General features: G+C 67.7%; 46 protein-coding genes and 1 tRNA gene (1 of these 47 running past the window's edge). 41 read left to right on the forward strand and 6 right to left on the reverse strand.

Going from position 1 to position 57,446, the window contains the following annotated elements:
* Positions 1 to 226: 226 nt before the first annotated feature.
* The 23 genes from rpsO to AC3WQR_RS18135 all read left to right on the forward strand — a co-directional run bounded on the left by rpsO (position 227) and on the right by AC3WQR_RS18135 (position 21,591).
* Positions 227 to 493, forward strand: a complete 267-nt coding sequence (gene rpsO, locus AC3WQR_RS18025) for a 30S ribosomal protein S15 (RefSeq protein WP_056579564.1) — start codon at positions 227 to 229, stop codon at positions 491 to 493.
* Positions 494 to 697: 204 nt separating this feature from the next.
* On the forward strand, positions 698 to 3,043 hold the full coding sequence (gene pnp, locus AC3WQR_RS18030; RefSeq protein ID WP_492743076.1) for a polyribonucleotide nucleotidyltransferase: 2,346 nt from the start codon (positions 698 to 700) through the stop codon (positions 3,041 to 3,043).
* A 90-nt stretch (positions 3,044 to 3,133) separates the two neighbouring features.
* Positions 3,134 to 4,132, forward strand: coding sequence for an NAD(P)H-quinone oxidoreductase (locus tag AC3WQR_RS18035; RefSeq protein ID WP_159276094.1), 999 nt, complete (start codon positions 3,134 to 3,136; stop codon positions 4,130 to 4,132).
* A 13-nt stretch (positions 4,133 to 4,145) separates the two neighbouring features.
* The gene (gene tpiA / locus AC3WQR_RS18040; protein ID WP_447745788.1) at positions 4,146 to 4,910 is read left to right on the forward strand and encodes a triose-phosphate isomerase; all 765 of its coding nucleotides are present in this window, start codon (positions 4,146 to 4,148) and stop codon (positions 4,908 to 4,910) included.
* Between the two features lie 38 nt (positions 4,911 to 4,948).
* Entirely contained in the window at positions 4,949 to 5,359 is a 411-nt protein-coding gene (secG, locus tag AC3WQR_RS18045; RefSeq protein ID WP_159271069.1) for a preprotein translocase subunit SecG, read from the forward strand.
* A 119-nt stretch (positions 5,360 to 5,478) separates the two neighbouring features.
* A tRNA-Leu gene (locus AC3WQR_RS18050) sits at positions 5,479 to 5,563 on the forward strand.
* A gap of 67 nt (positions 5,564 to 5,630) precedes the next feature.
* On the forward strand, positions 5,631 to 5,990 hold the full coding sequence (locus AC3WQR_RS18055) for an NADH-quinone oxidoreductase subunit A (RefSeq protein ID WP_055805154.1): 360 nt from the start codon (positions 5,631 to 5,633) through the stop codon (positions 5,988 to 5,990).
* Between the two features lie 15 nt (positions 5,991 to 6,005).
* Positions 6,006 to 6,485, forward strand: a complete 480-nt coding sequence (locus AC3WQR_RS18060) for a NuoB/complex I 20 kDa subunit family protein (protein ID WP_007837763.1) — start codon at positions 6,006 to 6,008, stop codon at positions 6,483 to 6,485.
* A 13-nt stretch (positions 6,486 to 6,498) separates the two neighbouring features.
* Entirely contained in the window at positions 6,499 to 7,110 is a 612-nt protein-coding gene (locus AC3WQR_RS18065) for an NADH-quinone oxidoreductase subunit C (protein ID WP_447745781.1), read from the forward strand.
* 5 nt (positions 7,111 to 7,115) lie between these two features.
* The gene (locus AC3WQR_RS18070) at positions 7,116 to 8,369 is read left to right on the forward strand and encodes an NADH-quinone oxidoreductase subunit D (protein WP_070063113.1); all 1,254 of its coding nucleotides are present in this window, start codon (positions 7,116 to 7,118) and stop codon (positions 8,367 to 8,369) included.
* A gap of 10 nt (positions 8,370 to 8,379) precedes the next feature.
* Complete coding sequence (locus AC3WQR_RS18075) at positions 8,380 to 8,922, forward strand: NADH-quinone oxidoreductase subunit NuoE family protein (protein ID WP_062475406.1); 543 nt, start codon at positions 8,380 to 8,382, stop codon at positions 8,920 to 8,922.
* On the forward strand, positions 8,922 to 10,262 hold the full coding sequence (gene nuoF / locus AC3WQR_RS18080) for an NADH-quinone oxidoreductase subunit NuoF (protein WP_070063112.1): 1,341 nt from the start codon (positions 8,922 to 8,924) through the stop codon (positions 10,260 to 10,262). The genes AC3WQR_RS18075 and nuoF overlap by 1 nt, the downstream gene beginning before the upstream one ends.
* 20 nt (positions 10,263 to 10,282) lie before the next feature.
* Complete coding sequence (nuoG, locus tag AC3WQR_RS18085; RefSeq protein ID WP_447745778.1) at positions 10,283 to 12,448, forward strand: NADH-quinone oxidoreductase subunit NuoG; 2,166 nt, start codon at positions 10,283 to 10,285, stop codon at positions 12,446 to 12,448.
* Positions 12,445 to 13,521, forward strand: a complete 1,077-nt coding sequence (gene nuoH, locus AC3WQR_RS18090) for an NADH-quinone oxidoreductase subunit NuoH (RefSeq protein ID WP_095949076.1) — start codon at positions 12,445 to 12,447, stop codon at positions 13,519 to 13,521. Before nuoG ends, nuoH begins: the two co-directional genes overlap by 4 nt.
* 18 nt (positions 13,522 to 13,539) lie before the next feature.
* The gene (nuoI, locus tag AC3WQR_RS18095; RefSeq protein WP_062475395.1) at positions 13,540 to 14,085 is read left to right on the forward strand and encodes an NADH-quinone oxidoreductase subunit NuoI; all 546 of its coding nucleotides are present in this window, start codon (positions 13,540 to 13,542) and stop codon (positions 14,083 to 14,085) included.
* 37 nt (positions 14,086 to 14,122) lie between these two features.
* Entirely contained in the window at positions 14,123 to 14,782 is a 660-nt protein-coding gene (locus AC3WQR_RS18100) for an NADH-quinone oxidoreductase subunit J (protein WP_062475392.1), read from the forward strand.
* A complete protein-coding gene (gene nuoK / locus AC3WQR_RS18105) occupies positions 14,779 to 15,087 on the forward strand; it encodes an NADH-quinone oxidoreductase subunit NuoK (RefSeq protein WP_007837741.1) in 309 nt (102 codons plus the stop codon). The genes AC3WQR_RS18100 and nuoK overlap by 4 nt, the downstream gene beginning before the upstream one ends.
* Before the next feature lie 7 nt (positions 15,088 to 15,094).
* Positions 15,095 to 17,140, forward strand: a complete 2,046-nt coding sequence (gene nuoL, locus AC3WQR_RS18110; RefSeq protein ID WP_062475389.1) for an NADH-quinone oxidoreductase subunit L — start codon at positions 15,095 to 15,097, stop codon at positions 17,138 to 17,140.
* A 25-nt stretch (positions 17,141 to 17,165) separates the two neighbouring features.
* On the forward strand, positions 17,166 to 18,644 hold the full coding sequence (locus AC3WQR_RS18115) for an NADH-quinone oxidoreductase subunit M (protein WP_062475386.1): 1,479 nt from the start codon (positions 17,166 to 17,168) through the stop codon (positions 18,642 to 18,644).
* 24 nt (positions 18,645 to 18,668) lie between these two features.
* Positions 18,669 to 20,156 (forward strand): NADH-quinone oxidoreductase subunit NuoN, encoded by a 1,488-nt coding sequence (gene nuoN / locus AC3WQR_RS18120; RefSeq protein ID WP_062475383.1) that lies wholly within the window; start codon positions 18,669 to 18,671, stop codon positions 20,154 to 20,156.
* A 16-nt stretch (positions 20,157 to 20,172) separates the two neighbouring features.
* Entirely contained in the window at positions 20,173 to 20,478 is a 306-nt protein-coding gene (locus tag AC3WQR_RS18125) for a DUF2818 family protein (protein WP_062475381.1), read from the forward strand.
* Positions 20,479 to 20,483: 5 nt separating this feature from the next.
* Positions 20,484 to 21,098, forward strand: a complete 615-nt coding sequence (locus tag AC3WQR_RS18130) for an NUDIX domain-containing protein (RefSeq protein WP_447745769.1) — start codon at positions 20,484 to 20,486, stop codon at positions 21,096 to 21,098.
* A gap of 7 nt (positions 21,099 to 21,105) precedes the next feature.
* Positions 21,106 to 21,591 carry a DUF1178 family protein gene (locus AC3WQR_RS18135; RefSeq protein WP_062475367.1) on the forward strand — a complete coding sequence of 162 codons (486 nt, stop codon included), beginning with the start codon at positions 21,106 to 21,108 and terminating at the stop codon, positions 21,589 to 21,591.
* 40 nt (positions 21,592 to 21,631) lie between these two features.
* On the opposite strand, the gene AC3WQR_RS18140 is transcribed toward AC3WQR_RS18135, so the two are convergent.
* Positions 21,632 to 23,419 carry an ABC transporter transmembrane domain-containing protein gene (locus tag AC3WQR_RS18140; RefSeq protein WP_447745766.1) on the reverse strand — a complete coding sequence of 596 codons (1,788 nt, stop codon included), beginning with the start codon at positions 23,417 to 23,419 and terminating at the stop codon, positions 21,632 to 21,634.
* Between the two features lie 78 nt (positions 23,420 to 23,497).
* Here AC3WQR_RS18140 and AC3WQR_RS18145 point away from each other — a divergent pair, with 78 nt between their 5' ends.
* Genes AC3WQR_RS18145 through AC3WQR_RS18165 form a run of 5 tightly spaced genes read left to right on the forward strand, consistent with a single transcriptional unit; the run spans position 23,498 to position 29,392 of the window.
* A complete protein-coding gene (locus AC3WQR_RS18145; RefSeq protein WP_062475361.1) occupies positions 23,498 to 24,034 on the forward strand; it encodes a MarR family winged helix-turn-helix transcriptional regulator in 537 nt (178 codons plus the stop codon).
* Complete coding sequence (locus AC3WQR_RS18150; protein WP_447745763.1) at positions 24,027 to 25,505, forward strand: efflux transporter outer membrane subunit; 1,479 nt, start codon at positions 24,027 to 24,029, stop codon at positions 25,503 to 25,505. Before AC3WQR_RS18145 ends, AC3WQR_RS18150 begins: the two co-directional genes overlap by 8 nt.
* A 35-nt stretch (positions 25,506 to 25,540) precedes the next feature.
* Positions 25,541 to 26,866: an HlyD family secretion protein gene (locus AC3WQR_RS18155; RefSeq protein ID WP_447745760.1), complete on the forward strand. Its 1,326-nt coding sequence runs from the start codon at positions 25,541 to 25,543 to the stop codon at positions 26,864 to 26,866.
* A gap of 35 nt (positions 26,867 to 26,901) precedes the next feature.
* The gene (locus AC3WQR_RS18160; protein ID WP_062474087.1) at positions 26,902 to 28,464 is read left to right on the forward strand and encodes a DHA2 family efflux MFS transporter permease subunit; all 1,563 of its coding nucleotides are present in this window, start codon (positions 26,902 to 26,904) and stop codon (positions 28,462 to 28,464) included.
* A gap of 19 nt (positions 28,465 to 28,483) precedes the next feature.
* Entirely contained in the window at positions 28,484 to 29,392 is a 909-nt protein-coding gene (locus AC3WQR_RS18165; protein WP_447745756.1) for a LysR family transcriptional regulator, read from the forward strand.
* A 16-nt stretch (positions 29,393 to 29,408) separates the two neighbouring features.
* Here AC3WQR_RS18165 and AC3WQR_RS18170 read toward each other — a convergent pair whose 3' ends face one another.
* The 3 genes from AC3WQR_RS18170 to AC3WQR_RS18180 all read right to left on the reverse strand — a co-directional run bounded on the left by AC3WQR_RS18170 (position 29,409) and on the right by AC3WQR_RS18180 (position 31,837).
* Entirely contained in the window at positions 29,409 to 29,852 is a 444-nt protein-coding gene (locus AC3WQR_RS18170; protein ID WP_492743077.1) for a cupin domain-containing protein, read from the reverse strand.
* Positions 29,853 to 29,903: 51 nt separating this feature from the next.
* Positions 29,904 to 30,521, reverse strand: coding sequence for a cysteine hydrolase family protein (locus tag AC3WQR_RS18175; protein ID WP_447745751.1), 618 nt, complete (start codon positions 30,519 to 30,521; stop codon positions 29,904 to 29,906).
* A 107-nt stretch (positions 30,522 to 30,628) separates the two neighbouring features.
* The gene (locus AC3WQR_RS18180) at positions 30,629 to 31,837 is read right to left on the reverse strand and encodes an AGE family epimerase/isomerase (RefSeq protein WP_447745748.1); all 1,209 of its coding nucleotides are present in this window, start codon (positions 31,835 to 31,837) and stop codon (positions 30,629 to 30,631) included.
* A 340-nt stretch (positions 31,838 to 32,177) separates the two neighbouring features.
* On the opposite strand from AC3WQR_RS18180, the gene AC3WQR_RS18185 reads away from it, so the two are divergent.
* The 8 genes from AC3WQR_RS18185 (at position 32,178) to AC3WQR_RS18220 (ending at position 39,494) form a co-directional block, all read left to right on the forward strand.
* On the forward strand, positions 32,178 to 32,948 hold the full coding sequence (locus AC3WQR_RS18185; protein ID WP_062474077.1) for an ABC transporter ATP-binding protein: 771 nt from the start codon (positions 32,178 to 32,180) through the stop codon (positions 32,946 to 32,948).
* Positions 32,948 to 33,655: an ABC transporter ATP-binding protein gene (locus AC3WQR_RS18190; RefSeq protein ID WP_062474075.1), complete on the forward strand. Its 708-nt coding sequence runs from the start codon at positions 32,948 to 32,950 to the stop codon at positions 33,653 to 33,655. The genes AC3WQR_RS18185 and AC3WQR_RS18190 overlap by 1 nt, the downstream gene beginning before the upstream one ends.
* 37 nt (positions 33,656 to 33,692) lie before the next feature.
* On the forward strand, positions 33,693 to 34,892 hold the full coding sequence (locus tag AC3WQR_RS18195) for an ABC transporter substrate-binding protein (protein WP_095949065.1): 1,200 nt from the start codon (positions 33,693 to 33,695) through the stop codon (positions 34,890 to 34,892).
* A 31-nt stretch (positions 34,893 to 34,923) separates the two neighbouring features.
* Positions 34,924 to 36,120: an ABC transporter substrate-binding protein gene (locus tag AC3WQR_RS18200; RefSeq protein WP_062474071.1), complete on the forward strand. Its 1,197-nt coding sequence runs from the start codon at positions 34,924 to 34,926 to the stop codon at positions 36,118 to 36,120.
* Positions 36,121 to 36,165: 45 nt separating this feature from the next.
* Positions 36,166 to 37,041: a branched-chain amino acid ABC transporter permease gene (locus tag AC3WQR_RS18205; RefSeq protein ID WP_062474069.1), complete on the forward strand. Its 876-nt coding sequence runs from the start codon at positions 36,166 to 36,168 to the stop codon at positions 37,039 to 37,041.
* Positions 37,042 to 37,051: 10 nt separating this feature from the next.
* Positions 37,052 to 38,038 carry a branched-chain amino acid ABC transporter permease gene (locus AC3WQR_RS18210; protein ID WP_174254353.1) on the forward strand — a complete coding sequence of 329 codons (987 nt, stop codon included), beginning with the start codon at positions 37,052 to 37,054 and terminating at the stop codon, positions 38,036 to 38,038.
* A gap of 106 nt (positions 38,039 to 38,144) precedes the next feature.
* Positions 38,145 to 38,594 (forward strand): cupin domain-containing protein, encoded by a 450-nt coding sequence (locus AC3WQR_RS18215; RefSeq protein WP_070063096.1) that lies wholly within the window; start codon positions 38,145 to 38,147, stop codon positions 38,592 to 38,594.
* Positions 38,595 to 38,735: 141 nt separating this feature from the next.
* Positions 38,736 to 39,494: a hypothetical protein gene (locus AC3WQR_RS18220; RefSeq protein WP_447745742.1), complete on the forward strand. Its 759-nt coding sequence runs from the start codon at positions 38,736 to 38,738 to the stop codon at positions 39,492 to 39,494.
* Positions 39,495 to 39,515: 21 nt separating this feature from the next.
* Here the strand turns inward: AC3WQR_RS18220 and AC3WQR_RS18225 are convergent, their stop codons facing one another.
* Both AC3WQR_RS18225 and AC3WQR_RS18230 read right to left on the reverse strand, forming a co-directional pair.
* Positions 39,516 to 40,607, reverse strand: a complete 1,092-nt coding sequence (locus tag AC3WQR_RS18225) for a lipocalin-like domain-containing protein (protein ID WP_447745740.1) — start codon at positions 40,605 to 40,607, stop codon at positions 39,516 to 39,518.
* A 5-nt stretch (positions 40,608 to 40,612) separates the two neighbouring features.
* Complete coding sequence (locus tag AC3WQR_RS18230; protein WP_070063094.1) at positions 40,613 to 41,692, reverse strand: PLP-dependent cysteine synthase family protein; 1,080 nt, start codon at positions 41,690 to 41,692, stop codon at positions 40,613 to 40,615.
* 98 nt (positions 41,693 to 41,790) lie between these two features.
* Between AC3WQR_RS18230 and AC3WQR_RS18235 the strand changes: the two genes are divergently transcribed.
* From AC3WQR_RS18235 to AC3WQR_RS18255, 5 genes are all read left to right on the forward strand, one after another.
* Positions 41,791 to 44,298: a penicillin acylase family protein gene (locus AC3WQR_RS18235; RefSeq protein ID WP_447745737.1), complete on the forward strand. Its 2,508-nt coding sequence runs from the start codon at positions 41,791 to 41,793 to the stop codon at positions 44,296 to 44,298.
* A gap of 223 nt (positions 44,299 to 44,521) precedes the next feature.
* Positions 44,522 to 45,229, forward strand: coding sequence for an STN domain-containing protein (locus AC3WQR_RS18240; protein WP_447745734.1), 708 nt, complete (start codon positions 44,522 to 44,524; stop codon positions 45,227 to 45,229).
* Between the two features lie 3 nt (positions 45,230 to 45,232).
* Positions 45,233 to 45,760 (forward strand): RNA polymerase sigma factor, encoded by a 528-nt coding sequence (locus AC3WQR_RS18245; RefSeq protein WP_447745732.1) that lies wholly within the window; start codon positions 45,233 to 45,235, stop codon positions 45,758 to 45,760.
* Between the two features lie 72 nt (positions 45,761 to 45,832).
* Complete coding sequence (locus tag AC3WQR_RS18250) at positions 45,833 to 46,825, forward strand: FecR family protein (protein ID WP_447745729.1); 993 nt, start codon at positions 45,833 to 45,835, stop codon at positions 46,823 to 46,825.
* A 404-nt stretch (positions 46,826 to 47,229) separates the two neighbouring features.
* Positions 47,230 to 57,446, forward strand: partial view of a filamentous hemagglutinin family protein gene (locus AC3WQR_RS18255; RefSeq protein ID WP_447745726.1) — the 5' portion only. Its footprint extends 1,471 nt past the window's final position; only the first 10,217 of its 11,688 coding nucleotides appear in the window; its start codon is at positions 47,230 to 47,232; its stop codon lies beyond the right edge, outside the window.

Genomic DNA, 57,446 nt, shown 5'->3' on the forward strand with positions numbered 1-57,446 from the left:
GCCACCACGCGGCCAGGACCAGCGCCGACACCGGCATCAGCGCCGTGAACAGCGCCGCCTGCGTGCTGGGGGCCGTGGGGCTGGTTTCGCTTGACGGAAGGCGGCGGGAAGGAGCGGTCAAGCCGGCCGATGTATACTCCCAAAGCTTTGCATGCCGCAAGGCGCACGGTGAGGGCAGTTCCAGTGCTCACCGCAAGTCAAACATCCCGGAACAAGGAAATTCAACATGATCGCAGCCTCCATCAAGGCCGAAGTTGTCAAGGACAACGCCCGTGCAGCCAACGACACCGGCAGCCCCGAAGTGCAAGTCGCACTGCTGACCGCCCGTATCAACGAGCTGACCCCCCACTTCAAGACGCACGCCAAGGACCACCACGGTCGTCGCGGCCTGCTGCGCATGGTCAGCCGCCGTCGCAAGCTGCTCGACTACCTCAAGTCCAAGGACGCCGAGCGTTACACCGCGCTGATCGCCAAGCTGGGTCTGCGCAAGTAATTCGAATCGCATGAAAAAACGCCTGGGTTAGTCCGCTAGCTCAGGCGTTTTTTACTTCGCGATCCACTTTCGGAGTGCCCAACAGAGCGAAGCTGTGTCATTCCAATGAAGTTCGTCCCGAGCTTCGCTGGAATGGCATCGTGTTCTGAGCAGCCTCCGCCCCTTGCGAATCCTGTGTGATTCGCTATCAAAATAGGAGCAACAATGAGCCTCTTCAACAAAATCACCAAGTCCTTCCAATGGGGCGACAAGACCGTCGTCATGGAAACCGGTGAAATCGCCCGCCAGGCGACCGGCGCCGTGCTGGTCGACATCGACGGCACCGTGATCCTGGCGACCGTGGTCGCTTCCAAGGCCGCCAAGCCGGGTCAAGATTTCTTCCCGCTGACCGTCGACTACATCGAGAAGACCTACGCCGCGGGCAAGATCCCCGGCAGCTTCTTCAAGCGCGAAGCCAAGCCCAGCGAACACGAAACGCTGACCAGCCGCCTGATCGACCGTCCGATCCGTCCGCTGTTCCCCGAAGGTTTCCTGAACGAAGTGCACGTGGTGATCCACACCGTGTCGCTGAACCCTGAAGTCGACGCCGACATCGCCGCCATGATCGGCGTGAGCGCCGCGCTGTCGATCTCCGGCATCCCGTTCAGCGGCCCGATCGGTGCCGCCCGCGTGGGCTACATCAACGGCCAGTACGTGCTGAATCCGGGTCCCACGGCCCGCAAGGATTCGCAGATGGACCTCGTCGTCGCCGGCACGCAAGCCGCCGTGCTGATGGTCGAATCCGAAGCCCAGCAGCTCAGCGAAGAAATCATGCTGGGCGGCGTGGTGTTCGGTCACGAGCAGGCCAACATCGCGATCAACGCGATCCACGACCTCGTGCGCGACGCCGGCAAGCCGGAATGGCTCAAGGAAGGCACCTGGGTGCCTGAAGCCAAGGATGAAGACTTCATCGCCAAGATCAACGGCCTGGCCGAAGAAAAGCTGCGCGCCGTCTACCAGATCCGCAGCAAGCAGGCCCGCACGCAAGCCCTGCGCGAAGCCAATGCCAGCGTCTTCACGGCCCTGAAGGCCGAAGGCGCCGAGTTCGACGCCGGCAAGGTCAGCGACCTGCTGTTCGCGATCGAATCGCGCATCGTGCGCGGCCAGATCCTGCAAGGCGAGCCGCGCATCGACGGCCGCGACACGCGCACCGTGCGCCCCATCGAAATCCGCAACTCCGTGCTGCCCCGCACCCACGGCTCGGCGCTGTTCACGCGCGGCGAGACGCAGGGCCTGGTCGTCACCACGCTCGGCACCGAGCGCGACGCACAGCGCATCGATGCGCTGGCCGGCGAGTACGAAGACCGCTTCCTGTTCCACTACAACATGCCTCCCTTTGCCACCGGCGAAGTGGGCCGCATGGGCTCCACCAAGCGCCGCGAAGTGGGTCACGGCCGCCTGGCCAAGCGCGCGCTCGTCGCCGTGCTGCCGACCAAGGAAGAATTCCCGTACACCATCCGCGTGGTGTCGGAAATCACCGAGTCGAACGGTTCCTCGTCGATGGCTTCGGTCTGCGGCGGCTGCCTCTCGATGATGGACGCCGGCGTGCCCATGAAGGCGCACGTGGCCGGTATCGCCATGGGCCTGATTAAGGAAGACAACCGCTTCGCGGTGCTGACCGACATCCTGGGCGACGAAGATCACCTGGGCGACATGGACTTCAAGGTGGCCGGCACGACCAACGGCATCACCGCGCTGCAGATGGACATCAAGATCCAGGGCATCACCAAGGAAATCATGCAGGTCGCACTGGCACAGGCCAAGGAAGCACGCATGCACATCCTGGGCAAGATGCAAGAAGCGATGGGCGAAGCCAAGGCCGACGTGTCGCAGTTCGCACCGCGCCTGACCACGCTGAAGATCAACCCCGAGAAGATCCGCGACGTGATCGGCAAGGGCGGCGCGATCATCCGTGGCCTGCAGGAAGAAACCGGCACGACGATCAACATCGACGAAGACGGCACCATCACCATCGCCTCGACCGATCCGGAAAAGGCCGAATTCGCCAAGAAGCGCATCGAGCAGATCACCGCTGAAGTCGAAATCGGCAAGGTCTACGAAGGCCCGATCACCAAGATCCTGGACTTCGGTGCGCTGGTCAACCTGCTGCCCGGCAAGGACGGCCTGCTGCACATCAGCCAGATCGCGCACGAGCGCGTCGAGAAGGTGACCGACTACCTGAGCGAAGGCCAGATCGTGAAGGTCAAGGTCCTCGAGACCGACGAAAAGGGCCGCGTCAAGCTGTCCATGAAGGCCCTGACCGAGCGTCCGGCCGGCATGGAATACAGCGAGCGCCCGCCGCGCGAAGACCGTGGTGATCGCGGCGACCGTGGCGGCGACCGCCGCGAGCGTTCGGACCGTGGCGACCGCGGTGACCGCGGTGACCGCGGCGGCGATCGTGGCGAGCGCGCACCGCGCTTCAACGACCAGCAGCAACAGCCCCGCGGCGAGCAGCAACAGCAGCCCGCCGGCGAGTCGCAGCAGCAAGCGCCGCGCGAACCGCAGGAGTAAGCAGTGAGGCGCGACGGCCTGTGCCGTCGCCTCTCGCGTGGACAGTGGTGATGCCCGCCCCGTGCGGGCATCCGAGCCTCGGAGACCCCCATGAAAGCCATTGAGATCACTTCGTACGGCGCCCCTGAGGTGCTGCGCGTCGCTGCACGTCCCGACCCGGTGGCGGGCGAGGGCGAGCTGCTGATCCGCGTGGCGGCCAGCGGCGTGAATCGCCCGGACGTGCTGCAGCGGATGGGGCACTACCCCGTGCCGCCCGGCGCCTCCGACCTGCCGGGCCTCGAAGTGGCCGGCGAGATCGTGTCGGGTGACGCCAAGGCGCTGGCCGATGCGGGCTTCCAGGTCGGCGACCGCGTGTGCGCGCTGGTGGCTGGTGGCGGCTATGCCGAGCTGTGCGTGGCGCCCGTGGCGCAATGCCTGCCGGTGCCCAAGGGCTGGAGCGATGTCGAGGCGGCTTCGCTGCCCGAGACCTTCTTCACCGTCTGGAGCAATGTGTTCGAGCGCGGCCGCCTGCAGAAGGGCGAGACCCTGCTGATCCAGGGTGGCTCCAGCGGCATCGGCGTCACGGCGATCCAGATCGCCAAGGCGCTCGGCGCGACCGTGATCGTCACGGCTGGCAGCGACGACAAGTGCGAAGCCTGCCTGAAACTCGGCGCCGACCACGCGATCAACTACCGCACGAGCGATTTCGTCGAAGTGGCGAAGCAGCTCACGGGCGGCAAGGGCGTGGACGTGGTGCTCGACATGGTGGCTGGCGACTACGTGGCGCGCGAGGTCGAGTGCCTGGCCGAAGACGGCCGGCTGGTGATCATTGCGGTGCAGGGCGGTGTGAAGAGCGAGATCAACGCGGGCCTCGTGCTGCGTCGTCGGCTCACGATCACCGGCTCGACGCTGCGTCCGCGGCCGGTGGCGTTCAAGGGCGCCATCGCCAAGGCTTTGCGTGAAAAGGTCTGGCCGTTGCTCGAAAGCGGCGCGGTCAAGCCCGTGATCCACAGCACCTATGCGGCAGCAGGTGAGCCCAGCGGCGCGGCCCAGGCTCACACCCTGATGGAATCGAACCAGCACATCGGCAAGATCGTGCTGACTTGGTGAGACGAACAACGCGATGACAACCTTCAAGAAACTGATTGCCGGCAACTGGAAGATGAATGGCGGCCTGGCCGCCAACGAGGCGCTGGTGAAGGCCCTGCAGCAAGGGCTGGCCGCCAGCCCCGCGGCCTGCGGTGTTGCACTGTGCACGCCTGCGCCGTACTTCGCCCAGCTGCAATCGCTGCTGGCGGGCACGCCGTCGCTGGCCCTCGGTGCGCAGGACATCTCGGCGCACCCGCAAGGTGCGTTCACCGGCGAGCAGTCGGCGGCCATGCTGAAGGATTTCGGCGTGCGCTATGCCATCGTGGGCCATTCGGAGCGTCGCCAGTACCACGGCGAAACCGACGATGCCGTGGCGGCCAAGACGGCGGCGGCGTTGGCGAACGGCATCACGCCGATCGTCTGTGTCGGCGAGACGCTGGCAGAGCGCGAAGCAGGGCAGACCGAAGAGATCGTCAAGCGCCAGCTGGCTGCGGTGATCCATGTGAACGGCCACTGCATCAGCGAGATCGTCGTGGCCTACGAGCCGGTCTGGGCCATCGGCACGGGCAAGACGGCTTCGCCGGAGCAGGCGCAGGCGGTGCATGCCGTGCTGCGTGCGCAACTGCACCATGCCGCGAGCGAACACGCCGCGGGCATCAAGATTCTGTACGGCGGCAGCATGAACGCGGCGAATGCCGCCGAACTGCTGGCGCAGGCCGACATCGACGGCGGCCTCATCGGCGGCGCCTCGCTCAAGGCGCCCGACTTTCTGCAGATCATTTCTGCCGCTGCACGCTGATCGCGGCAACGGCAGCCATCACTTAGGAGTAAGAACGAATGAACGTGGTCCTCAATCTTCTGGTCGGCGTGCAAATGCTGGCGGCGCTGGCAATGATCGGCCTGATCCTGATCCAGCACGGCAAGGGTGCCGACATGGGTGCGGCCTTCGGCAGCGGCAGTGCAGGCAGCCTGTTCGGCGCCAGCGGCAGTGCCAACTTCCTTTCGCGCACCACGGCCGTGCTGGCTGCGGTGTTCTTTGCCTGCACGCTGCTGCTGGCCTACTTCAGCCACGCACGTCCTGCGGGCGGTGGCAGCCTGCTCGAGCGCGCAGCCGTGGGTGCGCCTGCTGCACCGGCCGCGCCTGCGACTGGCGCTGCGGGCGAAATCCCCGCTGCAGCAGCACCTGCCAAGGCCGCTTCGGCGCCTGCTGCACCCGTTTCGGGCTCCGGCCAGATTCCGGCCAAGTAATCAGGTTGTTTTCATGCAGCCGTTCGTGAGAAACGGCTTCATTTCAGGGTAAACTCTAAATCTGTTCAGAAAGCCAAATGCCTCAACGGCACCTCATGCCATCTGGACAGTTAAAAACCGCGGTCGTGGTGAAATTGGTAGACACGCTATCTTGAGGGGGTAGTGGCGAAAGCTGTGCGAGTTCGAGTCTCGCCGACCGCACCAAATCTCACCGGCAGAAGAACTCTATCCAGAGGCTCTTTTGTCGGTGGCAAGCGGTGAAAATTTCTCGATGAACCTCGATTCCTACCTTCCCGTCCTTTTGTTCATTTTGGTCGGGGTCGGCGTAGGCGTCGCCCCGCAAGTCATCGGATACATCCTCGGGCCCAATCGGCCCGACGCTGCGAAGAACGCGCCCTACGAGTGCGGCTTCGAAGCCTTCGAGGATGCGCGCATGAAGTTCGACGTGCGCTATTACCTCGTCGCGATTCTCTTCATCCTCTTCGATCTCGAGATTGCCTTTCTCTTTCCGTGGGCCATTGCGCTCAAGGAAATCGGCGCTGTTGGCTTCTGGGCCATGATGATCTTTCTCGCCATCCTCGTCGTGGGCTTCGTCTACGAGTGGAAAAAAGGCGCGCTCGACTGGGAATGACAAGGAAGCTACACGATGGCCATTGAAGGCGTTCTCAAAGAAGGCTTCGTCACCACGACCTACGACTCGGTCGTGAACTGGGCGAAGACCGGATCTCTCTGGCCGATGACGTTCGGCCTCGCATGCTGTGCGGTCGAAATGATGCATGCGGGCGCTGCCCGCTACGACATCGACCGTTTCGGCATGCTGTTCCGCCCCAGCCCGCGCCAGTCCGATCTGATGATCGTGGCCGGCACGCTGTGCAACAAGATGGCGCCGGCGCTGCGCAAGGTCTACGACCAGATGCCCGAGCCGCGCTGGGTGCTCTCGATGGGCTCCTGCGCGAACGGCGGTGGTTACTACCACTACAGCTATTCCGTGGTGCGGGGCTGCGACCGCATCGTGCCGGTCGACGTCTATGTGCCGGGTTGCCCGCCCACCGCTGAAGCGCTGCTGTACGGCGTGATCCAGCTGCAGCAGAAGATTCGCCGCACCAACACCATTGCCCGCGCCTGAGAGATTGCCGACGATGACTGACTTTGCAATTTCGCCGGAGGTGCTGCGCGCCACCATTGCCGAGACGCTCGGCGCCAAGGCCAAGAGCGTGACGCTCGCGCTCGAAGAAGTGACCGTTGTGGTCAGTGCTGCCGACTACATCGATGCAGCAACGCTGCTGCGCGATGCGCCCGGCTGCCGTTTCGAGCAGTTGATCGACCTGTGCGGCATGGACTATTCCGACTACCGCGAAGGCGAGTGGCAGGGCGAGCGCTACGGCGTCGTCTCGCACCTGCTCTCCGTGAGCCTCAACCAGCGCGTGCGCCTGAAGGTGTTCGCGACCAGCGAAGACCTGCCCGTGATCGATTCGCTCCAGCCCGTCTGGAGCGCTGCCACGTGGTTCGAGCGCGAAGCCTTTGACCTGTACGGCATCGTGTTCGACGGCCACGACGACCTGCGCCGCATCCTGACCGACTACGGCTTCATCGGTCATCCGTTCCGCAAGGACTTCCCGGTGTCGGGTCACGTCGAAATGCGCTACGACGAAGAGCAGAAGCGCGTGGTCTACCAGCCGGTCTCGATCGAGCCGCGCGAAATCACGCCGCGCGTGATCCGCGAAGACAACTACGGCGGCGGTTTGCACTGACAGATATGGCCGAAATCAAGAACTACACACTCAACTTCGGTCCCCAGCACCCCGCAGCACACGGCGTGCTGCGCCTCGTGCTCGAGCTGGACGGCGAAGTGATCCAGCGCGCCGACCCCCACATCGGCCTGCTGCACCGTGCGACCGAGAAGCTTGCCGAATCGCGCACCTTCATCCAGTCGCTGCCCTACATGGACCGCCTCGACTACGTGTCGATGATGTCCAACGAGCACGCCTACTGCCTCGCCATCGAGCGGATGATGGGCCTCGATGTGCCGATCCGCGCGCAGTACATCCGCGTGATGTTCGCCGAGATCACCCGCCTGCTGAACCACCTGCTGTGGCTCGGCGCGCACGGTCTGGACTGCGGTGCGATGAACATGCTCATCTACTGCTTCCGCGAGCGTGAAGACCTGTTCGACATGTACGAAGCCGTGTCCGGCGCGCGCATGCACGCGGCGTACTTCCGTCCGGGCGGTGTCTACCGTGACCTGCCGGATTCGATGCCGCAGTACAAGGTCAGCAAGATCAAGAATGCGAAGGCCATCGAGAAGCTCAATGAGAACCGCCAGGGCTCGTTGCTCGACTTCATCGACGACTTCTGCAAGCGCTTCCCGAAGATGGTCGACGAGTACGAGACGTTGCTCACCGACAACCGCATCTGGAAGCAGCGCACCGTGGGCATCGGCGTGGTCACGCCGGAGCGCGCGTTGAACCTGGGCTTCACCGGCCCGATGCTGCGCGGCTCGGGCGTCGAATGGGACCTGCGCAAGAAGCAGCCCTACGACGTCTACGACCAGATGCAGTTCGACGTGCCCGTGGGCAAGACCGGCGACTGCTACGACCGCTACCTGGTTCGCGTGGAAGAAATGCGCCAGGCCAACAAGATCATCCAGCAGTGCTCGGCATGGCTGCGCGCCAACCCCGGCCCGGTGATCACCAGCAACCACAAGGTCGCCGCGCCTGCGCGCGAATCGATGAAGGCGAACATGGAGGAGCTGATCCACCATTTCAAGCTCTTCACCGAAGGCTTCCATGTGCCCGAAGGCGAGGCGTATGCCGCCGTCGAGCATCCCAAGGGCGAGTTCGGCATCTACCTCGTGAGCGACGGCGCCAACAAGCCGTACCGCCTGAAGATCCGCGCCCCGGGCTTCCCGCACCTCGCTGCCCTCGACGAAATGTCGCGCGGCCACATGATCGCCGACGCTGTCGCGGTGATCGGCACGATGGACATCGTGTTCGGCGAAATCGACAGGTGAGAAAGAGCGAATGACGACTTCCTCAACCCATCACCATGACGCGGCGCCCTCGGCGCCGTTGAAGGCTGCCATCCTCGAGCGCTTTGCGCGCGAGGTCGCGAAGTACCCCGAAGCCGGCAAGCAGTCGGCCGTGATGGCCTGCCTGGCCATCGTCCAGCAGGACGAAGGCTTCGTGAGCGTGCAGCGCGAGCGCGAGATCGCCGCCTACCTCGGCATGGCGCCCATCGCCGTGCACGAGGTGACGACCTTCTACAACATGTACAACCAGCATCCGGTGGGCAAGTTCAAGCTCAACGTGTGCACCAACCTGCCGTGCCAGCTGCGCGACGGCGTCACCGCGCTCGTGCACCTCGAGAAGAAGCTCGGCATCAAGATGGGCGAGACCACGGCCGACGGCCTGTTCACGCTGCAGCAGAGCGAATGCCTGGGCGCCTGCGCCGATTCGCCCGTGATGCTGGTCAACGACCGCACCATGTGCAGCTTCATGAGCAACGACAAGCTCGACCAGCTCATCGACGGTTTGCGCAGTGCCAAGCCAGGGGAGGCTTCGTGATGACGCCCGAACAGGTTCTCTCGCAATTCCAGGCCACCGGTGTCCAGACCTGCTTCCATGACCGCCACATCGGCGCTCAGATCTATGCAGGCCTGGACGGCACCAACTGGCACCTGGCCGACTACGAAGCGCGCGGCGGCTACCAGGCGCTGCGCAAGATCCTCACCGAGGGCCTCACGCCCGACCAGGTGATTGCCGAAGTGAAGGCCTCGGGCCTGCGCGGCCGTGGCGGCGCGGGTTTCCCGACCGGTCTGAAGTGGAGCTTCATGCCCCGCCAGTTCCCGGGCCAGAAGTACCTCGTCTGCAATTCGGACGAAGGCGAGCCCGGCACGTGCAAGGACCGCGACATCCTGCAGTTCAACCCTCACATCGTGATCGAAGGCATGGCCATCGCCGCGTATGCGATGGGCATCAGCGTGGGCTACAACTACATCCACGGCGAGATCTTCCAGAGCTACGACCGCTTCGAGGCCGCCCTCGAAGAAGCGCGCGCCGCCGGCTACCTCGGCGACAAGATCATGGGCAGCACGTACAACTTCCAGTTGCACGCGGCCCACGGCTTCGGTGCCTACATCTGCGGCGAAGAAACCGCGCTGCTCGAATCGCTCGAAGGCAAGAAGGGCCAGCCGCGCTTCAAGCCGCCGTTCCCAGCCAGCTTCGGCCTGTACGGCAAGCCGACCACCATCAACAACACCGAGACCTTCGCGGCGGTGCCCTGGATCATCCGCAACGGCGGCCAGGCCTACCTCGAGTGCGGCAAGCCGAACAACGGCGGCACCAAGATCTACTCGGTGAGCGGCGACGTCGAGCTGCCCGGCAACTACGAAGTGCCGATGGGCACGCCGTTCTCCAAGCTGCTCGAACTGGCCGGCGGCGTGCGCAAGGGCCGCACGCTCAAGGCCGTGATTCCCGGCGGCTCGTCGTCGCCGGTGCTGCCGGCCGACATCATGATGGCCTGCACCATGGACTACGACTCGATCGCCAAGGCCGGCTCCATGCTCGGTTCGGGCGCCGTGATCGTCATGGACGACACGCGGTCGATGGTCGAGTCGCTCAAGCGCCTCTCGTACTTCTACATGCACGAGTCCTGCGGCCAGTGCACCCCCTGCCGCGAAGGCACGGGCTGGCTCTACCGCGTGGTGGACCGCATCCACAACGGACAGGGCAAGCCCAGCGACATGCAGCTGCTGGACTCCGTGGCCGGCGACATCATGGGCCGCACCATCTGTGCGCTCGGCGATGCGGCAGCCATGCCCGTGCGCGCCATGATCAAGCACTTCCGCCATGAGTTCGAGGCCCTGATCCCGGGCCACGTCCCGACGGCGCCCGTCAAGGCCTGAGTGCGAGAAGAAACACAGACATGATCGAAATCGAACTCGACGGCAAGAAGGTCGAAGTGACCGAAGGCAGCATGGTGATGCATGCGGCCGAAAAGGCGGGCACCTACATTCCGCACTTCTGCTATCACAAGAAACTCAGCATCGCGGCCAACTGCCGCATGTGCCTGGTCGACGTGGAAAAGGCGCCCAAGCCGATGCCGGCCTGCGCCACGCCCGTCACGCAGGGCATGATCGTTCGCACCAAGAGCGACAAGGCCATCAAGGCCCAGCAGTCCGTCATGGAGTTCCTGCTGATCAACCACCCGCTGGATTGCCCCATCTGCGACCAGGGCGGCGAATGCCAGCTGCAGGACCTGGCCGTCGGCTACGGCGGTTCTTCTTCGCGTTACGAAGAAGAAAAGCGCGTCGTGTTCCACAAGGACGTCGGCCCGCTGATCAGCATGGAAGAAATGAGCCGCTGCATCCACTGCACGCGCTGCGTCCGTTTCGGCCAGGAAGTGGCCGGCGTGATGGAGCTGGGCATGTCGCACCGCGGCGAGCACTCCGAAATCGAAACCTTCCTCGGCGACTCGGTCGACTCCGAGCTGTCGGGCAACATGATCGACATCTGCCCGGTCGGCGCGCTCACGAGCAAGCCCTTCCGCTACAGCGCCCGCACCTGGGAACTGTCGCGCCGCAAGTCGGTGAGCCCGCACGATTCCACCGGTGCCAACCTGATCGTCCAGGTCAAGAACAACCGCGTGATGCGCGTGGTGCCGCTCGAGAACGAAGACGTCAACGAATGTTGGATCGCCGACCGCGACCGCTTCTCGTACGAAGCGCTCAACGGCACGGAACGCCTGACGCAGCCCATGCTGAAGCAGGGCGGCCAATGGCAGCAGGTCGACTGGCAGACGGCGCTCGAGTACGTCGCCAACGGTCTCAAGCAGATCAAGACCGACCACGGTGCGCAAAGCATCGGCACGCTGGTCAGCCCGCACAGCACGCTCGAAGAGCTGCAGCTCGCCGCCATGCTCACGCGTGAACTCGGCAGCGACAACATCGACTACCGCCTGCGCAATGCCGAGTTCTCGGCCTTCGAAGGCGTGCGCTGGCTCGGCACCTCGATCGCCTCGCTCACGCAAGTGCAGCGCGCGCTGGTCGTCGGCTCGAACCTGCGCAAGGAACACCCGCTGTTCGCACAGCGCATCCGCCAGGCCGTGCGCAAGGGCGCCGCGCTGTCGGTGATCACCTCGTCCAGCCTCATGGCCGACCGCGGTGCCTGGGCCATCGACGTGGCGCAAGCGTCGATCGTCGACGCCGACCAATGGGTCGAGGCGCTGGCCGCCGTGGCCGCGGCCATCGGCCAGACCAATGGCGCGGCCGCACCGCTGGCACCGAAGAACGCACCCGACGCCGCCGCGCAAGCCATCGCAGCCTCGCTGCTGAGCGGCGAGCGCAAGGCGATCCTGCTCGGCAATGCCGCCGCGCACCACGCGCAAGCCAGCAGCCTGCTGGCCCTCGCGAACTGGATCGGCGCACAGACCGGCGCCACCGTCGGCTACCTGACCGAAGCGGGCAACACCGTGGGCGCACAGCTCGTCGGCGCCTTCCCGCAAAACGGCGGCCTCGATGCCGGCCGCATGCTTGCCGCCGGCTCCGGCCTGAAGGCCGTGCTGCTGCTGAACACCGAGCCGGTGTTCGACTCGGCCGCCGGTGCTGCCGCCGCCGATGTCATCGGCAATGCGCAGATGGTGGTCACGCTGAGCCCCTTCAAGGCCAACCTCGAGTTCAGCGACGTGCTGCTGCCCATCGCCCCGTTCACCGAAACGCCCGGCACCTTCGTCAATGCTGAAGGCCGCGTGCAGGGTTTCCATGCCGTCGTGAAGCCGCAAGGCGAAACGCGCCCGGCGTGGAAGGTGCTGCGCGTGCTGGCGAACCTGCTCGGCCTGCCGGGCTTCGCCTTCGAATCGACCGCCGAGGTGCTGGCCACCGTCGGTGACAAGGGCACCGTACCGGCGAACGCGCTGAGCAACGCCACCTCCGCCAAGGCCGTCGCGGCCAGTGGCGTCGTGGCTGCGCCCGTGGTCGCGAGCATCTACCAGCTCGACTCGATCGTGCGCCGCGCACCGTCGCTGCAGTTGACCGCCGACGCGCGCCACAGCGCACAGGCCGCACCCGCTCGTGCCGAGGAGGCCCTGGCATGATCGACGCAATTCATGGCTTCGGCCAGGGGCTGGTCGCCGCGGGCTGGTGGACGTCCGTCGTCTGGCCCGTGGTCTGGACGCTGATCAAGATCATCGTCGTCGTGATCCCGCTGATGCTGGCCGTGGCGTACCTCACGCTGTGGGAACGCAAGGCCATCGGTTTCACGCAGATCCGCGTGGGCCCGAACCGCATCGGGCCGCTGGGCCTGCTGCAGCCGATCGCCGACGCGCTCAAGCTGATGACCAAGGAAATCATCCTTCCGACGGTCGCTAACAAGGGCCTGTTCCTGCTCGGCCCGATCATGACCATCATGCCGGCGCTGGCCGCATGGGCCGTGATTCCCTTCGGTCCCGACGTGGCGCTGGCCAACATCAATGCCGGCCTGCTGTTCGTGATGGCCATCACCTCGCTCGAGGTGTACGGCGTGATCATCGCCGGCTGGGCCTCGAACTCGAAGTACGCCTTCCTGGGCGCGCTGCGTGCCTCGGCACAGATGGTGAGCTACGAAATCGCGATGGGCTTCTGCTTCGTCGTGGTGCTGATGGTCACGGGCAGCCTGAACATGTCCGACATCGTGACGGTGCAGGGCAAGGGCATGTTCCAAGACATGGGCATTGGCTTCCTGTCGTGGAACTGGCTGCCGCTGCTGCCGATCTTCGTTGTGTACTTCATCTCGGGTCTCGCCGAAACCAACCGCCACCCGTTCGACGTGGTGGAAGGCGAATCGGAAATCGTGGCCGGCCACATGATCGAGTACTCGGGCATGAGCTTCGCGATGTTCTTCCTGGCCGAGTACGCCAACATGTGGCTCGTCTCGATCCTGACCGTGGTGCTGTTCCTCGGCGGATGGCTGCCGCCGTTCGAGTTCCTGAGCTTCATTCCGGGCTGGATCTGGCTGGGCCTGAAGACCTTCTGCGTGGTCACCATGTTCCTGTGGGTGCGCTCGACGTTCCCGCGCTTCCGCTACGACCAGATCATGCGTCTGGGCTGGAAGATCTTCATTCCCGTCACCCTGGTGTGGCTGGTCGTGGTCGGTGGCTGGATGCAGACGCCGTTCAACATCTGGAAATAAGCAGGAAGCGACGACATCATGACTGCTTCACACACCGCCGGAGGGCTCGGACGCACCTCCAAGCTGGCCTCCGCACCGTTCTCGCTCAAGGACTTCCTGGGCAGCTTCATGCTGTTCGAACTGTTCAAGGGCCTGGCCATCACGGGCAAGTACGCCTTCGCGCGCAAGATCACCGTCCAGTTCCCCGAAGAGAAGACGCCGCTGTCGCCGCGCTTCCGTGGCCTGCACGCGCTGCGCCGCTACGAGAACGGCGAAGAGCGCTGCATCGCCTGCAAGCTGTGCGAGGCCGTGTGCCCCGCGCTGGCGATCACCATCGAATCCGACGTGCGTGACGACGGCTCGCGCCGCACCACGCGCTACGACATCGACCTGACCAAGTGCATCTTCTGCGGCTTCTGCGAAGAGAGCTGCCCGGTCGACTCGATCGTCGAGACGCACATCTTCGAATACCACGGCGAAAAGCGCGGCGACCTGTACTTCACCAAGGACATGCTGCTGGCCGTGGGCGACCGCTACGAAAAAGAAATCGCGGCGAACAAGGCGGCCGACGCCAAGTACCGCTGAGCCGGCTCCGCTCGAAACCCGTACCAATCGAATTCCAATGGACGTCAAGACCGGTCTGTTCTATCTGTTTGCCGCGGTGCTGCTGTTTGCAGCCTTCCGCGTCATCACCTCCCGCAACCCCGTGTACGCCGCGCTGTACCTGGTGCTGGCCTTCTTCCAGGCCTCGGCCATCTGGCTGCTGCTGCGCGCCGAGTTCCTGGCGATCTCGCTCGTGCTGGTGTACGTCGGCGCCGTGATGGTGCTGTTCCTGTTCGTCGTGATGATGCTGGACATCGACGTCGACGGCCTGCGAGAGGGCTTCTGGAAGCACTTCCCGCTGGCGGCAGGCATCGGCGCGCTCATCGCGCTCGAAATGGCGGCCGTGCTCATGGGCGGCTTCCGCCTGGGCGAAGGCCCGCGCGCCATGGCGACGACCTCGCCCAACAGCTCGAACACGCTCGAGCTGGGCAAGCTGCTGTACTCCGAATACCTCTATCCGCTGGAAATCGCCGCGGTCATCCTGCTGGTGGCCATCATTGCCGCCATTGCACTGACGCTGCGCACCCGCAAGGACAGCAAGTACGTCAACCCGTCGGACCAGGTGCGCGTGAAGGCGCGCGACCGCGTGCGCATCGTGCAGATGCCCGTCACGCGTGCGGCCGAGCCGGTGGTTGAGGCCCCGGCAGCGGATGCCGCTGCAAAGGAAAACAAGGCATGACGCTCACGCTCGGACACTTTCTCTCGCTCGGCGCGATGCTCTTCGCGCTGTCGGTGATCGGCATCTTCCTGAACCGCAAGAACCTGATCGTGCTGCTGATGGCCATCGAGCTGATGCTGCTGGCGGTCAACATGAACTTCGTGGCCTTCTCGCACTACCTGGGCGACATGCACGGCCAGATCTTCGTGTTCTTCATCCTGACGGTGGCGGCGGCCGAATCGGCCATCGGCCTGGCGCTGCTGGTCCTGTTGTTCCGCAACAAGTCCAACATCAACGTCGACGAACTCAACTCGCTCAAGGGTTGACAGCAGTATGAGCGCAACCCTTTCCGCATCCACCTTGCTGGCCGTGCCGCTGGCACCCCTGGTCGGCGCCGCACTTGCCGGCCTGTTCGGCACGAAGTTCGGCGGCAACCACATCGGCCGCAAGGTCACGCATTCGCTGACCATCCTGGGCGTGTTCGTCGCCTTCGTGATCTCGGCGATGACGCTGAAGTCGGTCATCGTCGACGGTGCCCGCTTCAACCAGACCATCTACGAATGGATGATGGTCGGCGGCCTGAAGATGGAAGTCGGCTTCCTGGTCGACGGCCTCACGGCCATGATGATGTGCGTCGTGACCTTCGTGTCGCTGATGGTCCACATCTACACCATCGGCTACATGGAAGAAGACGACGGCTACAACCGCTTCTTCTCGTACATCTCGCTGTTCACCTTCTCGATGTTGATGCTCGTCATGAGCAACAACATGCTCCAGCTGTTCTTCGGCTGGGAAGCGGTGGGCCTGGTGTCGTACCTGCTGATCGGCTTCTGGTTCAACAAGCCCACGGCCATCTTCGCGAACATGAAGGCCTTCCTGGTCAACCGCGTGGGTGACTTCGGCTTCATCCTGGGCATCGGCCTGATCGCCGCCTACGCCGGCACGCTGAACTACGGCGAAGCCTTCGCCAAGGCGCACACGCTGGCCGGCATCACCTTCCCGGGCACCGAGTGGATGCTCATCACGGTGATCTGCATCTGCCTGTTCATCGGCGCGATGGGCAAGAGCGCCCAGTTCCCGCTGCACGTGTGGCTGCCCGACTCGATGGAAGGCCCGACCCCCATCTCGGCGCTGATCCACGCGGCGACCATGGTGACGGCCGGCATCTTCATGGTGGCGCGCATGTCGCCGCTGTTCGAGCTGAGCGACACGGCCCTGAGCTTCATCCTCGTGATCGGCGCCATCACCGCGCTGTTCATGGGCTTCCTGGGCATCATCCAGAACGACATCAAGCGCGTGGTCGCGTACTCGACGCTGTCGCAGCTGGGCTACATGACGGTGGCGCTCGGTGCCTCGGCCTACTCGGTCGCGGTGTTCCACCTGATGACGCACGCCTTCTTCAAGGCGCTGCTGTTCCTCGGCGCGGGCTCGGTGATCATCGGCATGCACCACAACCAGGACATCCGCTGGATGGGCGGCGTGCGCAAGTACATGCCCATCACCTGGATCACCTCGCTGCTGGGTTCGCTCGCGCTGATCGGCACGCCGCTGTTCTCGGGCTTCTACTCGAAGGACAGCATCATCGAGGCCGTGCACGAAAGCCACCTGTGGGGCGCGCAGTTCGCCTACTACGCGGTGCTGGCCGGCGTGTTCGTGACGGCGTTCTACTCGTTCCGCATGTACTTCCTGGTCTTCCACGGCAAGGAACGCTACGACCAGAACCCGGACGCACACCACGACGACCATGCGCACGACGCGCACGGACACGACGACCACGGCCACGGCCACGACGCCCACAAGCCGCACGAATCGCCGATGGTGGTCTGGCTGCCGCTGGTGCTGCTGGCGATCCCCTCGGTGGTGATCGGCTTCATGACCATCGACCCGATGCTGTTCGGCAGCTTCTTCAAGGACGCGATCTTCGTCGACGGTGCCAAGCACCACGCGATGGGCGAGCTGAAGGAAGCCTTCCACGGCCCGGTCGCCATGGCGATCCACGGCCTGCAGACCGCACCGTTCTGGTTGGCGCTGGCCGGCGTGGCGCTGTCGTACTACATGTACATGATGAACCCGGCGCTGCCGGCCGCCATCAAGCGCGCCTTCAGCCCGATCTACAACCTGCTCGAGAACAAGTACTACCTCGACTGGATCAACGAGAACATCCTCGCCCGCGGTGCGCGCCTGCTCGGCACGGGCCTGTGGAAGGGCGGCGACCAGGCGCTGATCGACGGCGCGCTCGTCAACGGTTCCTGGAAGGTGGTGGGTCGCGTGGCCGGCGTCGTGCGCTGGCTGCAGTCGGGCTTCATCTACCACTACGCCTTCGCGATGCTGCTGGGCATCTTCATCCTGATGACGTACTTCGTCTGGTTCAAACGTTGAGCCCGAACGCTGGAGAAAGAGAAAAATGGGTTTGTTGAGCCTTGCCATCTGGGTGCCGATCGCATTCGGCGCCGTGCTGCTGGCGTTTGGCCGCGACGAGCACGCCAAGGGCGTGCGCTGGGTCGCGCTCGTCGGTGCCATCGTGAGCTTCCTGGTCACGGTGCCGCTGTTCACGCGCTTCCAGAACGGAACCGCCGCGATGCAGTTCGTCGAGAAGACGAGCTGGATCTCGCGCTTCAACGTCAACTACCACCTGGGCATCGACGGCATGTCGCTGTGGCTGGTGCTGCTGACCTCGTTCATCACGGTCGTGGTCGTGATCTCGGCCTGGGAAGTGATCACCGAGCGCGTGAACCAGTACATGGGCGCGTTCCTGATCCTGTCGGGTTTCATGATCGGCGTGTTCTCGGCGCTCGACGGCATCCTGTTTTACGTGTTCTTCGAAGCCACGCTGATCCCGATGTACCTGATCATCGGCATCTGGGGCGGCCCGAACAAGATCTACGCGGCGTTCAAGTTCTTCCTGTACACGCTGCTCGGCTCGCTGCTGATGCTGGTCGCGCTGATCTTCCTGTACAACAAGTCGGGCGGCAGCTTCGACATCCTGAGCTGGCACAAGCTGCCGCTGGGTTCGACCGCGCAGACCTTCCTGTTCTTCGCCTTCTTCGCGGCCTTCGCCGTCAAGGTGCCGATGTGGCCGGTCCACACCTGGCTGCCCGACGTGCACGTCGAGGCCCCCACGGGCGGTTCGGCCGTGCTGGCCGCGATCATGCTGAAGCTGGGTGCCTACGGTTTCCTGCGCTTCTCGATGCCCATCGCGCCTGACGCTTCGCACGAGTGGGCGTGGCTCATGATCGCGCTGTCGCTCATCGCCGTGATCTACGTGGGCCTGGTTGCGCTGGTGCAGCAGGACATGAAGAAGCTGGTGGCGTACTCGTCGGTGGCCCACATGGGCTTCGTGACGCTGGGCTTCTTCATCTTCAACGAGCTCGGCGTGTCCGGCGGCATCGTGCAGATGATTGCCCACGGCTTCGTGTCGGGCGCCATGTTCCTGGGCATCGGCGTGCTGTACGACCGCGTGCACTCGCGCCAGATCGCCGACTACGGCGGCGTGGTCAACACCATGCCCAAGTTCGCCGCGTTCGCGCTGCTGTTCGCCATGGCCAACTGCGGCCTGCCGGGCACCGCCGGTTTCGTGGGCGAATGGATGGTGATCCTGGGCGCCGTCAAGGCCAACTTCTGGGTCGGCCTGGGCGCTGCCACCGCACTGATCTTCGGCGCTGCCTACACCCTGTGGATGTACAAGCGCGTGTACCTGGGCCCGGTCGGCAACGACCACGTCAAGGAACTGAAGGACATCAACGCCCGCGAATTCCTGATGCTCTCGCTGCTGGCGATCGCCGTGCTGTGGATGGGCCTGTATCCGAAGCCTTTCACCGACGCGATGGATGCCTCCGTCGTCGAGCTTCTGCGCCACGTGGCGATTTCGAAGCTGCCCGTCTGATGCCACGCTGAAGAAGAGAACGAGATGATTGACAAACTCAGCTGGGTGACGATCTACCCCGAAATCGTGTTGCTGGTCATGGCCTGCATCATTGCGCTGGTCGACCTGTCGGACACGAGCCCGCGCCGCACCCGCACCTACATCCTGACGCTGCTCACGCTGGCGGCGGTGGCCGTGCTCACGGGCCTGGCCGCTGTCGGCGGCAAGACCTCCTACGGCTTCGGCGGCATGGTGGTGAGCGACACGATGGGCAACTGGCTCAAGTGCTTCGCTTCGCTGGCCCTGATGGTGACGCTGGTCTACGGCCGTCCCTACGCGGCCGACCGCGAGATGCTGCGCGGCGGCGAGATGTTCACGATCAGCATGCTGGCGCTGCTGGGCATGTTCGTGATGATCGGCGGCAGCAACTTCCTGCTGATCTACCTCGGCCTGGAACTGCTCACGCTGTCGAGCTACGCGCTCGTGGCGCTGCGCCGCGACAACGCGGTGGCCAGCGAAGCCGCCATGAAGTACTTCGTGCTCGGCGCCATGGCCAGCGGCTTCCTGCTGTACGGCCTGTCGATGATGTACGGCGCGACCGGCTCGCTCGACCTGAACGAAGTGTTCAAGGCGATCTCGACCGGCAAGGTGAACCACCAGGTGCTGGTGTTCGGCCTGGTCTTCATCGTGGCCGGCCTGGCGTTCAAGGTCGGTGCCGCACCGTTCCACATGTGGGTGCCCGACGTCTACCAGGGCGCGCCGACGGCGATCACGCTGCTGATCGGCGCCGCGCCCGAGCTGGCTGCCTTCGGCATCATCATCCGCCTGCTGGTCGACGGCCTGCAGCCGCTGGCCATCGACTGGCAGCAGATGCTCGCCGTGCTGGCGGTGGCGTCGCTGGTGATCGGCAACCTGGCCGCCATCGCGCAGAGCAATCTCAAGCGCATGCTGGCCTACTCGACCATCGCGCAGATGGGCTTCATGCTGCTGGGCCTGGTGGCGGGTTCCGACCTGCAGGGCACGCAGAACGCGCAGGCCGCCTACAGCGCCGCGATGTTCTATGTCGTGACCTACGTGCTGACCACGCTGGCGAGCTTCGGCATCATCCTGCTGCTGGCGCGCGAAGGCTTCGAAAGCGAAGAGATCACCGACCTGGCCGGCCTGAACCAGCGCAGCCCGCTGTACGCCGGCGTGATGGCCATCGCGATGTTCTCGCTGGCCGGCCTGCCGCCACTCGTTGGCTTCTACGCCAAGCTGGCCGTGCTGCAGGCGCTGATCGCCTCGGGCGCTGCCATCTACATCGGCCTGGCCGTGTTCGCCGTGATCACCTCGCTGATCGGTGCGTTCTACTACCTGCGCGTGGTCAAGGTCATGTACTTCGATGCGCCCGTCACGGCGACCACCGTGTCGGCCTCGTTCGACGTGCGCACCGTGCTCACGATCAACGGCGCGCTGATCCTGATTCTTGGTGTCCTGCCCGGCGGTCTGATGACGCTGTGCTACGACGCCATCGCGGCCACGCTGGCCCACTGACGCGGTCCGCAACACGGTGTCGCAAACCGCGTCGGTCTGGGTGGTGCTGCTGGTGGCCCTGGTGGCCGCCAACCTGCCGTTCCTGAATGAGCGCCTGTTCGGGGCGGTGCCGCTGTCGACCGCGCACAAGTCGCTCGCCATCCGCTTCGGCGAACTGGTGGTGCTGTACTTCATTGCCGGCGGCATCGGCCTGCTGTTCGAACGCAGGGCAGGGCAGATCGCCGCCCAGGGCTGGGAGTTCTACGCGGTGACGGCTTCGCTGTTCGTCGTGCTGGCCTTCCCGGGGTTCACCTGGCGCTACCTGATGAAGCACAGGCACTGACCGACATGACTTCTCCCGCCACCGCAACCATCGATGCGCACCTGAAGGAAGCGCTCGTCAGCAGCGAAGAGCTCTTCAAAGGCAAGTTCCTGCACGCCAAGCGCGACACCATCCGCCTGCCCGACGGCCACAGCGCCACGCGCGAGTACGTGGTGCATCCCGGCGCGGTGGTGGTGATTCCGCTGCTCGACGACGGCCGCGTGGTGCTGGAGCGCCAGTTCCGCTACCCGGTGGATCGCGTGATCGTCGAGTTTCCCGCGGGCAAGCTCGACGCCGGCGAAGATCCGCTGCTGTGCGGCCAGCGCGAACTGCTCGAGGAAACCGGCTACACCGCGCGCGAATGGGCGCATGCGGGCGCCACGCACCTGGCGGTGGCGTACTCGACCGAGATCATCCACATCTACTTCGCACGCGGCCTCTCGCTGGGCGAGCGCCAGCTCGACCACGGCGAGTTTCTCGACGTGTTCACCGCCACGCCGCAGGAGCTCATCGGCTGGTGCCGCGACGGCACCGTGACCGACGCGAAGACGCTCACCTGCGCCCTGTGGCTGCAGAACGTCCTGTCGGGCGCATGGGCACTGGATTGGCAGGCCGCAGCCTCGCAAGGCGGCGCGGGATAATCCGCGCATGAAGGTCCTCGATCTCCGCTGCACGCACGGCCACGGCTTCGAGGGCTGGTTCGCGTCCAACGAGGCGTTCGACAGCCAGCTCGCAAGCGGCCTCGTCGAGTGCCCGGTCTGTGGCGACACCGCCATCGTCAAGCTGCTGAGCGCGCCCCGCCTGAACCTGAGCAACGCCAAGGCGCCGAAGGAAGAAGGGCGCGGCGACGCGGCCCGCGCGCCGGCGGCACCCGCAACGCCTTCCACGCAAGTATCCGCATCCTCGACTTCGCCCGAAGCCCGCTGGATGCGCGCCGTGCGCGAAGTGCTGGCCAAGACCGAAGACGTCGGCGACCGCTTTGCCGACGAGGCGCGCAAGATGCATTACGGCGAAACCGCCGAGCGCGGCATCCGCGGCCAGGCCACGCCGGAGCAGACCGAGGCGTTGCTCGACGAAGGCATTCCGGTGATGGCGCTGCCGATTCCGGCGGCGCTGAAAGAAACCCTGCAGTAACCGGCCGGCTCGACGAGCCAGTCAGTCCGGCCCGGCCCGCTCAGGCCGTGAACTGCAGCGCGGCCAGCCGCGCGTACACGCCGCCTTGCGCCACCAGCGCCGCGTGCGTTCCCTGTTCGACGATGCCGCCGTGGTCCAGCACGATGATGCGGTCGGCCTTCTGCACGGTCGCCAGGCGGTGGGCGATCACGAGCGTGGTGCGGTTTTCCATCGCCGATTCGAGCGCGGCCTGCACCATGCGCTCGCTCTCGGCGTCCAGCGCGCTGGTGGCTTCGTCCAGCAGCAGCAGCGGCGGGTTCTTCAGGATGGCCCGCGCGATGGCGATGCGCTGGCGCTGGCCGCCCGACAGCCGCACGCCGCGTTCGCCCAGGAAGGTGTCGTAGCCCTCGGGCAGCGCCTGCAGGAAGTCGTGCGCGAAGGCGGCGCGCGCCGCGGCGTGCACCTCGTCGGCGCTGGCCTCGGGCCGGCCGTAGCGGATGTTCTCGAAGGCGCTGGCCGAGAAGATCACCGCGTCCTGCGGCACGAGGCCGATGCGGGTGCGCAGGTCGTGCAGCGCGAGCGCGTCCAGCGACGCACCATCGAGCACGATGCGGCCCGACTGCGGGTCGTAGTAGCGCAGCAGCAGCTGGAACACCGTGCTCTTGCCCGCGCCGCTCGATCCCACCAGCGCCACGGTCTCGCCCGGCGCGATGTCCAGGCTGAAGTCGCGCAGCGCCGGCGTGCCCGGCCGCGAAGGGTAGTGGAAGGTGATGGCGTCGAAGCGGATCGCGCTGCCCGCGGCGGGAACCGGCGCCACCGCCGGCCGTGCGGGTGAGGCGATGGCCGTCGGCGCGTGCAGCAGTTCCATCAAGCGCTCGGTGGCGCCGGCGGCGCGCAGCAGGTCGCCGTACACCTCGCCGAGCACCGCCGTGGCGCTCGCCAGGATCGCCACGTAGACCACAGTCTGGCCCAGGTGGCCGGCCGTGATGTCGCCGCGCAGCACGGCCTGCGTGCCTTCGTACAGGCCCCAGAGCAGGGCGGCCGAGGTGGCGATGATGATGAAGGCCACGAGCACCGAGCGCGCGCGCGTGCGGCGCACGGCGGTGTGGAAGGCGTTCTCGGTCGAGCCCTTGAAGCGGTCGGCCTCGCGGCCTTCGGCCGTGTAGCTCTGCACCACGGGAATCGCGTTCAGCACCTCGGCCGCGATGGCGCTCGAGTCGGCCACGCGGTCCTGGCTGGCGCGCGAGAGCTTCCGCACGCGGCGGCCGAACCACATGCTCGGCAGCACCACCAGCACCAGGATGCCCAGCACCTGCACCATCACATAAGGGTTGGTCCAGACCAGCACCGCCAGTGCGCCCACGCCCATGACGGCGTTGCGCAGGCCCATGCTCAGCGACGAGCCGACCACCGTCTGCACCAGCGTGGTGTCGGCCGTGAGGCGCGACAGCACCTCGCCGGTCTGCGTGGTCTCGAAGAAGGCCGGGCTCTGCTGCAGCACATGGCCGTAGACCGCGTTGCGCAGGTCGGCCGTGACGCGCTCGCCGAGCCAGCTCACCGTATAGAAGCGCGCGGCCGAAAACAGGCCCAGCGCCACGGCCACCGCGAAGAGGGCGCCGAAGTGCTCGCGCAGCGCCATGGTCTGGGCGCCCTTGTCGGCGCTGACCAGGCCGCCGTCAATCAGGCTGCGCAGGGCGATAGGAAAAGCCAGCGTCGTGACCGCCGCCATCACCAGGAAGACCCCCGCCAGCACGATCTGCACGCGGTAGGGGCGAAGGAAGGGGCGCAACCCCGACAGCGAGCGGGGCGAACCCTTGGCTGCGGAGGACGACGGAGGGAAAGAAGCCATGGGCGCGAATTCTACCGAGCCCTTGCCCCCACAAAGGTCGCCTTGACAGTAATTGCCATGACAACTAATATTTCGGGCATGAGCGATGCCCCCATTTCCCCGGTCCCTCCGACGCCCGACGAGGCCGTGCGCCCGCCGGTCGCCTTCTATCGCGCCGAGGACTACCGCGCCGAAGAGAGCATCGGCTACCTGATGCGCCGCATCGTCACGTCCGTCGGCCAGACCGTCGGCACGCGCATGTGCGAGCCCGGCAGCCCCACCTACCCGCAGTGGGTGCCGCTGTACAAGCTGCACGTCGGCGCCGCCACCACCGTGGCCGAGCTGGCCCGCGCCTGCGAACTCGACACCGGCGCCATGACGCGCCTGCTCGATCGCCTCGAGGCCAAGGGCCTGTGCCGGCGCGTGCGCTCGCTCGAAGACCGCCGCGTGGTCAACATCGAACTCACCGACGAAGGCCGTGCGGCCGCGAAGGAAGTGCCCTATGTGCTGAGCCGGGTGCAGAACGAGTACCTGGCCGGTTTCAGCCTCGAAGAATGGGAGCAGCTCAAGGACTACTTGCGCCGCATCCTCGACAACGCACAGGGCCTCGCGGCCCGTGGAGAGAAGAATGACTGAGTCTTTCGCCGTGCGCGCGCTGCGCCGCACGCCCGTCGTGGCCGCCGCGCTGGCGGTGGTCGCGCTCGCCGGTTGCGCCGACATGGCCGGCATCGGCTCGCACGCCACGCTGCGCGACGCGACCACGCTCGGCATCGCAGCCGACCCCGCGCGCGCGTCCGTCCCCAGCCTGGACAGCCAGTGGTGGCAGGCCTTCGGCGACAGCCAGCTCAATGCGCTGGTCGACCAGGCCGTGGCCGGCAACCCGAACCTGCAGGTCGCGCGTGCACGCCTCGTGCGCGCCCAGGCCTCGGCGGACATCGCCGGCGCGGCGCTGCTGCCCAAGGTCGGCGCCGACCTCAACCTGAACCGCCAGAAGTTCAACAGCAACTACATCTACCCGGCGCCGCTGGGCGGCTCGACGCAGAACATCGGCCTGCTGCAGCTGGGCGCGAGCTGGGAGCTCGACTTCTTCGGCAAGAACCGCAGCGCGCTCGACACCGCCCTCGGCGCGGCCAACGCGGCAGCGGCCGACGCCGATGCAGCCCGCGTGCTGCTCGCGAGCAACGTGGCGCGCAGCTACTTCCAGTGGGCGCGCCTGAACGAACAGGTCGAAGTGGCCAAGCGCACGCTGGCCCAGCGCGACGAGACCTTCAAGCTGGTGCGCGACCGCGTCTCGGCGGGCCTCGACACCCGCCTCGAACTGCGCCAGAGCGAAGGCGGCCTGCCCGAAGCCCGCCAGCAGATCGAAGCGCTCAACGAGCAGATCGCGCTGCAGCAGCACGCACTCGATGCGCTCGTGGGCCAGCCCAACGTGTCGGCCTCGCTGAAGCCGCCGGTGCTCGCCGGCGTGAAGCCGATGGCGCTGCAGGCGAACATCCCGGCCGACCTGCTGGGCCGCCGCGCCGACATCGCCGCCGCGCGCTGGCGCGTCGAAGCGGCCACCAGCGACGTGGCCAACGCCAAGACGCAGTTCTATCCCAACGTGAACCTCACGGCCTTTGCCGGCTTCCAGAGCCTGGGCTTCGGCAAGCTGCTCAAGTCGGGCAGCGAGCAGTGGGGCGTGGGCCCGGCCATCCACCTGCCGATCTTCGAGGGCGGGCGCCTGCGCGCCAACCTGCGCGGCAAGTCGGCCGACCTCGACGTGGCCATCGAAAGCTACAACGCCACCGTGCTCGATGCCGTGCGCGACGCGGCCGACCAGGTGTCGAGCGCGCAGTCGATCGTGCGCCAGCAGACCGAGCAACGCGCCGCGCAGACGGCCGCCGAAGGCGCCTACGACATTGCCGTGCAGCGCTACCGCGCGGGCCTGGGCAACTACCTCAACGTGCTGACGGCCGAAACCGCCGTGCTGGCCCAGCGCCGGCTCGCGGTCGACCTGGCGGCCCGCGCCCTCGACACGCAGGTGGGCCTGGCGCGCGCCCTGGGCGGCGGCTGGCAGCCGCCGGCCACCGCGACGGCGTCGGCGCCGACGGCCGCCACCCAGAACTGATTTGCTGATCCGCCTTCTTCGGAAAGAACTCCATCATGAGCGATAACAACACTCCGACATCCGCTTCCCCCGTGCCCACCACCGCCGCGCCCGACGCGCCCGCGGGCAACGGCAAGCGCCGCCGCGCACTCACCGTTCTCACCGCCGTGGTGCTGGTCGCCGGCGGCGGCTGGGGCCTGTACGAATGGCTGGTCGCCAGCCACTACGAGAACACCGACAACGCCTACGTGCAGGGCAACGTCATCCAGATCACGCCGCAGATCGGCGGTACGGTCATGGCCATCGGCGCCGACGACACCGACTTCGTGAAGGCCGGCCAGCCGCTGGTGCAGCTCGACCCGGCCGATGCCAAGGTCGCGCTCGAGCAGGCCGAGGCCGCGCTCGCGCAGGCCGTGCGCCAGGTGCGCACGCTGTACGCGAACAACGGTTCGCTGGCCGCGCAGGTCACGCTGCGCCAGTCCGACATCGCCAAGGCCCAGAGCGACATCGCCAAGGCGCAGGACGACCTGCAGCGCCGCCGCGCGCTGTCGGGCAACGGTGCCGTGTCGAAGGAAGAACTCAACCACGCCGAGACGCAACTGGCCAACGCCAAGAGCGCACTGGCCGCCGCACAGGCCGGCGTGGTCGCCGCGCGCGAGGCGCTGGCCAGCAACCAGTCGCTGACCGAAGGCACCAGCGTGGCCCAGCACCCGAGCGTGCTGGCCGCCGCCGCCAAGGTGCGCGAGGCCTACCTCGCCACGCAGCGCGTGGCCATGCCCGCGCCGGTCGACGGCTACGTGGCCAAGCGCACCGTGCAGCTGGGCCAGCGCGTGGCCGCCGGCACGCCGATGATGTCCATCGTGCCGCTGCATCAGCTGTGGGTCGACGCCAACTTCAAGGAAGTGCAGCTGCGCAACATCCGCATCGACCAGCCCGTGAAGCTCACGGCCGACGTGTACGGCAAGAAGGTCGAGTACACCGGCAAGGTCGCCGGCCTGGGCGTGGGCACCGGCGCCGCCTTTGCGCTGCTGCCGGCGCAGAACGCCACCGGCAACTGGATCAAGGTGGTGCAGCGCGTGCCCGTGCGCATCGCGCTCAACCCCGAACAGCTCAAGGCCAACCCGCTGCGCATCGGCCTGTCGATGGACGCCGAGATCGACATCACGCAGAAGACCGGCAAGATGCTGGCCGATGCGCCGCGCAGCACCGCCTTCGCGCAGACGCAGGTCTATAGCCAGCTCGACCGCGGCGCCGACGCCGAGGTGGACCGCATCGTGGCCGCCAATCTCGGCCGCGGCGCACCCGCGGCGGCCGTGAGCCGCCCGGCAGCGTCCGCTGCCGCACCGGCCGTGCACGCCGCCACGCAGGGCCAGCCGGGCTGATCGCCGCCGGCCGCTGAACCCTCACAGCCCGCGCCATGGCCACTGCTGCTCCTGCCTATATCGCGCACCCCCCGCTCGAGGGCTCCGCCCGCGTCTGGGGCACGGTCGCGCTGTCCGCCGCCACCTTCATGAACGTGCTCGACTCGTCGATCGCGAACGTGTCGCTGCCGGCCATCTCGGGCGACCTTGGCGTGAGCACCACGCAAGGCACCTGGGTCATCACCAGCTTCGCGGTGGCCAACGCCATCGCGGTGCCGCTCACGGGTTTCATGACCCAGCGCTTCGGCCAGGTGCGCCTGTTCATGGCCAGCGTGATCCTGTTCATGGTCGCCTCGCTGCTGTGCGGCCTGGCGCCCAACATGACCACGCTCATCCTGTTCCGCGCGTTGCAGGGCTTCGTGGCGGGGCCGATGATCCCGCTGTCGCAGACGCTGCTGCTGTCGAGCTACCCGAAGGCCAAGGCCGGCCTGGCCATGGCCATGTGGTCGATGACCACGCTGGTCGCGCCGGTGATGGGGCCGCTGCTCGGTGGCTGGATCACCGACAACATCTCGTGGCCGTGGATCTTCTACATCAACATCCCGGTCGGCATCGTGGCCGCGGCCATCACCTGGACGCTGTACCACAAGCGCGAGAGCAAGACGCACAAGGTGCCGATCGACGCCATCGGCCTGGCGCTGCTGGTGCTGTGGGTGGGGTCGCTGCAGCTCATGCTCGACAAGGGCAAGGAGCTCGACTGGTTCCATTCGGCCGAGATCGTCACGATGGCCGTGGTGGCCGTGGTCGGCTTCGCCTTCTTCCTGGTCTGGGAGCTGACCGACAAGCACCCGGTGGTCGACCTGTCGCTGTTCAAGCGCCGCAACTTCTGGTCGGGCGCGGTGGCCACGGCCATTGCCTACGGCCTGTTCTTCGGCAACGTGGTGCTGCTGCCGCTGTGGCTGCAGCAGTGGATGGGCTACACCGCCACGCAGGCGGGGATGATCATGGCGCCCGTGGGGCTGCTGGCGATCTTCTTCTCGCCGGTGGTGGGCCTCACCGTGTCCAAGATCGACCCGCGCCGCTACGCGACCTTCTCGTTCCTCGTGTTCGCGCTGGTGCTGTGGATGCGCTCGAACTTCAACACGCAGGCCGACTTCGTGACGATCATCATCCCGACGATCATCCAGGGCATCGCGATGGCGTTCTTTTTCATCCCGCTCGTGACCATCACGCTGTCGGGCCTCACGCCTGACCGCATTCCGGCCGCGTCGGGGCTGTCGAACTTCCTGCGCATCACGGCGGGCGCCATGGGCACCTCGATCGCCACCACGCTGTGGGACAGCCGCGCGGCGCTGCACCACGCGCAGCTCGTGGAGTCGGTGAACCCGGGCAACAGCGCGGCCACCAGCGCCATCTCGGGGCTGACCGGCAGCGGCTTCAGTTCCGAGCAGGTGCTCGGGCAGATCAACCGCCTGGTCGACCAGCAGTCGTTCATGCTCGCGACGAACGACATCTTCTATGCGTCGGCGGTGCTGTTCCTGCTGCTGATCCCGCTGGTGTGGCTGGCACGGCCGCAAAAGGGCGGCGCGGGCGGCGACGCGGCCGCCGGCGCGCACTGATACCGCACGGCCCGCGCGCATGGACCAGTTCGCGGCCATGAAGGCGTTCCGCGCCGTCGTGGAGGCCGGCGGCTTCACCGCCGCGGCCGACGCGATGGACGTGTCGCACACGGTGGTCTCGCGCCACGTCAAGCAGCTGGAAACCGCGCTGGGCGTGCAGCTGTTGAACCGCACCACGCGCCGCTTCGCGCTCACGCAGGCGGGCCAGACCTACTACGAACACGCGCGGCAGATCCTCGACCAGGTCGAGACCGCGGCGCTGGTCGTGGCGCAGCACCAGGTCGAGCCCACGGGCCTGCTGCGCATCAACGCGCCGATGTCCTTCGGGCTGGAGGAACTGGCACAGTGGCTGCCGGCTTTTCTCGACGCGCACCCGCAGGTCAAGGCCGACCTCGTGTGCAACGACCGCTTCGTCGACCTGATCGAAGAGGGCTTCGACGTGGGATTGCGACTGGCGTATGCACTCTCGGACTCGACGCTGATCGTCAAGCGCCTCGCCAGCTTCGAGGAGTGGTGGGTGGCATCGCCCGCCTACCTGCAGCGGCGCGGCACGCCGCGAGCGCCCGCCGACCTGGCGGCGCACGACTGCCTGAACTATTCATTGGCCGCGAAGGCCGCACAGCCCAGCTTCACCGCGCCGGACGGCAGCGTCCACACAGTCGATGTCGGCGGGCGGCTGCAGGCCAACAGCGGGCTCGTGCTGCGCAGCGCCGCGCTGGCGGGCACGGGGCTGGCGGCGTCGCCAGCGTTCCTCGTGCGCGACCCTGTGGCGCGCGGCGAACTGGTGCGCGTGCTGCCCGAATTCCGCCAGCAGCCGTTGAACCTGTATGCGCTGTATCCGCAGAACCGGCACCTGTCGCCGAAGGTGCGGGCGTTTGTCGACTTTGCTGCCGCGCGCTACCTGCCCGCGGACGGGCAGGGCGACTGAGCGCGGCAGCCGCGCCTTACTTCGCTGTGGTGGGCACCAGGTCGAAGCGGTCGCTCTGGTACTGGAACAGCAGACAGTTCGCGCCCGGCTCGCAGCCGCTGCGGTGCGGCAGCCGCGCCGGCAGCAGGTAGTACGAACCGGCCGGGTACAGCACCTTCTTGCCGTCATCGAAGATCGCGTAGAACACGCCCGAGAGAACGACGGACGGGAGCGCCTGCGTGTGGCGATGGTGCGGGTTGTCGAAGCCGGCCGGGAATTCGACGAAGGCTTCGTAGGGGCCATTGCCCGTCAGGTTGCCGCGCACGTTGGCGTAGCGGATGCCGCCCGCGAGGGCCTGCCATTGCAGCGTGTCGGCGGGCGCCGAGATCGGCGTGCGGGGTGCCGGCGTGGCGGCGGTGGCGAAGCCCGGCGCGCACAGGGCACAGGACAGGGCGAGGAACAGGGCAGAAGAGCGTTTCATGGTCATGGATCGAAGAGGTTGGATTCGTGGGTGCATGCGAAGGGCAGGGCGTCAGCGGCCCGCGTCCAGCAGTTGCAACACCTCCTCGGTCGAGCGCACTTCGGCCACCACATCCGACACGCCACGCAGCGCCGCACGATGCAGTTCGCGGTGGCCCAGCACGCCGCCTTCCTCCAGGTCGAGGTCGCGCGTCGCGCAGGCGTCGTCCACGATGAGGCTCTGGTAGCCGCGCGGTGCGGCGTCGAAGGCCGTGGCCGACACGCACATGTGCGTCATGAGGCCCGTGAGGATCAGCGTCGTGATGCCGCGCGCCTGCAACTCGGCCTCGAGCGTGGTGCTGGCGAAAGCGCTCGGCGTGGCCTTGCGCAGCACGGCGTGTTGCGGCGCCGGGCGCAGTGCGTCGTGGATGCCGAAGGCGTGGCTGCCCTCCGCGAAGATCGGGCTGTCGGCGGGAGCCACATGCTGCACATGGAACACCGGCATCGCATGCCGGTCGGCGGCATCGATGAGGCGCCGCGCCTGGCGCAGGGCGGCGAGGCCATCGGGAATGGGCATGTGCCCGTCGAAGTACTCGTTCTGGAAATCGATCGCGATCAGCGCCGTGGCGGCGGGATCGATGCGGCTCGTCGGCACGGCGCCGGTGAGGCTGCGAATGCTGGGGTGCTTCATGCGTTCTCTGCGTGAGTGAAAGAAGGCCTGAAGCGTAGGCAGCCCCCGCGCTGCGGGGTAGAGGCGCCGCCGCACAAGATTTGTGCGGATCGTGACGATCAGCGTGGCTACTTCACGCCGTGGCCCAGCGCCTTCAACACGTCATGGCACGCACCCATCGTGTGGTAATCGGTCTTGCCCGCCGGGCTCTTCTCGTCGCTGATCTTCGCGTTCTGCGGCGTGAGGATGCGATACCACGCCCCGTGCGCGTGGTCGACGAAGTGGTCCCAGCTGTAGGCCCAGATCCGGTCGTACCAGTCCCAGTAGCCGGCGTCGCCCGTGCGCACCGCGAGCAGGGCGGCGGCGGCGAAGCTCTCGGCTTGGACCCAGAAGTACTTGTCGCCGTCGCACACCGCGCCGTCGGGCCCGAAGCCGTAGACCAGCCCGCCGTGCGTGGCGTCCCAGCCGCGCTGCATCGCGGTGTCGAAGAAGTGGCGCGCGCGCGGCACGAGCCATTCGGTGCCGGGCGCGCCGGGGCCGAGGTGGCCCTCGAGCTGCAACAGCAACTTGGCCCACTCGGTGAGGTGGCCGGTCTGGAAGCCCCAGGGCCGGAAGATGTTGGTCTTGTCGCCGCGGTTGTAGTCCCAGTCGACCGACCAGTCCTCGCGGTAGTGCTCCCACACCAGCCCGTCGGCGAGCGCAGCCTGCCGGCCCGTGATGCTTTCGGCCAGCGTGCGTGCGCGCTGAAGGTAGAAGGGCTCGCGCGTGGCGTCGTAGGCCGCGAGCATCGCCTCGCAGGCGTGCATGTTGGCGTTCTGGCCGCGGTACGGGCCGACCTGCCAGTTTGGCGTGGCCTCGTCGGCGTACAGCTGGTGCGCCGGTTCCCAGAAATGCTGTTCCATCAGATCGCGGGTGTGCGCGAGGCCGGCGCGCGCCTCCTCGACGCCGGCCATCAGCGCATGCGCGTGCGCCAGCAGCACGAAGGCCAGGCCGTAGCAGTGCTGCGTGCCGTCCTGCACGGTGGCTTGATGGCCATCCCAGTCGATCTGCCATGCATAGCCACCATTCGGCTGCGCATGCGCGGTCTGCAGGAACGCCAGGCCGTGGCGCACCGTCGCAAGATCGTCGGGCCGGCCGAAGCGGCGCCACGCCATCGCGTGGTTGAACACGAAGCGCGTGCTGCTCACGAGGTGGCGCGTGCGGCGGTCGTACACGGTGCCGTCGTCCTTGAAGAAATGGAAGAAGCCGCCCGAGGCATCGCGGCTGCGCGGCGCGTAGAACGCCAGCGTGTGGGCGATGTGGCCGGCAAGGAATTCGGGTGAGCGGAAGTTCGGCATGGCGGTGGTGGATTCAATCCGGGTGAAAGCGCATCGTGGCAGCGCAGCGGGCACGCGAGTTTTTCACGAAGCGTGCATGCGTGCTCGACATCCTCATGACGGTGCGCGTGCATGCATCGCGCGTTCGCAGGTGTGCGTGCTGCGGTGCGCAATGTCGTCGGGACGACAGTCGCTCGCACAGAGGGGACGCACTCTGTGAATGGTTGCAGTGCAGCATAGGCATTTGCCCCAGTATGCAATTGCATAGCAGCCACCAACAATCGGTCCGCGCTCGATGGTGGCGCATTGAGATGGACCGCATGACCGATTTCTTTTTTCCGCACACGGACGACGCCGCGAGATGAGCGACGTCATTCTTGAAACACGCCAGCTCACCAAGGAATTCAAGGGATTCACCGCGGTCAGCAAGGTCGACCTCTCGGTGAAGCGCGGTTCGATCCACGCGCTCATCGGCCCCAACGGTGCCGGCAAGACGACCTGCTTCAACCTGCTCACCAAATTCCTCGAGCCCACGGCCGGCACGATCCTGTTCAACGGCCACGACATCACGGGCGAACGCCCGGCGCAGATTGCGCGGCGCGGCGTGATCCGCTCGTTCCAGATCTCCGCCGTGTTCCCGCACCTCACGCTGCTCGAGAACGTGCGCCTGGGCCTGCAGCGCAAGCTGGGCACCTCGTACCACTTCTGGAAGAGCGAGAAGTCGCTCAAGCCGCTCGATGCGCGCGCCCGCGAGCTGCTCGCCGAGGTGGGCCTCGAAGAACTGGCCGACGAACAGACCGTGAACCTGCCCTACGGCCGCAAGCGTGCGCTCGAGATCGCCACCACGCTGGCCATGGAGCCCGAGCTGATGCTGCTGGACGAGCCCACGCAGGGCATGGGCCACGAAGACGTGCACCGTGTGGCCGAGCTCATCAAGCGCGTGTCGGCCGGACGCACCATCCTGATGGTCGAACACAACATGAGCGTGGTCTCGACCATCGCCGACACCATCACGGTGCTGCAGCGCGGCGCCGTGCTGGCCGAAGGCCCGTACGCCGAAGTCTCGAAGAACCCGCAGGTGATGGAAGCCTACATGGGCACCACCGACGGCGAAATGCAGGGGGCGCACTGATGACCGCTGCACTCGAAATCAAGGGCCTGCAGGCCTGGTACGGCGAATCGCACGTGCTGCACGGCGTCGACATGGTCGTGCAGCCGGGCGAGGTCGTCACGCTGCTGGGCCGCAATGGCGCGGGCCGCACGACGACGATGCGCGCCGTGATGGGGCTCACCGGCGCCCGCAAGGGCAGCATCAAGGTCAACGGCGTCGAGACCGTCTCGATGGCGACGCACCGCATCGCGCACCTGGGCATCGGCTATTGCCCCGAAGAACGCGGCATCTTCGCCAGCCTCTCGTGCGAAGAAAACCTGATGCTGCCGCCCGAGCTCAAGGGCGCGGGGCAGGGCATGTCGGTCGACGAGATCTACGCCATGTTCCCCAACCTGGCCGAGCGCCGCCACAGCCAGGGCACGCGCCTGTCGGGCGGCGAGCAGCAGATGCTGGCCGTGGCGCGCATCCTGCGCACCGGCGCCAAGCTGCTGCTGCTCGACGAAATCTCCGAAGGCCTGGCGCCCGTCATCGTGCAGGCGCTGGCCCGCATGATCACCACGCTGCGCGCCAAGGGCTACACCATCGTCATGGTCGAGCAGAACTTCCGCTTCGCGGCGCCGCTGGCCGACCGCTTCTACGTGATGGAGCACGGCCGCATCGTCGAAAAGTTCGGCGCCGCCGAGCTCGAAGCCAAGATGCCCGTGCTGACCGAGCTGCTCGGCGTCTGAGTTCTTTCACCCCTTCTTGCTACTGCCGGAGACATCCATGAAAAATCAGCTCACCGCTTTCGCCCTGGCTTTCAGCGCACTGGCGCTCGCCGCGTCCGCCCAGGCGCAAGGCCAGGACAAGGTCAAGATCGGCTTCATCACCGACATGTCCAGCCTGTACGCTGACCTCGAAGGCAAGAACGGCGCGCTGGCGATCCAGATGGCCATCGACGACTTCGGCGGCAAGGCGGCCGGCAAGCCGGTCGAGCTGCTCACGGTCGACCACCAGAACAAGCCCGACATCGCCGCCTCGAAGGCGCGCGAGTGGATCGACACCCAAGGCCTGAGCATGGTCTTCGGCGGCACCAACTCGGGCGTGGGCCTGGCGCTGGCCAAGGTCGCGGCCGAGAAGAAGCGCGTGTACTTCAACAATGGCGCGGCCTCCTCGGCGCTCACCAACGAACAGTGCTCGCCCTATACCGTGCACTACGCCTACGACACCGTCGCACTCGCCAAGGGCACCGGCGCCGCGGTGGTCGACGGCGGCGGCAAGACCTGGTTCTTCCTGACTGCCGACTACGCCTTCGGCCACGCGCTCGAAGCCGACACCTCCACCGTCGTGAAGGCCAAGGGCGGCACGATCGTGGGCGCGGTGCGCCATCCGCTCAACGCGTCCGACTTCTCGTCGTTCCTGCTGCAGGCGCAGAACTCCAAGGCGCAGATCCTGGGCCTGGCCAACGCAGGCGGCGACACCGTCAACAGCATCAAGGCCGCCAAGGAGTTCGGCATCGGCAAGTCGATGAAGCTGGCCGGCCTGCTGATCTTCCTGAGCGACGTGCACAGCCTGGGCCTGAAGAACACCGAAGGCCTGCAGTTCACCACCAGCTGGTACTGGGACCTGAACGACGAGACCCGCAAGTTCGCCAAGCGCTTCTTCGACAAGACCAAGCGCATGCCCACCGAGATCCAGGCCGCCGACTACTCGGCCACCATGACCTACCTCAAGGCCGTGGACGCCGCCAAGACCGACGATGCCGACAAGGTCATGGCCGAGCTCAAGAAGATGAAGCTCAACGACTTCTTCGGTACCGGCCAGATCCGCCCCGACGGCCGCTACGTGCACGACATGTACCTGATGCAGGTCAAGTCGCCCGCCGAATCGAAGACGCCGTGGGACTACTACAAGCTCGTGAAGAAGCTGCCCGGCGACACGGTGTTCACCACCAAGGCCGAGTCCAAGTGCACGCTCTGGAAGTGACACCACCGAACACCCCACAGGAACAACATCCATGAAGACCACCACATTCGCTCTCTCCGCCGTTTTCGCCGCCGCTGCGCTGGCCGCCGGTGCCGCCCAGGCACAGGACAAGGTCAAGATCGGCTTCGTCACCGACATGTCGAGCCTGTACGCCGACGTCGAAGGCAAGAACGGCGCGCTGGCGATCCAGATGGCCATCGACGACTTCGGCGGCAAGGTCAACGGCATGCCCATCGAGCTGCTCACGGCCGACCACCAGAACAAGGCCGACATCGCCGCCTCCAAGGCGCGCGAGTGGATCGACACGCAGGGCCTGACCATGCTGTTCGGCGGCACCAGCTCCGGCACGGCCCTGGCCATGGCCAAGGTGGCGCAGGAGAAGAAGCGCGTCTTCGTCGTGAACGGCGCGGGCAGCTCGGCGCTCACCAACGAGCAGTGCTCGCCCTACACCGTGCACTACGCCTACGACACCGTCGCGCTCGCCAAGGGTACCGGCGCGGCCGTGATCGGCCGTGGCGACAAGAGCTGGTACTTCCTGACCGCCGACTACGCCTTCGGCCAGGCCCTCGAAGCCGACGCGACCAAGGTCGTGAAGGAAAAGGGCGGCACCGTGCTGGGCTCGGTGAAGGCGCCGCTCAACACCTCCGACTTCTCGTCCTTCCTGCTGCAGGCGCAGAACTCCAAGGCGCAGGTGCTGGCGCTGGCCAATGCCGGCGGCGACACCATCAACAGCATCAAGGCCGCGAAAGAGTTCGGCATCACCAAGAGCATGAAGATGGTGGGCCTGCTGGTGTTCGTGACCGACGTGCACAGCCTGGGCCTGAAGAACACCGAAGGCCTGCTGCTCACCACCAGCTGGGACTGGAACCTGGACGACAAGACGCGCGCCTTCGGCAAGCGCTTCTTCGAGAAGACCAAGCGCATGCCCACCGACATCCAGGCCGCCGACTACTCGGCCACCATGACCTACCTGAAGGCCGTGCAGGCCGCCAAGACGGTCGATGCCGACAAGGTCATGGCCACGCTCAAGTCCACGCCCATCGACGACTTCTACGCCAAGGGCAGCATCCGCGCCGACGGCCGCTTCGTGCACGACATGTACCTGGTGCAGGTCAAGTCGCCAGCCGAATCCAAGCAGCCGTGGGACTACTACAAGGTGGTCCAGAAGCTCAAGGGCGAAGAAGTCTTCACGACCAAGGCCGAAAGCCGCTGCGCCCTCTGGAAGTGACCTCCCGCGGGCGCCCCTGCGGCGCCCGGGTTCGTTGAAACGCTTATGAACATTTCCCTTCCCGCCTTGTTGAGCCAGCTCCTTCTGGGGCTGGTCAACGGCTCGTTCTACGCCATCCTGAGCCTCGGGCTGGCGGTGATCTTCGGTTTGCTCAACGTCATCAACTTCGCGCACGGCGCGCTGTTCATGCTCGGGGCCGTCCTCACCTGGATGGCGATGGAGTACCTGGGCGTCAACTACTGGGTGATGCTGATTGCCGCGCCGGTCCTCATCGGCCTGTTCGGCGTGGTCATCGAACGATTGCTGCTGCGCTGGATCTACAAGCTCGATCACCTCTACGGCCTGCTGCTCACGCTGGGCCTCACGTTGCTGATCGAAGGCGTGTTCCGCTCGGTCTACGGCGTGTCGGGGCTGCCCTACGATGCGCCCGAGCTGCTGTCCAGCGCCACCGACCTGGGCTTCATGGTGCTGCCCAACTACCGTGCCTGGGTGGTCGTGGCCTCGCTGGTGATCTGCTTTGCGACCTGGTACGTGATCGAGAAGACGCGCCTGGGTGCCTACCTGCGCGCCGGCACCGAGAACCCGCGCCTGGTGGAAGCCTTCGGCGTCAACGTGCCGCTGATGATCACGCTGACCTACGCCTTCGGCTGCGCGCTCGCCGCCTTCGCCGGCGTGCTGGCCGCGCCGGTGATGCAGGTGTCGCCGCTGATGGGGCAGAACCTCATCATCGTGGTGTTCGCGGTGGTCGTGATCGGCGGCATGGGCTCCATCATGGGCGCCATCCTCACGGGCCTGGGCCTGGGCGTCATCGAAGGGCTCACCAAGGTTTTCTATCCCGAGGCTTCTTCGACGGTTGTGTTCGTGATCATGGTCATCGTGCTGCTCATCCGCCCCGCCGGCCTGTTCGGCAAAGAGAAATAAGGCGAGCGGCATGAACATGAAAAAAATCTCCACCGTCGTCTACGCGCTGCTGCTGGTCGCCCTGGTGCTCGCGCCGTTCTTCGGCGCCTACCCGGTGTTCGTGATGAAGCTCATGTGCTTCGCGCTGTTCGCCGCGGCCTTCAACCTGCTGTTGGGCTACACCGGGCTGCTGTCCTTCGGCCACGCGGCCTTCCTGGGCGGCTCCGCGTACGTGGCGGGCCATGCGATCAAGGTCTGGGGCCTCACGCCCGAGCTGGGCCTGATCGCCGGCACGCTCACCGGCGCGCTGCTGGGCTGGCTGTTCGGCGTGCTGGCCATCCGCCGCCAGGGCATCTACTTCGCGATGATCACGCTGGCGCTCGCGCAGATGATGTTCTTCGTCGCGCTGCAGGCCAAGTTCACGGGCGGCGAAGACGGCCTGCAGGGCGTGCCGCGCGGCAAGCTCTTCGGCATCGTCGACCTGTCCAACGACCTCACCATGTACTACGTGGCGCTGGTGATCGTGGTCGCGGCCTTTTTGCTGATCGTGCGCACCATCCACTCGCCGTTCGGGCAGGTGCTCAAGGGCATCAAGGAAAACGAGCCGCGCGCGCTCTCGCTGGGCTACGACGTGAGCCGCTTCAAGCTGCTGGCCTTCGTGATCTCGGCCGCGCTGTCGGGCCTGGCCGGCTCGCTCAAGACGCTGGTGCTGGGCTTTGCCACGCTGTCCGACGTGCACTGGACCGCCTCGGGCCAAGTCATCCTGATGACGCTGGTGGGCGGCCTGGGCACGCTGTCGGGCCCCATCGTGGGCTCGGCGGTGGTGGTGCTGCTCGAGAACAAGATCGGCGAACTCGGCAACTTCCTGGCGCGCATCACGACCGTCGACTGGTTCAACACGCTGGGCGAGTCGGTGACCATGGTCACGGGCCTGATCTTCGTGATCTGCGTGCTGGCCTTCCGCAAGGGCATCATGGGCGAGATCATCGCTTTCATCGAGCGCCGCCGCGCGAAGTAGCGATGCCGGTGGCGTGACAGCGGGGGGTTACCCTCCCTGCGGCGCCACCGCTTGTGCCCCCTGTGGCCGGGGCGCAGAATCCGGCTCCCACTTCGAGGAGCCGGCCATGGCCCTTCTTCCGTACTTTGTCCTCCCGCCCGAGCGGCGCGAAACGCCCTTGAACGTGCTCGGCACGCAGGTGACGGTGCTGGCGTCGAATGCCTCGACGCAAAGCTACGGCGTCACCTTCCAGCGCGGCGACGAAGGCACGGGCCCGCCACCGCACAGTCATGACTGGGACGAATCGTTCTACGTGCTCGGCGGCGAGGTCGAATTCCTCTGCGACGGCCAGGCGCATCGGTGCCAGCCTGGCACGCTGGTGCACGTGCCGCGCGGCACGGTGCACGGCTTTCATTACGGCAAGGGCGGCGGTCAGATGCTCGAGATCACCGGGCAGGACGCGATGGCTGCGCAGATGTTCGCGGCGATCGATCGCGAGATTCCGGTCGGGCCGGCGCCCGACATTCCGAAGCTGCTGGCGGTGCTGGAGCGCAATGGGGTGACGGTCTCCGCGTGAGTCGCGGCCCTCATCGGCACTGACAAGCCGACTCAATCCAAAACCACCGGTTCCCGTGGCGACGCCGCATGCAGCGCTCGGCACAATCATCCGCACCCGGCCGCACAGGCCCACACCGACAAGAAGATGGAGGAGACCCCCATGCGCAGATGGCTGCTCGCACTTTTCGTGGCGCTCGCGCTGACAGGGTGCATGACCCCGCCGCCGCTGCCGCCGAACGGCGGCCAGCTCGCGAAGGGCGCGAAGGTCGGCCTGCTGGTCCGCATCCCCACCGCCTCTGCGGAACACATGCATGTGGGCACGACCGTCTTCAACAATTTCTCGACCACGTACCCGTTCCCCTGGAACCCCACGGCCAAGGTCTACGAGGCCTTCACGTCGGAGCTGGAGAAGGCCGGCTTCCAGGTGGTGCGGCTCACGAGCTTTGCCACGACCTCCGTCAACGCGCTGGCCGTCTTCAAGCACGATCGATGGATCGCGAATCCTGCGCAAGCGTGGGCGACACGCAAGCTGAAGGACGACCAGATTGCCGCGGTGGTCCTCGTCGAGGCGACGCGGACGCAGGCGCGCATGGAGTGCACCGGCGGGCCCTGCGGCGAGAGCGTCATGCAGAACTCGGGCCTCTTCACGCGCAGCATGCTGGGGTCGACGCGGTACTTCGCGGTGCCCGCGATCGAAGCCAAGGTCTTCGTCATGGACCCGCCGCTGAACCTCGCGGCCTACGAGCCGATGCTCGCCCAGCAGCGACAACGGGTGCGGCAGCTCAAGGATTTCCAGGAGCCGCGCGACCTCAAGCGGTTGAGCACTGCCGAGTTCGCGCCCGTCGCTTCGGCGATCGACGACCACGTCCGCGCGCTGTCGCGCAACACGGCACAGGCGCTGAGCCAGGGCGTGAAGTAGCCCGTCGCGCCGGGCTTCGGCTCACAGCCGCAGCGGCGCCGCGTACCCCGTCATCTCGAGGTACCCGCGCCCCACGCGCCGGCCTTGCTGCGTGTCGCGCAGCTCGCTCAAGCCTTCCCAGTACACGCCGCCCGTGGAGCCGCGGCTGTCCAGTTCCTGGTCGTCGAGCAGCGCCTGCACCTCGAAGCGGCCCGCGGGCGTATCGATGCGCCAGTGCGTCGGGTAGCTCGCGCGCGTGCGCGGGCTGGTCCAGCTGCGCAGCGCCTCGAAGCGCACCTCGCCGGGCTGGAAGATGCGCGCCGCGCCACCGCGCGGGCGGAACGAGCCGCCCGACCACAGCGCGCTGCCGTCGCGGCGGCGCAGGTGGAAGGCGGTGAGCGCGCTGCCGTCGTCGAGGTTCATGCCGATCCAGTCCCAGCCCACGGCCTCGGGGTGCATCAGCGCCTCGCTCCATTCGTGGTCGAGCCAGGCGGTGCCGGTGACCTCGAACGGGGCCTGGCCTTGCAGCGTGAGGCGGCCCTGCGCCTGCAGCTGCGGCTCGCTGTAGTAGTAGCTCGCCTGCTCGGGCTCGGGCCCCTTGCGCGACAGGCCTTCGCGGCCCTGCAGCAACACCGGTTGCGACGGTGCGAAGCGCAGGTCGAGCGTGAATTCGCCGGCGGGGATGCGCGCGGTGTAGGCGCCGCTGCCGGCGTCGCGCACCAGCGACCAGTCGCGCAAGCGCACGTCGGTGTCGGTCTCGCTGGCCGAGGCCACGTCGAAGCCCGCGCGCGCGATGCGCTGGTCGTGCCGCAGCACGCGGCCTTCGAGGTCGGTGACGGCGGCGTGCGCGAACACCAGCTGCTTGGCGGCGAAGGCCGAGCGCATGGCCTGCGTGGCGTCGACGCGCGAACGGAAGAAGGTCACCTGGAAGCCGAACGCGCGCCCCGCGGCGGTCTGGCCGTGGCCGGTGATGTACCACCACTCGGTGCGCAGCTCGGGGTGGCTGCCGAAGTCGCGTGGAAACTGCAGCGCCTTCGCGGGCAGGGCCCACGCGGCATGCGGCGCGCCCGCGGCGGCCAGCGCGGCCAGCAGCAACAGCTGCCGCCGCGCGATGAGGCCACGGGGCGGGCGCATGGCCATCAGCCCGCCACCAGCGCGTCGATGCGTTGCTGCGCCGGCGCGATGTCGCCGAAGGCGTTGCGCACCCAGTCGGCGTCGTGGTAGCTCGGCAGGTAGCGTTCGCCCGCGTCGCACAGCAGCGAAAGGATCGAGCCCTGCTGGCCGGCCGCGCGCATCTCGTGCGCCACGGCCAGCATGCCGACGAAGTTGGTGCCGGTCGACGGGCCGACCTTGCGGCCCAGCAGCGCCGACAGCGCATGCATGGCGGCCACCGAGTCGAGGTTGGGCACTTCGAGCATGCGGTCGACCAGCGTGCGCACGAAGCTGGGCTCCACGCGCGGGCGGCCGATGCCTTCGATGCGCGAGCCGGGCGCCGTGAGCGTGGCGTCGCCGCTGCGGTGGTAGGCCGAGAACACCGAGCCCTCGGGGTCGGCCACGCACACCTGCGTGTCGTGGCAGCGAAAGCGCAGGTAGCGCCCGATGGTGGCGCTGGTGCCGCCGGTGCCGGCGCCCACCACGATCCACGCGGGCACCGGGTGCCGCTCGCGCGCCATCTGCTGGAACATGCTTTCGGCGATGTTGTTGTTGCCGCGCCAGTCGGTCGCGCGCTCGGCGTAGGTGAACTGGTCCATGTAGTGGCCGCCGGTGCGCTCGGCCAGCGCGCGGGCCTCGTCGTACACCTGCGCCGCGTGGTCCACGAAGTGGCAGCTCGCGCCGTAGAAGGCGATCTGCGCGACCTTCTCGGGCGAGGTGCTGCGCGGCATCACGGCGATGAAGGGCAGGCCCAGCAGCCGCGCGAAGTAGGCCTCGCTCACGGCGGTGGAGCCGCTCGACGCTTCGACGATGGTCGTGCCTTCGCGCACCCAGCCGTTGCACAGCGCGTACAGGAACAGCGAGCGCGCGAGCCGGTGCTTGAGGCTGCCGGTGGGGTGCGTCGATTCGTCCTTCAGGTACAGGTCGATGCCGTGCGCGGCCAGCGCGGGCAGCGGCAGTGGAATGAGGTGCGTGTCGGCGCTGCGCTGGTAGTCGGCTTCGATGCGGCGGATCGCGCCGGCGAGCCAGCTGTCGCAGGAGGAGGTTGAAGGGGTGGTGGGCTGCATAGCGCGCCAGTCTACAAGTCATGCCTTGTAACCCGGCGGGTGACAGAAATCGGGATACTGCCCGCTGCCAATCCACAACAAGACCGGAGACGAACTGCATGAAGAGAATGAACCATCGGCTTTCCCTGGGCGCCGTGTCACTGGCGGTGCTCGCCCTCGCAGGGTGTGCGTCCAACGCCCCGGGCGTGAACACGCCCACGCGCCCCTCGTCATCCTTCGCGGTGCCTGGTCTGGAGAAGCCCGCCGAAGTGCTGGTCGACCGCTGGGGCGTGCCGCACCTTTACGCCGGCACGCTCTACGACGCCTTCGTGGCGCAGGGCTTCATCGCCGCGCGCGACCGGCTCTGGCAGATGGACCTGTGGCGCAAGCGCGGCCTGGGCGAGATGGCGAAGGACTTCGGCCCCGCCTGGGTCGAGAGCGACCGCGCCGCGCGCGCCGTGCTCTACCGCGGCGACATGTACCGCGAATGGCTGGCCTACGGCTCCGACGCCAAGCGCGTGGCCGAGGCCTTCACGGCCGGCGTCAATGCCTACGTGGCGCAGGTGCGCGCGCAGCCCGCGCTGCTGCCCACCGAGTTCGCGCTGCTGGGCTACCAGCCGTCCACCTGGTCGCCCGAGGACGTGGTGCGCATCCGGCACCACGGGCTCACGCTCAACTTCACGTCGGAGGTCGACCGCGCACGCGCCTTCTGCGCCGGCGCGCCGGGCGTCAAGGCCGACTGGCTGCGCCGCGAACTCGATCCGCCGGTCACGCCGAAGGTGCCCGAGGGCTTCGATCCCTGCAGCCTTCCGGTGGTGGAGCTGCGCGCGGCCTACCTGCGGGCGACCGATGCGCCGCGCTTCACCAAGGAGAACACGCGCGTGGGCATGAACGCGGGCGCGTCTTCCGCGCCGGTCGCGCTGCTGCCCGGCAGTGCCGAGGCGATCGCCGCGAAGGCCGAGCAGGACGAGGCGGCGCAGGGTGATCCCACGGCCGCCTACGGCAGCAACAACTGGGTCATCGCGCCGAAGCTCACGTCCACGGGCCGACCCATCCTGGCCAACGACCCGCACCGCGCGCACGGCGCGCCGAGCCTGCGCTACATGACGCACCTGAGCGCGCCCGGCATGGACGCCATCGGCGCGGGCGAGCCCTTCCTGCCGGGCCTGTCGATCGGCCACAACGGCACCATCGCCTTCGGCCTCACGCGCTTCTACATGGACCAGGAAGACCTGTACGTGTACGAGCTCAACCCGGCCAACCCCGAGGAGTACCGCTACCAGGGCCGCTGGGAGCCGATGACGCGCGTCACCGAGCGCATCGCGATCAAGGGCGAGGCCGCGCCACGCGAGGTGGTCAACACCTTCACGCGCCACGGCCCGGTGCTGGTCGCGGAGCCCGGCAAGCGCCGCGCCTTCGCCTTGCGCGCGGCCTGGCTGGAGCCCGGCATGGCACCGTACTTCGGTTCGATGGACTACATGCGCGCGCGCAACTGGGACCAGTTCCGCGCCGCCATGAACCGCTGGGGCGCGCCGGGCGAGAACCAGGTGTATGCCGACAGCAGCGGCAACGTCGGCTGGATTCCGGGCGGGCTCACGCCGATCCGCCCGAACTGGGACGGCCTCATGCCCGTGCCGGGCGATGGCCGCTATGAATGGTCGGGCTTTCGCAACGGCGACGAGCTGCCCTCGGAGTTCAACCCCGCGCGCGGCTACGTGGTCACGGCCAACGAGAACAACATCCCGCCCGACCATCCCGCCGCGAAGAAGGGCGTGGGCTACGAGTGGAGCGATGCGGCCCGCGCGCGCCGGCTCAAGGAACTGTTCGCGGCCAAGGTGGCGGCGGGTTCGCGCTTCACCATCGAGGACTCGGAGCGCATGCAGAACGACATCGTCGCGACGCCGGCGCAGCGCGTGCTGAAGCTCCTGGCCGGCCAGCGCAGCGACGACGCCCAGACCGCGGCGGCGCTGCGCCTGCTCCAGGGCTGGGACGGCGCCATGGACCGCGACAGCGCGGCCGCCGCGCTGTACGAGGTGTGGAGCAGCAAGTTCCTGCGCCAGGCCGTGCTCAAGGCCGGGGCGGGCGATGCCGCTGCCGCGCTGGCCGCGCCCGGCGACAACACGCGCATGGTGCTGCTGCTGGAGAACCCGTCCGGTTGGGTGAGCAACGCGCAGCGCGATGCCTTGCTGCTGACGACCTTGCCCGCCGCCATGCAGGAGCTGTCCGCCAAGCTCGGGCCCGACACGTCGGCGTGGAAGTGGGGCGCCTTGCACCGCGCCGAGTTCCGGCATCCGCTGGGCGGCGTGGTCGATGCGGCCACGCGCAAGAAGCTCGAGGTGGGCGACTGGCCGATGTCCGGTTCGTCGTTCACGCCGATGGCGGCCACCTACCGCGCGAACGACTACAAGCTGACCTCGGGCGCGTCGTTCCGCATGGTGCTCGACGTGGGCAACTGGGACGCCTCGCGCGTCATCAACACGCCCGGCCAGTCGGGCAACCCCGACAGCCCGAACTACCGCGACCTGGCGCCGCTGTGGCTCGAAGGCAAGTACGTGCCGCTGGTCTACAGCCGCGGGGCGGTCGAGAAGGAAACGGTGGAACGGATCCAGCTGACGCCGGGGCGCTAGCAGGTCCGGCAACGCAAGAGGGCGCTGCCCGCGCCCCGCGGCGGCGCGCCCGGCCCTGCCGGTCGTCACGCGGTCGTCATTCGCCGATGTGATGCTTGCAGGAGTTGAAATACTGCCCACAAGCTTGCTGACACGATCCACTTCTTCCTTGTTGACTTCAGCGCATGGTGGTCGTGGGCGAGTGGTTGGACGGGGCTTGGGCCGGGGCAGGGACGACAGGTTCGTGCGGGCCTTTGTCTCCGGCCTGACGTGCACCGTGGTGTGCGTCTGCATCGCCTGGGGATCGACAGCGAAGGCCGTGGCCGCGGGCACCGACGTGCAGTCGGCAGATGCCGCCACCCGCGCGTCGTCCGAATCGCAGATGCTGGACTTCGATCTGCCGGCGCAGCCCTTGGCGGCTGCCCTGGCGCAATACGCCGCGGTGTCGGGCCGATCGGTGATGTTCATCGACGAGTGGGTGGCGGGGCGAACCTCCGCCCCGGTGCGCGGGCGCCATGCGCCGCATGCCGCCTTGCGGGCCTTGCTGGCCGGCACGGGTTTCACCGCGGATGACGTGGACACGCAGCTTTCCGGTGCCTTCATCCTGAAGCGCGTCGCAGCGGCGCCCGGGGTGGCGTCGACTGGTGGCTCGCCACGCGGGTACGACGCCCTGGTCCAGGCCCGTGTCTGGGACGCGCTGTGTGCCGATCTGCGTACGGCCCCCGGCCACTACCGCGCGATCCTGCAACTGCAGGTGACCGAGTCGGGCCGCATCAGCCAGGCCCGCCTGGTGTCGTCTTCGGGAGACCCCGCGCGGGACGCCGCCATGCTTGCGGCATTGGCCCCTCTGAAGATGGACCGTCCCCCGCCGGTGGACCTGGCGCTGCCGCTCACGCTGGCCATCCTTCCGCACGACGTGTTGCCCGGGCCCCGCTGTGCCACGGTGCACTGACGCATGACGGAGAACGTCATCCCGCTGCTGCGCAGCTTCCTGGTGCAACGCTACGAGCAGCTCAGGCAGCGCCTGGCCGTGCGGCTGGGCAATCGCGAACTGGCGGAAGACGCCTTGCACGAAACCTGGCTGAAGCTGGAGCGCAGCCAGCCCATGGCGGGTCCCATTGCCACGCCCCAGGCGTACCTGCTGCGCATGGCGGTCAACCTGGCCATCGACGTCCGGCGCGCACAGAGCCAGGTCTTGCTGTCCGACGACATCGAGCTGCTGATGAACGAGCTGCCGGACCCGGCGCCCGGTCCGGCCGAGGTCGCCGAAGCCCGTTCGCAGTTGGAGGCGCTGGACGGCCTGCTGTCGCGCCTGCCGCCGCGCCGCCGCGAGATCCTGCTGCTGGTTCGCCTGGAGGGCTGGTCCCAGCGGGACGTGGCCACGCGGCTCGGCATTCCTGTGCGGACCGTCGAGTACGAACTGAAGGCCGCGCAGGACCTTCTGTTCTCGCGGCTGGAACCGCGCTCTGGCAGGTCTTCATGACGGCACGAAGAAATAGTTTGCGGATTGCGGCGTCGGCAACCGTCTATCAAGTACGGGGCCCCTGAAACCAACATGACGACGCACCCTTCACCACCGACGCTTCCCGAGACGCTGCGCGAAGACGCGCGCGCGTGGGTGCGCAAGCTGCATTCGGGCGCCGCCACGCAGTGGGAGGCGCAGGCGTTCCGGCGCTGGCGCGACGCGAGTCCCTTGCATCAGGCGGCGTTCATCGAGGCCCGGCAGCAGTGGCGCGTGCTTCAACCCGCGCTGAACAGGCTGGTGCGCACCGACGCCGAAGCGGCGAGCCTTCACCGCGAGACCCTGCGCAAGCCCGCGGCGAGCCGCCGGGCCTTCCTGGGCGTGGCGGGCGCAGCCGCCGCGGCGGGTGTCGCGGGGGTGGCGGTCTATTCGCCCCTGGGGTTGTGGCCCGCGGCCAATGAATGGCGTGCGGACTGGCGCACAGCCGCCGGAGAGCAGCGTGCGATCGCGTGGTCCGACCAGATCGACGTGACCTTGAACACCCGCACCAGCATCCGCCGGGTGGCTTCGGACGACCAGGCCGAGGGGCTGGAGTTGCTGAACGGCGAAGCGGCGATCGAGATGCTGCCCAGTGCGCGCACCTTCAGTGTCGTGGCCGGCGCCGGCCGCAGCATTGGCGAATCGGCGCGCTTCGAGATCAGCCGCCTGGAAGGGCGTGTGTGCGTGACCTGCCTGGCGGGGCGCGTGCGCATCGAGCACCCGGCCGGCGACCGTGTGCTGCTGGCACGCCAGCAAGCGGTCTACCGCGATCACTCGATCAGCGGCATCGCCGCCGCAGACCCCGAGGTGGCTTCTGCCTGGCGGCGCGGTGAGCTCGTGTTCAAGCAGGCGCCCTTGTCGGCGGTGCTGGACGAGATCAATCGCTACCGCCCCGGGCGTGTGGTCCTGATGGTGGATGCGCTGCGGGGGAAAACGGTCACCGCGACCTTCAAGCTCGACCGTCTCGATCTGGCCTTGCTCCAGATGCAGCGGTCCTTCGGCTTGAACGCCCGGTCGCTCCCTGCCGGCGTGCTGGTCCTGAGCTAGCGTTGGCCCCCGGGGTTGGGTGGTGACCCTGTCTCGATGTCGCGGCTTCCCATGGGGGTCGTGCGCAGCCACTGTGAAGCTTTCGTGACTTTGCCGAGGTGCAGTGCGCTCTCGCCGTTGATTTGCAAGGACTTTCCGGACCGAGGCCGCAGCAGCAGGCGCGCGCCCACAACGAGGTCAAAAATATTCTTCTGGAATTCGACGTTTCCGTCCCGTCAAGAAACTGACGGCTCCTGTCGCGTTGGCTTTCGATCGCCATCGCAGGGGCTTCTTGAACGGGGCTGGCCTGCGCGACGCGCGCTGCCCCTTCGGCACAGGCTTTACTTCGGCGGGAACGAGAAATGACCATCAGTGGGTGCAAGGAAAAGAATCGACCGGCGCGCGCGGCGCAGCAGGTTTTCAGGATGGCGCCCCTCGCGCGGGCCATCGCGGTGGCGCTGGCTGCCGGTGGGGTCCTCGGCAGCGCGCACGCCCAGCGGGCGTTCAGTCCGGCGTGGTTCGCCGACAAGGGCGCGGCGCAGGCGGGTGCGATCGCCACGGGCAAGCTGCCGAACGGCGCGCCGGCGTCCAGCCTGGTCCACCCGACGCAACCGTCGTCGGCGGCGAGCCAGCAGCTGCAGACGTCCATCACCAACCTGAACCTGGCCGCGCGCGCGATCGCCGCGCAGCAGGCGCAGCAGACACAGAAGCGGGCCGAGGCGCTGGCCAGCGGCGACTCCGCGCCGGACGGCCTGGCCGAAGGCGGCCTGAAGGTCGACACGAATTCGCTGACCGCCGGCTGGCTCAACGCCAGGGACCCCGTGCAGTCCGCAGCCAGCGGCAGGACCACGGTCACCATCGAGCAGACCGCCGACAAGGCCATCCTGAACTGGGAGACCTTCAACGTCGGCAAGAACACGACGGTGAAGTTCGACCAGCGTGCAGGCACCCACGCCAAGACCGGCGCCAACGAGTGGATCGCGCTCAACCGCATCAACGACCCCAGTGGCCGCCCCAGCCAGATCGCCGGCCGCATCGAGGCCGAGGGCAGCGTCTACCTCATCAATCGCAACGGCATCCTGTTCACCGGCAGCAGCCAGGTCAACGTGCGCAACCTGGTCGCCTCCAGCCTGAAGCTCAGCGACGAACAGTTCAAGGCCGGTCTCAACACGCGCCTGGGCGCGAAATCGGGTGACCCCGGTTACTGGAGCGGCCTCGAAGTGGGCGTCGGCATTCCCACCTTCGGCGAGAACTCCAAGCAGATGCCGGCCGATTCGAACGTGCAGTTCGCCGACATGGGCCCGGCCTTCGATCCGGGCAAGCCGCCGGGCGACGTCAAGGTGCTGGCCGGTGCGCAGATCACGGGCCAGGGCGGCCACGTGCTGATGTTCGCGCCCAAGGTCAGCAACGCGGGCAGCATCCGCACGCCGAGCGGCCAGACGCTGCTGGGCGCCGGCGAAAACGTGTGGCTGGAAGCCAAGGAGATCAGCCCCACCGTGCGCGGCTTCGATGCCGTCACTTCGTCGGTGCGGCCCTGGCTCTTTCCGGCCAAGTTCCTGATCAATCCGCAGACAGCGCCCGCCTTCCAGCCCTATCTCATCGGGCGCATCGTGTCCGACATCCTGCCGCTGATGGAGCAGCGCGCGGCCCAGGTCGGCTACAGCGTGCACAACGCCGGCATCGTCCAGGCCGATCACGGCGACATCACCATGGTGTCGCGCGACATCCACCAGGGCGGCATCCTGCAAGCCAGCACCGCGCTGAACAACCGCACGGGCTCCATCCGCCTGCGCGCCTGGGGCCAGGGCGTGCACAACATCGACATCAACCTGGCGGCCGACGTCCCGCGCCTGACGGCCTGGTCGGGCGGCACGCTGACCCTGGGGCCGGACAGCATCACCCAGGTCGTCAACGACTGGCAGGACACCACGCGGATCGAAAGCGGCTCGCTGGCCAACCGCTACCAGCCCGGGCGCATCGAGCTCTACGGCAAGACGATCGACGTGCAGACCCGAGCCCAGGTCACCGCCGCTGCGGGCCACATCGACATCCAGGCCCAGGCCAACCCGGCGGCCCTGCAGCGCAACACCCAGGTGGGCGACGGCAGCCGCATCCTCATCGGTGAACACGCCACCGTCAGTACCGCGGGTCTGATGCAGATGCCGGTGGACATGGCCAGCAACTTCGTCGAGGCCGAACTGCGCATCAACGAACTGCGCGACTCCCACCTGCAGGCGAACACCTGGCTGTACGGCCGGAAGGTCATCGTGGATCGACGCAGGTCGGGTGCCTTCAAGGGGCTGATGGCGGGCGTCGAATGGGTCACCGACGAGTCCGGCAAGGCGCTCAAGGGCGTCTGGGTCGGCACCCCGCTGGCGGACGTGACGGGCTGGGTGGGCAACGGCCTGGTGGGCTTGTCGGAGCTGGCGGCGCGAGGCGGCGACATCACCATCCAGTCCAATGGCTCGGTGATCACGCGGCCGGGCTCCATCCTGGATGTGTCGGGCGGCTCGGTGCGCTACAGCGACGGCTGGAACACGGAAACCCGGCTGCGCGGCGCGGACGGGCGCACCTACACCATGTCGTCCGCGCCGGCGGACATGACCTACACGGGCATCGCGGGCCAGTACCTGCAGGCGCATGCGCGCTGGGGCGTCACGCAGACCTACGTCAATCCGATGCTGTCGGGGCGGCGCTGGGAGCCGGGCTACGAGGAAGGCCGCAATGCCGGTTCGATCGACATCCGTGCCGGCAGCGCCTTCATCCTGGAGGGCGAGTTCAGGGGCTCGGTGCAGCCCGGTGACCGGGTGCAGGAGGTGTCCGAGCTGCCTCGGGCCGGCCGCCTCACGGTGGGTTCCAACCGGGCGCAAGAAGGCATGTGGACCCTGGGCCAGGTCGTCATCAGCGACAAGCCCGCGTTGCTGCCGGCGGGTTTCAGCATCGACAGCCCGCTGGGCAAGGACGCCTTCCTGACCGAGCCGGAAGGGCAATCCCCCGGCGCCGGCGCGGGCGTGGGCCGCACCACCTGGCTGTCCGCCGCGGGGCTGAGCCATTCGGGCCTGGGCGCCATCGAGTTGAACCTCAACACCGGCTTCGTGCTGGAAGACAGCGCGGTGGTGACTCTGCAGCCGGGGGCGCGCTTCACGGCCGCGGTCTACGACGGCCAGGGCATCCCCGGCAATTTCGATATCCAGGGCAAGCTCATCGCCCCGGGCGGCTCCATTGCCTTGAGCGCCGGCGGCAAGGCGGACAGCGTGCTGCGCCTGGGTGCGAACAGCCTGCTGAGCGTCGCGGGCCAGTGGGTCAACGACACCGGCCAAGGCGTCACGCTGGGCCGCGCCATCCACGGCGGCTCGATCGCACTGGGGACCCCGATGAAGGAGGGCCTGGGCACGGTGTACGGCAACGTGGAGGTGGCCGCCGGCGCGGCGCTGGACGTGTCCGGCGGCGGCTGGCTGTCCGGTGTCACGGCGGGCGGCAAGGCTGGCAAGGTGAAGGCGGGCAACGGCGGGGCCATCAGCCTCACGGCCTTCGACAACACCGCGCTCGAGACGCTGGACCTGCGCGGCTGGGCGGGGGGCGATGCATCCCGGCTCACGCTCACGGCGATCGGCGACGTGCAGGTGGGCGGCGCCGCGCCCGCGGCCGACGCCACGGGCGGGAAGGCATCGGGCGCAGCCAAGCCGCTGCACCTGCCGCAGACCCTGTACGCCGAGCGCGGCTTCGGCACGATCGGCATCCGTTCGCTCGGCGGGGACGTCGTGGTCGCGGAAGGCGCACAGGTGCACATCCAGCCCACGAGCTGGGACATGCCCGCCGCGGTGTCGACGCTGCGCACACTGCCCAGCGGCAGCGCGTTGGGCGATGTGCTGGCCCCCAAGGCACTGGACGAACTGAGCGAACAGCGCCGTGCCGCGCGCGCGCCCGGTGGCCTGTCGCTGGCGACCGGCGCGACCGGTGGCGGCATCCGCATCGACGCGAACGCCAGCATTCAGACAGAACCCGGCGGCACGATCTCGCTGGACGCGGACGGGTCCGGGCAGGCTTCCGTGCGGGTGGCGGGCCGCCTCCTTGCGCCGGCCGGCACGCTGAACATCCGCGCCAAGAAAACCTTGACGCTGGCCGACGGGGCCGAGCTGCTGCTGCCCGGCGTGGCGCAAATCTTCCACGACCCGGCCATGCGCCTGCCCCAGGGCAAGGTGCTGCCGGGCGGCACGGTCACGCTGAGCGCCGGCACGCTGGATGCGCAGGCGGGTGCGCTGATCGACGTGTCGGGCGCGCGGGGCACGGTGGCGTATTGGGACCGCGGCACGGGTGCGCTCGGCGCCCTGCGGCGCGTGGAACAGGAACTGGGCAGCGACGGCGGCGCGGTCGTGATGGAGGCCGCGGCCGGCGGCGCCATGAATGCCAGGCTGCGCGCCCACGGCGGCAATGCCCAGGCGGCGGGCGGCTCGTTGTCCATCACGGACACCAGCGAGGCCGGGCGTGCGTCCGGGGACCTGGTGGCGCCGGACATCGGCTCCTTCCTCTACTACAAGAGCCCCACCGGTACGTACACGTTCAACGGAGAAAAGTACGCACGGATCATCGGCACCAGCGGCAACCTCGACGTGCGCGACGAGTACGCCGGCGACGTCAAGATGAACAGCGCCATGCGCACCGCGATCAACACCATGCTGCCGACGTCGGTGTCCAGCAGCAAGGGGCTCGTCCTCGACGCGGGCGCGGCGCTGGCCGCGGGACCGGGCGCCGACAGGGCGCCGTGGGAGCACGACGCGACCATCGACAAGCGGGTGGTCGAACTGCTCAACAAGTACTTCTGGAGCGGCACCGGAACGGCACTGAGCCACAAGATCCACATCGGCAACATCGCGACCTCGGACGGCACCCTGCACGTGTCGGCGAAGGCGCTGCAGGACACGGGCCTCTCGGCGGTCGACCTGCGTTCCACGCAAGTGGGCGTGCAGCTGAACGGCGGCGTCGACCTGAGCGTCGCCGGTCGCCTGGGCATCACCGCCCCGGTCATCCAGAGCGACGGGCTGGGCGGCGTGGTGCGCTTGCATGCCCACCATCTGCAACTGAACCCACTGACAGGTGCGGTCGGTGCGGTCGGTGCGGCCGGCGCCACGGCCCGCAATGCGGGCGAACTGATCCTGTCGGCCACCCAGGCCATCGACATTGCGGGCAGGGGTGCGAAGGGCGAGTCCGTGTCGCCCGTCGACGTCAAGCTGCGCGGCTTCGAACGCACCGTGCTGGAAACCGGCGACCTGCGCTTCGTGGCGGGCGCCTACAGCGAAGGCGGCACCGACTACGACGACCCCCAGCTCAGGGCCACGCTGGACGTGGGTGGCGCGCTGGAGATCAAGGCCGCGCAGGTCTATCCGGCCACGGCCGTCACGGCGCGAATCAATTCGGACCGGTCCATTACCGTGCGCGGCAACGGGAGCGCCGCGGCGCCTCTGTCGGCCGGCGGCAGCCTGACGCTGAACGCGCCCGTCATCGAACAAGACGGCGTGCTGCGCGCGCCCTTCGGGCAGATCGCGCTGAATGCCGGCGAGCGCCTGACGCTGGGCACGAACAGCCTGACCTCAGTGTCCGGTGCGGGCCTGGACGTGCTCTACGGCAGCCTGCGCAACGCCGAATACTGGCTGGACCCGGCCAACCCGCAGGGTCGCAATCGTGCCAATGCCGGCGATGCCAATTCCCTGGACGAAAACCGCTATCTGTCGTCCCTGCCGGAAAAGCGCGTGCTCCTGCAAGCGCCGGATGTGGCCATGGCCGCGGGCGCGGTGGTGGACATCGCGGGCGGCGGCGACCTGCATGCGTGGGAGCACGTGCCTGGCTCGGGCGGCTCGCACGACGTGCTGACGCTGCCCGGCATGTACGCGGTGCTGCCGGGCTACCAGGGCCTGTCGCCCGTGGCGGGCGGTGCGGCGGGCCAGAAGGTCTGGCTGGCCGGCGGCGGCCTGGGTGCCGGGTGGTACACGCTCCTGCCGGCACGCTATGCGCTGCTGCCCGGCGCCTTTGCGGTGCAGAGCACGGGCCAGGCCTTGCCGGCGTGGGCTGCGTCCCGTGGCGAGGTGGTGAGCCTGCGCGACGGCTCGACGATCGTGGCCGGGCGGGAACAGAACACGATCAGCGGCGCGCGCGATGCCACGGCCTCGGGCTGGCGCGTGCTGCCCGCCAGCCTGGTGCGCAAGGTCAGTGAATACAACGAAGCGCGGGGCAACGCCTTCTTCTCGTCGGATGCGTTCAAGCTGACGCAATACCGCCTCACAGGGCAGGACGTCGTGACCCCGCGCCTGGCGCGCGATGGCGGCGCCGTGGTGTTCAAGGCCGACCGCGCGCTGACGCTGGACGGCGAGCTGCGCGCGCAACCCGATGCGGGCGGGCGCGGCAGCCTGGTGGACATTGCCGCCGCCAAGATCGCCATCGTCGGCGCGGGACAGGACAGCAGCGACCTGCGCGCCGACGGCTACCTGGTCGTGGATGCCGGCAGCCTGACGCGCTTCGGCGCGGGCAGCCTGCTGGTGGGCGGCACGCGCACGGGCAATGTGCGGGGCCTGCAGGTGGACGTGGCCGCCAGCGACGTGGTGCTGCGCAACACGGCAGGCACCGCGTTGAGCGGCCCGGAGGTGATCCTGGCCGCGGCGAATGCGGTGTCGATCGAGTCGGGCAGCGTGCTGCGCGCGCACGGCGCCGCGTCGGGCGACGAGGCGAACCTGGTGCTCAAGCCGCAGGTGGCGGCCGTGTGGAGCGACAACAACACGCCGAACGACACCAGCGACGACCACATCGTCACGCCTTCCAGAGACTGGGGTGCGCTGGTGCGCGTGAGCAGCGGCCAGGCCGTGCGGGCGTTGCGCGAGAACGTGGACACCACCGTCGGCGGCCAGGTGCGCATCGGCGCCGGTGCGCTGCTGCAGGGCGGCGAGGCGCTGCTGCTCGACGCCACCAACAACACGGAGATGGCCGCCGGCGCGCAGTTGTCGGGCAAGGCCCTGTCGGTGGCCGCGAGCCGCATCGGCATCGGCGGCGGCAGCGGCGGCCTGGTGCTGGACACCGACGCCCTGGCGCAGTTGTCGCGCGCGCAGTCATTGACGCTGCACAGCTACGGCAGCCTGGACTTCTATCGCTCGCTCGACATGCGCGGCCTGGCGCAGGTGGTGTTCGATGCCGCAGCCCTGCGCGGTCATGGCGCCGATGCCGTGCAGGTGCAGGCATCGCACCTGACGCTGCAGAACACGGGCGCGTCGCTCGGCAGCGCGGGCACAGGCGGTGGTCGCCTCGAACTGTCGGCCGGCGAACTGGTGCTCGGCGCGGGCGACAAGACGATGTCCGGCTTCGACCAGGTGCTGCTGTCGGCCAGCCGGCGCATCGCCGGCGAAGGCACCGGGAGCCTGGACGCCGGTGCGGCGGCGCTGACGCTGCGCACGCCGGTGCTGCAAGGGGTGTCCGGCGCCGACCAGGCCCTGCGAGCGCAGGGCCAACTGGTGTTGCAGCAGGACGCGCCGCTGGATGCGCAAGAGATGGCAGCACTGGGCCGCGCCAGCCTGGGCGCGCGCCTGAGCCTGTCGGGCCAGGGCGTGACCGTGGCGCTGCCGGTGCTCGCGCTGGGCGGCAGCATTGCGGTCGATGCCGACACGGGCAACCTGACGGTTGCAGAGTCCGGCCGCCTGCACGCGGGGGGCTTGGAAAAAGTCTTCTTCGACGCGGCCCAGTACGTGGACGCGGGCCAGATCAGCCTCGCGACGCGAGGCGGCCTGATCGACCTGGCTCCGGGCAGCCTGCTGGACCTGTCCGCCCATCCGCACGGTGGCGACGCCGGCCGCCTGACGGTGGATGCATCGGCCGGCGGACGGGTCCACTTCGGTGGCACTGTGCAAGCGCAGGCCGGTGCCGGCGGCAACGGTGGCAACTTTGCGCTGGCCATCGATCGGCTGGACGATTTCGGCGCGCTGGCGCGAACGCTCAACGATGCGGGCTTCAGCCGCTCGCGCCAGTTCCGCGTCCGTCAGGGCGACCTGACGATCGCGGGCACCACGCGCGTGGCCGACTTCGAAGTCATCACCGATCGCGGCGTGATTGCTGTCGACGGCACGGCGCGCGTCGAGGCCCACGCGGCCTACGGCGGCAGCATCCGCCTGGTCGGCGGGGCAGGGCTGACGATGCAGCCTGGCGCGGTGCTGGCGGCCCATGCCACCGACGCCATCGATGGTCTGGGCAGCAGCCGCATCGACCTGGAAGCGGTCGACGGCCAACTGAACCTGGCCGGTGGCACGCTGGACCTGAGCGGCGGCGAAGGCGGCAAGCTGCGACTGCGGGCGCAGCGCACCGCAGGCAACGACGGCCTGAACGTCACGGCGCTGAACGCCGCCGTGCAGGGCGCGCGCTCCGCGGTGCTCGAAGGCGTGCGCCGCCATGCCAGCACGGATGGCACAGTGGAATCCGTGGCCCCGCAGGCGATCGCCGAGGCCAATGCCTTTGCAGGCCACACCGGCATCCTGGCGAGGCTGGGCGGCAATGCCGCCGCCTACACCTTGGCGGCGGGCATCGAGATCACCAGCCCGGGCGACCTGACGCTGGGCCGCGACTGGAACCTGTTCGACAGCTTCGGTGCGGCGCACCGCGAAGGCACGCTCACGCTGCGCGCCGGCGGCAACCTGAACATCGACGGCCATCTGAGCGACGGCTTCGACGTGGCGGGTCGCGACAACGGCGCGGGCCGGGCGGCGCGGCTGCAGCAGGCCGCGTCGTGGAACCTGCGCCTGGTGGCGGGCGCGGACCTGGGGTCGGTCGATGCACTGGCCACGCGGCCATCGGGCGCGCTTGCAGCCGACACCGGCACGATCCGCGTGGGCACGGCCGGCACCGAGTCGGGCGCCGGCAAGCTGGTGCGCACCGGCAGCGGCGACCTGACGGTACGCGCCGGGCGCGACCTCGTGCTGGCGCACAAGGAGTCCGCGCTGTACACCGCAGGCCGGGCCGAGGCCGATCCCACCTTGGGCGGCGGCTTCGACACCGCCAGCGTCGATGCCCAGTACGGCACCGCAGGTGGCCACGTGGATGTCGCGGTCCAGGGCAGCGTGCGTGCGCCCACCGCGCAGGGCGCGCGTTCGGACCAGATCCTGACCGAATGGCTGTTCCGCCAGGGCCGCTATGGCGGAGATCTCAGCAGTCCCACCGGCTACTACGACGCGTACAACATGGGCGAGAGCTGGGCGCCGGTCATGTCCGCCCGGGGCCAGCAACCGAGCTGGTGGGTGAACCACGCCAGCTTCCAGCAGGGCCTGGGCGCGCTGGGCGGCGGCAACGTGAAGCTGTCGGCGGGCGGCGACCTGGTGAACCTGGTGGTGGCCTTGCCCAGCACCATGCGCGTGACGGGCGGGCGTTCCGCTGGCGATGCCGCGGCCTCCACGGTGACCCGCAACGGCGGGCAGCTGCAGGTGGCGGCGGGCGGCACCCTGAAGGCCGGCCAGTACTACGTGGGCCGCGGCGCCGGCGAGATCGAAGCCGGCGCAAGCGCCTCCGGCTATGCCCTGACCGGCATCTCGAGCAGCTGGCCCAACACCGCCTATTCCTACGACATCGCGCCCGTGCTGGCGCTGTCGGACGCCACGCTCAAGCTGCAGACGCTGGGCGACCTGGTCCTGCAGACCGTGATCGACCCGATGCAGATACGCCGTGCCTACGTCGACCAGGCCGACCGGGACACCAGCGGCGCGTCCAGCCATGCGATGTTCATGAGCAGTCAGACAGAGCGCAGCGCCGTCAGCCTGGTGTCCACCGGCGGCAACGTGCGCCTGGTCAACCAGTCGGAATTCGTGGCAGGAAACGACACGGAGAACACCACCAGGCTGGTGAGCGGCATGACGGACACCAAGCTCCAGACGGACATGGTGGGCCTGTACCCGGCCAAGGTCAGCGTGTCGGCCCTGAGCGGCAACATCGACGTCGCGGGCCTGCTGGCGATGGCGCCGGCGAACAGCAGCGACCTGTCTTTGCTGGCCGCGAAAGACCTGCGCTTCCTGCGCGGCAGCAGCCTGCAGAACACGGGTGCCATCGTCATGACCCAGACCACGCTGGACAAGTGGCCGTCGATATTCCGGCCGTGGATGGGTTTCACGATCACGCTGGGCGGGGCATCGGCGTTCGGCGCGCCGCTGAAGTCGGTCTATGGCGGCTTCTCGGTGACGAACACGTTCCTGACCAACAGCCTCAATGGCATGGAGCTGTTCGACAACCCCGATGTGCTGCCGATGCAGGTGCATGACTTCACGCCCAGCCGCTTGTACGCGGCGACCGGTTCCATCAGCGACCTGAATCTGATCGCGTCGGAATCGGTGCACGTGCAGGCCGGCACCGACATCCGCAACTTCGAGCTCAGCGCGCGCAACCTGCGCCCCACCGACACCACCATGCTGGCGGCGGGCAACGACATCCTGGCTGTCGCCAACAGGCTCCTGTCGCACCGATATGCGCGATACAGCGGCGACGCGGCGGCCTACTACTACGACAGGGGCAGCCGCACCGCGCTGCAAGGGCCGGGATCCCTGCTGCTGCTGGCCGGGCGCGACATCCAGGGCAACAACCTGTCGCTGTACACCAATGCCAATCGCTATTGGGACTACGTGTCGGCAAC

This window comes from Variovorax sp. FW305-3-2-15-B-LB1, assembly GCF_058787635.1.

What these genes read in the sequence shown, in the direction of transcription:
- rpsO (WP_056579564.1), top strand. Translation starts at nt 227, where the DNA reads ATGATCGCAGCCTCCATCAAGGCCGAAGTTGTCAAGGACAACGCCCGT.
- pnp (WP_492743076.1), top strand. Translation starts at nt 698, where the DNA reads ATGAGCCTCTTCAACAAAATCACCAAGTCCTTCCAATGGGGCGACAAG.
- AC3WQR_RS18035 (WP_159276094.1), top strand. Translation starts at nt 3,134, where the DNA reads ATGAAAGCCATTGAGATCACTTCGTACGGCGCCCCTGAGGTGCTGCGC.
- tpiA (WP_447745788.1), top strand. Translation starts at nt 4,146, where the DNA reads ATGACAACCTTCAAGAAACTGATTGCCGGCAACTGGAAGATGAATGGC.
- secG (WP_159271069.1), top strand. Translation starts at nt 4,949, where the DNA reads ATGAACGTGGTCCTCAATCTTCTGGTCGGCGTGCAAATGCTGGCGGCG.
- AC3WQR_RS18055 (WP_055805154.1), top strand. Translation starts at nt 5,631, where the DNA reads ATGAACCTCGATTCCTACCTTCCCGTCCTTTTGTTCATTTTGGTCGGG.
- AC3WQR_RS18060 (WP_007837763.1), top strand. Translation starts at nt 6,006, where the DNA reads ATGGCCATTGAAGGCGTTCTCAAAGAAGGCTTCGTCACCACGACCTAC.
- AC3WQR_RS18065 (WP_447745781.1), top strand. Translation starts at nt 6,499, where the DNA reads ATGACTGACTTTGCAATTTCGCCGGAGGTGCTGCGCGCCACCATTGCC.
- AC3WQR_RS18070 (WP_070063113.1), top strand. Translation starts at nt 7,116, where the DNA reads ATGGCCGAAATCAAGAACTACACACTCAACTTCGGTCCCCAGCACCCC.
- AC3WQR_RS18075 (WP_062475406.1), top strand. Translation starts at nt 8,380, where the DNA reads ATGACGACTTCCTCAACCCATCACCATGACGCGGCGCCCTCGGCGCCG.
- nuoF (WP_070063112.1), top strand. Translation starts at nt 8,922, where the DNA reads ATGACGCCCGAACAGGTTCTCTCGCAATTCCAGGCCACCGGTGTCCAG.
- nuoG (WP_447745778.1), top strand. Translation starts at nt 10,283, where the DNA reads ATGATCGAAATCGAACTCGACGGCAAGAAGGTCGAAGTGACCGAAGGC.
- nuoH (WP_095949076.1), top strand. Translation starts at nt 12,445, where the DNA reads ATGATCGACGCAATTCATGGCTTCGGCCAGGGGCTGGTCGCCGCGGGC.
- nuoI (WP_062475395.1), top strand. Translation starts at nt 13,540, where the DNA reads ATGACTGCTTCACACACCGCCGGAGGGCTCGGACGCACCTCCAAGCTG.
- AC3WQR_RS18100 (WP_062475392.1), top strand. Translation starts at nt 14,123, where the DNA reads ATGGACGTCAAGACCGGTCTGTTCTATCTGTTTGCCGCGGTGCTGCTG.
- nuoK (WP_007837741.1), top strand. Translation starts at nt 14,779, where the DNA reads ATGACGCTCACGCTCGGACACTTTCTCTCGCTCGGCGCGATGCTCTTC.
- nuoL (WP_062475389.1), top strand. Translation starts at nt 15,095, where the DNA reads ATGAGCGCAACCCTTTCCGCATCCACCTTGCTGGCCGTGCCGCTGGCA.
- AC3WQR_RS18115 (WP_062475386.1), top strand. Translation starts at nt 17,166, where the DNA reads ATGGGTTTGTTGAGCCTTGCCATCTGGGTGCCGATCGCATTCGGCGCC.
- nuoN (WP_062475383.1), top strand. Translation starts at nt 18,669, where the DNA reads ATGATTGACAAACTCAGCTGGGTGACGATCTACCCCGAAATCGTGTTG.
- AC3WQR_RS18130 (WP_447745769.1), top strand. Translation starts at nt 20,484, where the DNA reads ATGACTTCTCCCGCCACCGCAACCATCGATGCGCACCTGAAGGAAGCG.
- AC3WQR_RS18135 (WP_062475367.1), top strand. Translation starts at nt 21,106, where the DNA reads ATGAAGGTCCTCGATCTCCGCTGCACGCACGGCCACGGCTTCGAGGGC.
- AC3WQR_RS18140 (WP_447745766.1), bottom strand. Translation starts at nt 23,419, where the DNA reads ATGGCTTCTTTCCCTCCGTCGTCCTCCGCAGCCAAGGGTTCGCCCCGC.
- AC3WQR_RS18145 (WP_062475361.1), top strand. Translation starts at nt 23,498, where the DNA reads ATGAGCGATGCCCCCATTTCCCCGGTCCCTCCGACGCCCGACGAGGCC.
- AC3WQR_RS18150 (WP_447745763.1), top strand. Translation starts at nt 24,027, where the DNA reads ATGACTGAGTCTTTCGCCGTGCGCGCGCTGCGCCGCACGCCCGTCGTG.
- AC3WQR_RS18155 (WP_447745760.1), top strand. Translation starts at nt 25,541, where the DNA reads ATGAGCGATAACAACACTCCGACATCCGCTTCCCCCGTGCCCACCACC.
- AC3WQR_RS18160 (WP_062474087.1), top strand. Translation starts at nt 26,902, where the DNA reads ATGGCCACTGCTGCTCCTGCCTATATCGCGCACCCCCCGCTCGAGGGC.
- AC3WQR_RS18165 (WP_447745756.1), top strand. Translation starts at nt 28,484, where the DNA reads ATGGACCAGTTCGCGGCCATGAAGGCGTTCCGCGCCGTCGTGGAGGCC.
- AC3WQR_RS18170 (WP_492743077.1), bottom strand. Translation starts at nt 29,852, where the DNA reads ATGAAACGCTCTTCTGCCCTGTTCCTCGCCCTGTCCTGTGCCCTGTGC.
- AC3WQR_RS18175 (WP_447745751.1), bottom strand. Translation starts at nt 30,521, where the DNA reads ATGAAGCACCCCAGCATTCGCAGCCTCACCGGCGCCGTGCCGACGAGC.
- AC3WQR_RS18180 (WP_447745748.1), bottom strand. Translation starts at nt 31,837, where the DNA reads ATGCCGAACTTCCGCTCACCCGAATTCCTTGCCGGCCACATCGCCCAC.
- AC3WQR_RS18185 (WP_062474077.1), top strand. Translation starts at nt 32,178, where the DNA reads ATGAGCGACGTCATTCTTGAAACACGCCAGCTCACCAAGGAATTCAAG.
- AC3WQR_RS18190 (WP_062474075.1), top strand. Translation starts at nt 32,948, where the DNA reads ATGACCGCTGCACTCGAAATCAAGGGCCTGCAGGCCTGGTACGGCGAA.
- AC3WQR_RS18195 (WP_095949065.1), top strand. Translation starts at nt 33,693, where the DNA reads ATGAAAAATCAGCTCACCGCTTTCGCCCTGGCTTTCAGCGCACTGGCG.
- AC3WQR_RS18200 (WP_062474071.1), top strand. Translation starts at nt 34,924, where the DNA reads ATGAAGACCACCACATTCGCTCTCTCCGCCGTTTTCGCCGCCGCTGCG.
- AC3WQR_RS18205 (WP_062474069.1), top strand. Translation starts at nt 36,166, where the DNA reads ATGAACATTTCCCTTCCCGCCTTGTTGAGCCAGCTCCTTCTGGGGCTG.
- AC3WQR_RS18210 (WP_174254353.1), top strand. Translation starts at nt 37,052, where the DNA reads ATGAACATGAAAAAAATCTCCACCGTCGTCTACGCGCTGCTGCTGGTC.
- AC3WQR_RS18215 (WP_070063096.1), top strand. Translation starts at nt 38,145, where the DNA reads ATGGCCCTTCTTCCGTACTTTGTCCTCCCGCCCGAGCGGCGCGAAACG.
- AC3WQR_RS18220 (WP_447745742.1), top strand. Translation starts at nt 38,736, where the DNA reads ATGCGCAGATGGCTGCTCGCACTTTTCGTGGCGCTCGCGCTGACAGGG.
- AC3WQR_RS18225 (WP_447745740.1), bottom strand. Translation starts at nt 40,607, where the DNA reads ATGCGCCCGCCCCGTGGCCTCATCGCGCGGCGGCAGCTGTTGCTGCTG.
- AC3WQR_RS18230 (WP_070063094.1), bottom strand. Translation starts at nt 41,692, where the DNA reads ATGCAGCCCACCACCCCTTCAACCTCCTCCTGCGACAGCTGGCTCGCC.
- AC3WQR_RS18235 (WP_447745737.1), top strand. Translation starts at nt 41,791, where the DNA reads ATGAAGAGAATGAACCATCGGCTTTCCCTGGGCGCCGTGTCACTGGCG.
- AC3WQR_RS18245 (WP_447745732.1), top strand. Translation starts at nt 45,233, where the DNA reads ATGACGGAGAACGTCATCCCGCTGCTGCGCAGCTTCCTGGTGCAACGC.
- AC3WQR_RS18250 (WP_447745729.1), top strand. Translation starts at nt 45,833, where the DNA reads ATGACGACGCACCCTTCACCACCGACGCTTCCCGAGACGCTGCGCGAA.